This window comes from Rhizobium sp. BK399 (genome assembly GCF_014194695.1).
Classification (GTDB): domain Bacteria; phylum Pseudomonadota; class Alphaproteobacteria; order Rhizobiales; family Rhizobiaceae; genus Rhizobium.
On record NZ_JACIAH010000017.1, the window covers coordinates 1 to 57,671 of the forward strand.

A 57,671-nucleotide genomic window follows, 5' to 3' on the forward strand; every position below is an offset into this window, starting at 1 on the left:
CTGGCGGCAGAATTCCAGCATCATCGCTATGTCTTTTCCCTTCACCATCCGGCGCACGATCCGAAGCGGGAACACGAGGGTGGCAAGCGACCGCACGTGCATGTCCATGCGATTGTCGCGATGCGATCCGAGGATGGCGAGCGCCTCGAAACCTCGATCGCCTCGTTCCGGCGCTGGCGCGAAGGCCTGGCCGAACAGGCACGCGCAAACGGCATCCGGATGGAGATGACCGATCGTCGCGAGCTGGCAAGCGCGCCGGCCTTCAACCAGAGCCAGGTGCGTCCGGTCAGCCATGACGGCAGAACCGAACACGAGGCAACCTCGCCATCTGCACGGCGCAGGTACCACGACAAGCGCCGCGAGGTCCCGAGCGCGGCCAGGACCGATGCAAGCCTTGCCTATGGCCAAGGCGTTCACAGGCTATGGTCGGCGCTGGCGCGCGGTGATGCCGACCCCGACATCCGGGCGTTTGCCGATCGGCAGCTTGCCCGCCTCGAGACAGCACGCCGACGCGCGGAAACAGAAACAGCCGAGCAGCCACGTGCCGGTCAAACACAAGTCGAGCTTCGAACTGTTCTTCTCACACTTACGAGCCTGGCGGAGGTCGATTCCATGAAGGTGCTGACACGATCCGAGTTCGACGCCTATGAGCAGAAGGTAGAGGCAAGTCTGTCTCGGGCTGAACGGCTGATGCAGGACAAGCAGGCAGAGCTGTTCCAGGAAATTGCCGCTGCCGCGCGGGAACATGTCGGGGTCCGCCGCGACATCATGGAGCAGGCCGAGCGCAGGCCGGATCGAGCCACGCCAGAGGTCACCCCAGAACTGCGGCGCGATCCTGGCAGAAGCTGGGAGGAGGCTGTGGACCGGCATGGCCTGGCGGCCGTCGAGGCCGGCAACAAGATCCTGGCGGAGATCGATCACTACCGGGAAAGGCTGAATGCCAGCGAGGAACAGGACCACAGCGACAAAGAGCGCTCCGACAGAGAGGCTGTGAAGATCAGCCTCGACGTGGCGCTCGCAAAAGCAGCCAGGCTTTCTATCGACGGCAACGACGTCATACGGGAGGCGGCCGAAAGCGATGACGAGTTGCGCTCAGAGATCGAACGGGCCGAACGCTCCCGCGGTAGACCCAAAACCTCGAGTAGGGCAACAATGGAAACCGCCTCACGCTCCGCAGGTCATGCTGACAGGACTGCGGGTGGCGCTGACGAACGCCATAGCTCACTCGCAGAAAATGACAGGGCGTCGGACGACCTCTCCCGGACCGATCACAACAGTCAGCGGGGACGGCGCCCGACCGAGCCAGATCGCGAGAGGGGCCGCCGCGAGGATGACGAATACGACCGCTAGCTGCGTCGCTCCATGCTGCTGCTATTGATTGTATCGAGGACAGCATTCGCGTAAAAGGTATAAGTGCGAAATCACCATGGAACCGCTACGATGGATGCGATTCACACCGAAGGCTTTGACGCTGCTTTGACACTGACCGACCACATCAAGCATTTGCCGGAAAGGAAGCGGCGTGAGCTGGCGCGCGTGCTGGAAATTCTATTCTCGGAAGTTCAAGCGTTCCAGTCCACCAAGCTGTCCGACAAGAAGAGAGCCGGCAAGATCCTCAAGGTGGTGCTCTACGGCTCCTTTGCGCGCGGCGACTGGGTTGAGGACCGCCTGAGCGGCTATCGCTCCGACTACGACCTCATGGTCGTTGTCAACGACAGGTCCTTTGCCGAAGAAGACGCGCTCTGGGAGGGGGTCGACAACAGGCTGCTGGAAGAACAGATCGCTCGCCGCATCGAGACACCGGTTGTTCCGATCGTCCATACCCTGGCCGACGTCAACGACCAGCTCGGCCGCGGCCGACCCTTCTTCGTCGATATCGCCAGGGACGGCATCGTCCTCTACGAAGTGCCCGGCCATCCGCTAGCAAAACCGAAGCCATTGACGCCGGAAGAACAGCGCCAGGAAGCAAAAGGCTATTTCGAGCAGTGGTTCAAGCTGTCAGAAGAAGCGCTGATCGGTGCCGAGCTGATGCTTGGAAGGGACATTTGGCGTGATGGCGCTTTCATGCTGCATCAAGCCACTGAACGTGCCTATCACTGCGCTCTGTTGACCCTCACCCTCTATAGCCCGAAGTCGCATCGCATCAAGGTGCTGCGCTCTCGCGCCGAAGGAGTGGACCCGCGCCTGATTGCGGCATGGCCTCGTGACAGGCGGTTTTCGCGTCGATGCTTTGAATTGCTGTCTCGCGCCTACGTCGAAGCCAGGTATTCCTCCCAATACGAGATCACCCAAGAGGAACTTGCTTGGTTGACGGAGCGGGTCAGGAGCCTGCAGGAGGTTGTCAACATAGTCTGCCGCGAACGTCTGTCCGGGGAGTAGTATTCCGGATCCCGCATGCAAGGAGTGGGCTTCGTACAGCAGGAATCGGCTCTTTGGTCGCCGTGAATTGATTTCATACTGGTACGAACGCTGACACCAGTTGATGCAATAATGTTGACGCTCGAGCATCCTCCTCCGCCCCTTTCGGTAGGGGTCGAATTCGGACGGGGGGATTCTACCGGCAATGATGACGCTTGGTGCTTTCAACCCGTGATGCGTGTTGTTACCGAAGCGCAACGTCCCATGACCAAAAGGCCGTTTGTCGACAGCAACCCGTCACTTCGAGATTGATCGACTCAGACAAGAATGAAACGCTGGCTCTGCGGCTAGCTGACTCGCCAGCCGAAAGGTGATCTATCGGAACAGCCCTAGCCCCCAGGTGGCGGTTCCATCGAAAGGGAATGGATTTCCAATGACACTTCGGATGGCTTTGTTGACCTCCGCCGCGGTATTTGCTGCCGCGTCTACGCCGGTCTTTGCTGCTGATGCAATCGTTGCAGCTGAACCCGAGCCGGTTGAATATGTCCGCGTTTGCGATGCATATGGCACAGGCTATTTCTATATCCCAGGCACCGAAACATGCCTCAAAGTCAGCGGTTACCTTCGTTTCGAGGTCTATGCGGGCCCGGATGAGAAAGGCACCTCGGACTGGAACGCTCGCACGCGCGCTCATGTGCAGTTCACTGCCAAGAGCGACACCGAATATGGTCCGCTCACTGGTCTAATCGTTATACGAAACAACGGTGACAATCCCGAGACGACCTCCATCCTGGACTCGGCCTACATCGACGTCGCCGGCTTCCGCGCCGGTCTGTTCTACAGCTGGTGGGATGACGACCTTTCTGGCGAACCAGACGTCCTCTCGAGCTTTGAAACCCTGCACAACTCCATCCGCTACCAGTATGAGAACGGCGACTTCTACGCTGGCGTCACCGTCGACGAGCTGGAAGACGGGTATTACAAGCCCGGTGAGAACCCGAATAATTTCGGCGTCGGCCTCGGCATTGGCGGCAAGGCCGGAGCAATCAGCTACCAGGTCATCGGCAGCTACGACACCGACAACGAAGACGGTGCAGTGCGCGGAATGCTCTTTGCTGATATCGGCCCCGGGACACTTGGACTGGCAGCGATTTACGCATCTGGTCCGAACTCCTACTATTCCCAGTCAGAATGGACCGTTGCAGCCGAATACGCTTACAAGGCCAACGAGAAGTGGACCATCACCCCGGAGGCTCAGTACTTCGGCAATTACGTGCCTGATCTCGGTAGCTTCAGTGGCGACTCGTTCGACGGCCTCGGCGACGCATGGACGGTCGGCATTACTGTAGACTATCAGATCGCTGACAACCTCTATGCCAAGGCAACAGCCGATTACACTGATCCCGATGATGCTGACGAGGTGACCAAGGGTTTCTTCCGTCTGCAGCGCTCCTTCTGATTCCTGCCGGCGCCCTCATAGGCGGGCGCCGTTCAATCTCATCGGTCAGGGCGTGTTCTTGGTTTACCGCTCCGTTTCAGGCAACGCGGCACGTCGGTGCTGTATTCGGCTTCGAAGCCAAAATTCATGGGATCGAAGCGAGCGGATACCCTCCCGGACAATTTGGAGATGGTGCGAAGTTCAGGAACCGCCGCGAGTCTCGGGCGATGGCGAGTGAAGCTTTCAACGCTCGCGGGTTTTGATGACCTGTGATCGGACACTCGCAGGTTTCGCGGCTACGCCAGTTCCCTGAAGGTAATAGAATATCGCAGCTGTTCAACGGGAGGGATGGAATGTTCCCATTCCATCCGCGAGGGACCTGAGAGAAGATATGCGTACCCACGCTAATAGATCTTCGCTCCCACTTGCCGGCCATACGTCGGCGGCCCTGATCCGTGCGGCTGAAGAGGCTGGAATTCCCGTGATAACAGTCGTTCATTAAGCTCGTTCCCGCCCAACGGATTTGGCTCGAGTGACGAGTAAGGCGGGGAAACCGCCACTGGGGCTCGCTGTTGGCGTGCCGCCAGTCTGCAGCGCTAGGCCATTGCACGCACGATGGTCACCTTCAATCAAACCGAGAATAAAATGATCATCGTTGGCGGCATTAGGTCCAGCGCTTCGGCATTGTGTTGAGCCTCGTCGAAGTCAGCGGCCATGCTGGTTGTCCTTGGAATGCCGAGAGCCCACTCCTACCTTGAGGCCATGGAAGGTGCCATACTCGAAGGGGGTTGGGATTTGCGCTCGATCAACCAGTACGCTAGCGTACGATGGGGCCGTCGCAGTTGTGAGTAGTCTTTCGGACCGTATACCAATAACCAGGACTCTCGTCTCGTTTGAACAAAATTTCCTGTTCATGCTCCCCTGCCCTCCCGGAATTCATGACGTCCAAGAAGAAATCGGCAACGACGCGAAATGCGAGACCCAAGTCGCTCCTGCAACGCCTAGCGGCCCAGCCCGAGAAACTCTTTGCGGGCAAGTTTCGCCAGCAATGCGCTGCGTTGTGCTTCCGTTACAAGGATGACAGAACAACGATTGAAATTCTGATCGTCACAACGCGCGACAGTGGGCGCTGGATCATTCCGAAGGGATGGCCGATAGAGGGGAAGGCACTCATGAGGCTGCAGCCATCGAAGGTAGGGAAGAAGCAGGAGTTCGAGGTAAGGTTAGAAAGAAACCGGTCGGCAGATACACATACCTGAAGCTTCTAGGCGACGGCGAGGTCGTGCCCTGCATCGTTGATATTTTTCAGATCGAAGTCAAAAAGAAACACGACAGATTCAAGGAGCGTGGCGAGCGCATCCTGGCTTGGGTCTCCCCGGACGAAGCAGCACGCAGGGTTAGGGACGTTGAGCTCAAGTCTCTGCTAGTGGAATTCACGCCCCACGGACGTTGATCGTGGCAGGCCAATCAAGGCGACATTCATGATTGAATGGTTCGTACGGTCTTATTGCCGGACGCGATATGGATGCGGACATCCGGGAACTTGCGGGCTGCCCAGGCTGCAGTGAGGACGCGCATACGGCAAAGGTGCTGTAGTACGCACCTTCTCTGCATTGGGGGTCATTGCGGTTCGCGAGCCGACGTCGAGTGAATTGAAACTCAATTGCCATACCTCCTCGAAAATCCAACATATTGTGTTGACGAGATGTGCCGCTATTGTAGTTTCGTGTAAACTCTAGGCGGCAGACTCCGATTGGATCGAAATGGAGTTCGATGCCAGCCGAAAGGCAGAGGCAATCATCAGGCATGGCTGAATTTAGCAGAATGGAGAGGCATAGTGTCCTACTCTAAGGCGGAAGAGTCGCCGTTGTTGCGGGACCGCTATCAGGCATTTGTCAGCCAAATAACACTGCAACCGAGAGCTCTTCTGACCTTTCTTGGATGCTACCTTCTCATTCACGTCTTCGTCAGACTTCTGCTGCCTCACGGCCTGCGATATGACGAGTCGCAGCAGGCTTTGTTCTCGCAGTGGCTGGCGATCGGATACGACAATCAACCACCGCTGTATAACTGGGTTCAGCAGGCATTCATAGGTGTATTCGGCCTTTCGCTGGCGACCCTGGCATTCACCAAGAGCCTGAGTCTTTTCGCTGTTTTTCTCGCCTTTGTCGCACTTTCTAGGATTTTGCTTCGGTCGAGTGCATCAATTGCGCTGGCGACACTTCTACTCTTCACGATCCCTCAGTTTTCGTGGGAATCCCAACGCAACTTGACCCACACCGTTTGCGAGCTTGCGGTGGTGTGCGCGTTTTTTTACTCGGCGTCCATAACGATGAGGCGTCCGACAGCCCAATCCTATGTAGCGCTCGGATTGGCCACTGGCCTTGGGATGTTGAGCAAGTATAATTTCGCGCTTATCGTCGTTGGGGTAATGGTGGCCGCGCTCGGCGATCCATCTGGACGAGCGCGGCTTTTTGATCGACGTTTTGTTCTGTGTATTTTGATCGCCGCTGCGATCTTTCTCCCGCACGCGGTTTGGATGATAAGTCACCGCGATATCGCAGTGGACAGAAATCTCGGGCTACTCGGAGTAAGCGAAGAGATCCAACTGGTGATGGCGGGCAAGGGCATGCTGGATGTAGTGTCCACCGCAGTGCTGCTGTTGCTTCCGACACTCCTGACGTTTGGTCTCATCGTTAACAAGGATGTGGTTCGCGTCTGGAATGCATCGAGTAGCGAGTCCCGGTTCCTGGGACGCTACCTAATCGCCGTATCGGCCACGCTTCTCGTGATAGCCTTCTTTGGCACGAATGGAATGCGCGACAGATGGCTCCTGCCTCTCTATGTCGTCGCTCCGCTTTACCTCTGTCTGAAGTTGGAGGCGGCTGGCGTCGTTGTTGAACCGCTGGTCAAAAGGCTTATGCCGGTTGTCCTAGCCGTAATGATCCTCGTGCCGGCGAGCCTGCTTGTGCGTTCAGGTTTTCCTCAATGGTTCAAGCGCCCCGATGCTACCGGAATCCCGTATGCAGAATTTGCTCAGTCTGTGACCATGTCGGGTACACGCATGCCCGACCTCATTGTAACCGACGAATGGCTTGCAGCTGGTAATCTTCGCCTTCAGTTCCCCACCACACCGGTTCTGTCGCTCAATTTTCCCAACCTTACGCCGGTATATGAGCGGAGCACCCTCAGATCGATCTTGGTCGTGTGGACGGACAACGAAATAAAGCAGAAGGAAAGGCCTGAGCTCGATCGATGGGTCACGCTGATGGGTGAAAGAGGCTCCGCTTCGCCGGTCAGCACCGTTTCCTTGCCTTACGAACGAAGCTGGGGTCTCAGGCAGGCTGAGTTCCACTACCGTTGGGTTGATTTGCCGATCAACTAAACGCCACGGCCAGATCGATCAGCGTTCCTGCTGCTAGCACTGCCCCGTAGCCTGCTCATCTCGCTTCCTCGACACAGTGATCTTACGTGTAGAGATGCCGCGTCGGAGAACCGATGCGAGGGCTATCACGAACACTTGACCGCCCTCACCCGACTCGGCCCACCAAGCCGCGGCGGGGTTCCCCGCCCATCACCACGAAAGAGGAAATTCTCGTGCCGGCGATTTCCGCCGTCGATAAGTCGTGGTGGAAAGAGTGATAGTTTCCAAGATCCAGCAGGCATCGAGAGTTCACCCCGAGTGCCGACCTTTTTGTTTGGCGCCGGCGTCCAGCTCTTCCTGCGGTACCAGCGCAGGGGCTGCTGTCGCGTGCGAAAGCGTTGCCCTGCGGCAACACTCAGCTTCTGAACGATGCTGGCGAACCATGAAATTGCAGGTGAACCGCTATACTCTCCATTAGGGTAGTTGCATGTTTCGCCCTAAACCGGGTTAGACCGAGCGCATACGGGGGCAGAAGTTGACTGAGACTGTTGATGGTTCATACCTTCCCGTTCGGCGTGCCACCAGTATAAGCACAATCCTTCCCGTCCTTCTGCTGGCAACCTATTTCACCGCGAGCTTCGTCCTTCGGCTGCTGCGCGGCGGCGATCTCGCCTCCGACGAGGCGGAACAAGTCGCACTCTCGCATGCGTTGCAATTCGGTTATGGCGACCAGCCGCCTCTCTACAACTGGGTGTTCTACTGTTTCGCCAAGGTCTTCGGCGCGTCAGTCGATACGCTGGCATTCGTGAAGAATGCGACGTTGCTGATGAGCTGCCTGTTTCTTGGCTTGGCTGCTCGCAAAGTGGTGGGAGAACGTGACGCTGCCTGGATCTCCATTCTCGGCTTCCTGAGCCTGCCGGCGGTCTTTCTGCTGTCGCAGCGGGATCTGACTCACACCGTCGGCGCCTTCGCTGTCGTTGCGCTGTTCCTCTACGTGCTGACGCTGGTGGCCGAGCGCCCGTCGGCTGGCAACTACGCGCTTCTCGGCGCGGCGGCCGGCCTGGGATTTCTGGCAAAGTACAACTTTGCGATAATCCCCGTGGCGACAGTGGTTGCGCTCCTGCTTGAACCCAGCCTGCGCCGACTGGTTCTCAACTGGCGGCTGGCCGTGACCATTGCGGTTGGTCTCGCTGTTGTTGGCCCGCATGTTTATTGGGCGGTAACCCATCTCGATGCGGCAACCGGTGACACGGTGACAAAGATGCGGGCAGCATCGAGCCACGGGATGCCTCTGCAGCTCATCGCCGCCTTGGAGCTGGTGGAATCAATTGTCAAATGCTGCGCATTGACGATCGCTATTCTCGCCGTTGTCTATCGCGGGCATCTCCGCACCATTTTCGCTGCGAGCAGCGAATGGACGCGGGTGATCGGCCGGATGCTTGTCGTCAGCATGTTTCTGGTCTTCGTTATCATGCTGGCTGTCGATGCGACGATGATGCGCCCGAAGTGGATCTCGATCTTCTTCGTCGCATTCCCCCTCTATCTCGCATGTAAGGTCGATGCGGCAGGGGTCCACGTCCCCGGCGCAATCAGCAAGCTTACCGTGCTCGTTGGGGCAATGATCTTTATCTCACTGGGCGTCGTTTTCGCAGGAAGCTTCCATTAGCGCGGCACACGACGCCGCTTATATCTGGCACGCGAGATCTCACTCCAACCGTTACACCGCCGCATTGTCCTGCACCTCCCGTAGCCCCTCGTGAGAGGCGTGGCGAAGCTTTCCGTCCTCAAGCACCTCGCAAAATCAGCGCCCTTACGCAAGGCAGCATGTCGAACCGGGCTTACCGAACGACGCAGCTCATCCTCACGATGACGATGCCGGCGCTGCCACGATGCAGGCTCAGTCGCTCATTGCCGGTCGAGATCCGAATCCGATGGGGAGCCCGCAGTTCTGGACGGAAGCATTCATCCGCGGTGGTGGTGGCGGCATGCTCGGCGATTTCGTCAACTCTTCGGTTACGCGCGGCGGGGAAGGCATCACCCTTCTCTCCACCATTGCGCGTGTAAAATACCGATGTGTCACTTTCGCCTTCCGGGGCCTGATGGTGACCGTCGTTGCCTATGTCCTCTTGCTTGTCAGCACGTAATCGGGACCTGGAGAAACGAGGCATAGCGTCTGATCCTGCACATCGCGCGTAGATGATGCCGCTCGGTCAGGAGCTTGTCAGAGCCCCAGTTACCAGAAATAAGTAAGTTTTGGGCACTGTAGGAGGGTCAAGGGGCACGATCGGAGAGGGGCGGCAACGGGCTTAGTTGATAGGCTTTTCAGGCGCGGCATGAGCAATAAAGCCACACAAAGCTCAGGGTATAGTCTCTCCTTCAACCCGCGAAAACTCGCTGGCAGCTCCAAGAAACCAGCAACAACTGCCGGGAGTGAACCTCAGCTTCCAAGCGTTCACTGGGTAGTCGAGCACATCGCTCAAACTGAACGGCTGTATGGCGAGTTGCACAATCAGCTTCCAGATCCCAATCTGACTGTAACAAAACCGCGGTCGATTGAACGAAAACTTGCAATTCAGGGTAAAACCGACCCTTCAAAGATCGCTGAGTATCACAGACAGACGCTAAATAAAGAGGCGATCGATACAGCCCAGCGCATTGCCCTCCTCTTTCAGGTGCTTTCTGTTGATGTCGCCCACGAGATTAAGCGGGCTAAATCTCGACCGCGCCGAACCAAACGCCAATCAAAGAAGCGTAGCGCCTAACATCTTCCTACACCGGCCTTAGGCCGGCGACGGGATGGTCACGCCGTCACGTCAACGAAGATCGATTTCTCCACGAGCGTTCCGCACAGCCAACTGGCGATGCAGGCGAGCGGTCGCGCCAATGTCGTCATCGATGGTGACCACATTGGCGCGCCTACCAAATCGCGCCGAAAAAAACTCCTGTTCTGTCTCGGCCGAAGCCAAGTGCCGGGTAACCAGGCATACATCCGTTCCCAAGACCACCGCATATCGCATCGGCTTCCTCCCGTGTGGTAGCTTGATTGCATGATGCACGATGAGAGCATGGAGCGCAACTTCTTGGCGAGCAGCAAATTGAAAAAGCTCCAGCGATCGGGAGCAGTCATTTCGAGATGGCGCGTCCCCAGACCACCTCCATGATCGGCCTGATCACAAAGCCAGCATTTTCGAGATGATCGAAGTCCAGTAGTTTGAGGAGGATCGCACAAAGGTCTCCTTGTGCCCCCGGGATTCTCGCCCTACAATTCCCCGTACTGAAGGATCGTCCGCCTGGCTATTCGAGGTGATGACAAGTCTTGCATTTGTCCCGGTCCGTGAAGCGCCCAGGTCATTAGGCGCCTTGCCGAAATTCGCCCGATGCCGGCCTGGAGCTCACGCGACGCTGACAAAGGAAGTTCTGCGACATCCCCTTTCGATAAGGTCATAGTGGCAGGCTTGGGTCCACCGAAAACCCTCGGAGCCTCGGCTACTCCGATTGGCGAGGTCTCTCCAATCGACGCCGTTTGGATCGGATCGGTCTCATGGCCGTTCCTAATTGGCAGCGTTCGTAGCGTTGGGACTGGGACCGCCATTGCGGAGAGATCGGCGAAGCTCTTTTCAGTTTCCTTGCGATCGCTGCCGCCTTGAGCAATCTGGCGGGCAAGTGCTGCCTCCGCAAGACTGGAAGACACCGCAAGGAGAGCGGTCTTCAGATTGGCGCCCGAGGCCCTTGTCGTTCCCGTTTCCTCCGTGTCGTCCTCATCCAGCGTCGCGGCAATGTCGATCGTTCTCAAGCCAGCTCGCTTTTTGCTGTCGGCAATCGCTTGGTTGTAGTTCGGTAGCGGTCGGCCATCCGCAGGAACATGCATTGTTCGTCCGCTCGGAAAAATGCTTGCTAATTCCTGTCGCGACATGCGGGGCCAGGCTCTGACGCGACCGACATCGAGATGAACGAAGGGAGACCCGGAGCGGGGATAGTATCCCACACCGCCTTCCTGTTTCTGCATCGCCAAGGCCCTCAGCGTGGCAAGTTTCACGCCCGGAATGTAGAAATCCATCGCCTTTCCAAGCATGTGTTGACTGCTCTTTGCGACGCCTGAGCTTCTGGATCGGGACCGCAGCATGTTGTTGGTAGTAGGTGATCGATACGCTGAGACGACGTGAATGTAGTCGCGAGCTCCGCTTTTGCCATAGACCTCCCAGACGAGATCGAGCAGCCGGGGATCCATGCGCGCCGGCTCGTTTCTTCGCCAGTCACGCAGGAAGCGGTTAACCTGGGCAAGCCCTCTTGGATCGAACTTTCCATCGCGTTTGAAGATGATCGTTGCCCGTTCTCCCGTGTGGGTAAAGAAGAGTTTTAACGCACGATCTTCCGCAGCGGCATCGACGGCAAATCCTAAAACCGCCAGCAAGGCGATGGCCACCTGTCTGACGCGCCGAACAACATAGCATAGAACGCCCACCGCATTGAATGATGTGCGCCCAATGGCTTGAGAGTTGCTGGCATAGCCGGACATTGCGATCCTCGTCATCTGAGATCATGCCCGACTGCAGAAACACGCCGGACGGACGAAGCCGCAATTATGGTCAACAAAGCCCTAACAACGCGTTGACGGTTTGCTTCATCGGCTCTGTTTCAGAGCCGCCGTCAGCGGTCCGCTATGCCCTGAATCTCTCAAGCGCGGTCAGGTGCTGGACGGGTGGGTCTGCATCGTCCCAGCGGTATATTTCTGTCCGGAGGAAATGACGTTCGTCATCAAGAACGTCCTCATCGAGCTCGATCCACCACGACCGCGGACGCCCGTCGGTACCGTCGGACCATCTGTATCCGCGCGCCTTGAGGTGATCCTTCATATCGAACGGGCTATGCTCGGCAAAGAGCCGGACGCGTGAGCGCTGGGCAGCGCGGTGGAGTTCGGCAAAGGGACGGTCATCCTCTCCTTGCTGGTGGTCCAGGACTTCAAGAAGTGCGAAACAATCGTCGACGGCGCGATGTCCGTCATGAAAATAGCCTGCCTGGCCGATGAGGTAACCGAGTCTGGTTCCCTCGAAGCCACGCAGGCTCCAATCGATTTCCTTGACCGAGCAGGCCCAGGCCTTGTTGACGAACAACGGAGAGAACGCCTCACAGAAAGGACGATCGAAACCGGCATTGTGGGCGATGATAAGGTCTGCGGGTTCGACGATGCGGCGCAGAGCCGCGATGTCGATCTGTTGGCCCGCCACCATTTCGTCGGTGATCCCCGTCAACCGGGTGATGTCAGCCGGGATCGGCGTCCGCGGTTCCTGCAGGCCGCCGTAGACGTCGGTGACATCGCCGATCCTACCACTGTCGTCGAAGGTGAAGGCAACCGCACCAAACTCGATGATCTCGTCATTTCGGTGATTGAGGCCCGTGGTCTCGGTGTCCACGATCACACCGACCCGCGTAAATTCGGGTCTTGGCTCTGTCACGATCGGTCGGGGGAGCAGTCTTCGCAGGATCTTGTAGTTCCCGGTCGCCTCAAGGCTTTTGGCCATTTCCTCTTGCGCCGTTCTCGAGCTTTTCCGGATAGCTCGTTCCTTGGCCGCTTCAGCGCCAGCCGCGACCTGTATCGAAGCAAACATGTCGAGCTGGTTTGCCATTGTTCCCCTGTTGGATCGGCCTTTTCGCGTTATGCGGAACAACGAGTTTACAGCGATTTGGGAGTGAGGTCGTTCGTCGGCGGTCGAAATCCCCACCTTTCGATGCCGGCCGTCGGTCCCCTATCAGGCTCCGAATGCCATTCTTCGAGCAACACCATCACGATACTCCAGGTTTTCGGGGTTCCAGCTATCTGGTCGCGCGTCTTCGACTTGTCTTGGGCGCACCAATGTCATGATCCAGAATGACGGCGTCGTGCGGCCCGACCGTCTTTCGAGCTCACACGGCTCGGCCCTTGGCCACCCCTTCGCCCCTTGGTCGACAGCTCACAACAGGCGTGCTATTGAAAAGAGAATGCTTTATTCTTTTTTGGAGGTTACGCCATGACGCTCGATCTCGGAGCCAATCCGATTGACGATCTTCCTCTTGTTGAATTGGACGCCACCGCACAGGCAGTGCTCGTCCACGCAGGGCACGTAACGCCGGAAGAGCTGCTTGATGCAGCGATCACTCGTATCGAGCGACTGAATCCTGCGCTCAATGCTCTCAGCGCATCGGCCTTCGAGGCCGCACGCGAACGCGCCCGAACGAACGCGGGTGACGGTGCCTTCGCGGGTGTCCCCACCCTGCTCAAGGACCTGATCGCCTATCCCGGCCAGCCTCTTGGCCTGGGTTCCCGCCTCATGTCCGGCCAGATCGCGCCCGCCGGTTCGTCCTATACCGAAGCGCTCGACGCGGCGGGTCTCGTTGTTTTCGGCAAGACGACGACCTCGGAGTTCGGCCTCGTCGGAACGACGGAGCCGCTTGTGACAGGCAAGACACGCAATCCCTGGGATCTGTCCCGATCGACAGGCGGTTCCTCAGGTGGTGCCGCCGCTGCGGTCGCCTCCGGGATGGTGCCTGTCGCACACGCGTCCGATGGCGGCGGCTCTATCCGCGGTCCCGCCTCGCTTTGTGGCCTCTTCGGCTTCAAGCCGACCCGCTGGCGCACGCGCTCCGCCGGTCTTCCCAAGAATATGCCGCTTGCCGCCATTCTGAGCGAGCATTGCGTCAGCCGTTCCGTGCGCGATAGCGCGACCTGGCTTCGCGTGACTGAAACTGAAGACTGGGCAGAACCCCTACCGGAAGCGGCAGATCTCTTGGCAAACCCGCCGCGAAAACTGTCGATCGGTTTCTATGGCCTCGACGCCTTCGGCAACTTGCCGGATGAGGCGGCCCGGGCTGCGCTGGAGCAAACCATCACACTCTGTCACTCGCTTGATCATACCCTTGTCCCGGTCGAGGGACCGCGCTTTGACGGTCGGGTGGCTGCGCGTGCCGTCTACGACATCATGGCAATGACCACATCAGGCATGGTGAACTATCTCGCCCCCAGCCTTGCCCCAGACGCCGCCATCGCCTGCCTCGAACCTTATACGCTTACCCTCATCGAGCATGCTCGCGCGCTTCCACCGTCACGCTTTGTCGAGGCGGCTGCGGAAATCGCAGCTGCCGGCGACATGGCGCAAGTGGCACTCGACGATGTGGAAGTATTGCTTTCACCGACAATTCCCTTCACCGCCTTCCCTCTTGGCACCGTCTCCCCGGATTGTCCCCTTCAGGTGCTCCGACGCCATTTCGAGCGGAGTGCCGCCTATACGGCGGCCGCATCGCTGGCGGGCTGGCCTGCCATGTCCGTACCGCTCTTTTGGACTGAGGAAGGCTTGCCTGTTGGGAGTCATTTTGCGGCACGGGCAGGAGAAGACGCCCTCCTCTTTCAGCTTGCGTTCCAGCTGGAAAACGCGGCACCGTGGCTACCTCGCCTCTCCGCGCTCTCACGGACGCTTGCATGCCGCAAATCCTGAAGGACGATCTTCGCAACAGCATTCTCGATGCCGCCGGCGCCATCTTCGCCGAACGTGGTTTCGAGGCAGCCCGGATCGCCGATATCGCCGAGCGCGCTGGCACCAGCGCCAGCAACGTCTATAAGTACGTGAAGGACAAGGCCGATCTCTTCGACAAGGTTTTGCCGGCAAACCACGCCGCAGAGCATCGGCGCCTGCTTTCGGCGCGTCTTGGCGAGTTCGAAAACCGCAGCGATTGGCGGGCGCTCGATGCGAGCGGTTCTTCGGCAGCGGGCGATCTGCTTGCCTTCTGGGCCACGCATCGACATGCTGCCGCCATCCTGATGAGCAGCGCCGCCGGCACTACTTTTGAGGATGAGCGGCCACGGATGATCGCTGACATGACCAGCCGCGCCGTCACCCGCCTCGGACGCCAGGATGATGCGCATCTGCATTTCGTACTGGAGCAGATTTTCGGTCGCACGCTCGATACGCTCGCCGGTATCCTGCGCCGCTATGACAATGCCGAGGACATCAGGAAAGCAGTCGCCCATTTCTGGCGGTTCCAGCTCGCAGGGCTCGCCGCTTTGCTGGACGCCTCTTGAGGGACCGTCAGTCTCTGCGTCGCTGGGATCCCCAAGCACTCATTGATAGCGATGACGAGCGTTGTAAACGCCCCTGTTTGATCGGGAAGAGTGGGATCTGTCCTGGCAAAGCGGGATCGGTCCGGAAAGACGGTCTCTGGCCGGTGTGGCCCTGAGTCTACGGTTATGCCGTCGTGATGGCTACGCTTGCACTTATTTGCCAGCGCCTGACGAACCCGGCGTCTTGTGGTCGCCGGCTCCAAGGGGCGCCACAATTGCAGTCGCTATGGAACGCGCAATCCCCGTCTCGATATCCAAAATGCTCCGACCCTTGATGTCGACATTGTAGTCGCCAGTCCAGACAACAACGCCGTCGGCCTGACGGACCAGGCGGGCAGTCGACCGCATGTCGCTGTCTTCCAACCGGACACTTCCCTGAAGGGCGTATGTCGGGTCAGTCGCAGTGACGCCAGTTGCACCGTTCCCTGACATGACCACAACGTCCTTGAACTTCGCAAGGTTGACAAAAAGCTCGCTGGTCAAACCGGCTGAGATGTCATTTGCAGCATTGCCTTGGCCAACACTCTGGAAGCGATCGATGACGATCCTCGGCCTGCTGCCGTCCGTTACCGCCGTTTTCAATGCCGGGTTTTCCCATTCTGCAAGCGATGCCATGACAACGGCGGCAAGCACGATCAGCGCAGCGCCGACCATGATCCAACGAAGCAGCCTGCCTTCACTCTTTTGCGCGTCGACCGGGACCTGCTCTTTTCCGGCACTCGTAGCGGGAGCTCCCACCTCAGGTTTGCGCTCGATGCCGCTCTCGCTTCCGGGGCCTCGCAACGTAAACGCGGGAACGTACCCACCGGCAGGAACCGTGATTAGCACTGGGTCCTTTGCGCCCGCCGTAAGGTAGTAGCGCTCCAGGGCGCTACGCAATTGACGTGCCGCAATGCGGACACAGGGATCGTTTTGAGCATCGAACGAGTTACCTCGTCCGAATACCGCCTGCGCAATCGTGAATGCTTTGAGATATCCTTCACGTTTCTCAACCGTCTCGGTCACGACGTACTGCAGGAACCTGCGTCCACGATCAGGAAGGATAAAATCCGGGCTTGAGAGGATCCTTCGCAGTTGTTCCCGTACGTCATCGGGCGCAGGAGTTGTTTCTCGGACACTTACAGCCTGATTTCTCACCGGTTCCCCTCCGACAAGCATACAACCAAAGCGTATATGACGCCCACTTTATCTACGTGGAATTGATGTGCAATTAAATTCTTAACCCTCCAATAAACCAGATTGCTAATTTAGAGAACCGGATGCCTTGAGATAGTAGAAGCTACCGTAAACTACTTCCGTTTCGTCGGGCGATTGCTACTCTGCTTCAGGGGCAGAGGATAGCCAATGGGCAACGATCATGAGATCGGTGGCAGTCGTTCGCTTGCGCAGTCCGGACTGCGTCGCCTGATGCTCAGGTTGCCTGAGCAACGCAGGCGGCTGCAAGTCCTGTTGGGCTCTACCTCGTGGCCATACTTTGACGAGCTATTCGCGGCTTATGACGAGGCATGTATCGCGCTTGAGGCTTTTCGGCATGACAATGCTAGCTCGCATATCATCGAGGAATACGAGGTGGTCAGTGCCGAACTGGAGGCCGACATCCTCCGTGAACTCGACAGGGTTATTGTTTGGCCCAGTGACTGATGGAGCCAAGTTGCGCATCGCCGGGTTGCGCGTGGGCGCAGCCTCGGGCACATGCCTTCGGGTCCGCAACCCAGGCAAGACGTGCCTGAAATTGTTCCGCAGGCCCAACCCTTTTGCATATCCAGGTGGCGCAAAACGCTCTGCGCGCGAGGTGGCACCGGTCAGGGTCTGAGCCGTCTGGCTTTGATGCAAGACTCACGAGCCAATGGGAAACAGTCCTCATCACCATGAGACGCAGGTTTTCAGAAAAGCCCATCAGCCGATTTTATGGCCGCCCTCAAGACTTGAGAGCGGCGCGGCGGGATGCCGGGCCTGCAATCTTTCAAACGCCGAGGCTTCACACCTGAGCAATCCTGCGCAGATCGTCGATTGCCCCGGGCGCAGCCGCAATCACGGGCGCTCCCTTCGTCAGCCGCTCGCCTGAGGTCGGGAACGGATGGTACCAGCCGCCTGCTTCCTTCACCAGGCAGTACCCGGCCATGCAATCCCACGCGTGCATATAGGGCTCATAGTATCCGACAAGGCGGCCCGCTGCCACATAGGCGAGCATCAGGGCGCCCGATCCATTGCGCATGAAGTTTCCGCCAGCCTCCAACAGGCTTTCCACTATCGCAGCAACCGTCTTCGGCGTGACATGGTTGTTGGCACCGATACCAGTCACGGCATTGCGAATGGTCCGCGAGGAGTCCAGTGAGAGCTTCACTCCATTCAGCGTAGCACCCTTGCCGAGTGCTGCGGCATAGATCTCGTCGTGGCATGGCGCGCTGATCACGCCGACAACGGGCAGGCCCTCGTAGAGCAGACCGATCGAGACGCACCAATTCGGCATGCCGTTGACGAAAGGACTGGTTCCATCGATCGGATCGACAACCCAGGTGAACCCCGACGTCCCTTCTTCAAGGCCATACTCCTCGCCGAGCACGCCATCGGCCGGGTAGGCTTCATTGAAGCGGCCCCGGATCAGGTTCTCCACGTCGCGATCGGCGACCGAGACCACATCCTGCAGATCGCGCTTGGTCTCGATGACAAGCGTGTCCCGGCGCCTGAAATAGTCGAGCGCCAGCGCTCCGGCCTCGTTAGCCACCGTTTCGGCCAGCGCAAGGCGCGCTTCAAGGTCTGGTACAATATGCGACGTCATGAAAATCTTCCTTGATAAAAGGCAGCAATCAGCCGCCGATGATGGCAATCCCGCGATCCTTGAAGCCGATTTCAACCTCTGTCAAAGGCTCGAATGCCCTCGCCATTGAGCCATCGACGACGAACAGAGTGCCTTTGCTGGTCTTCACTTCATATTCCACGTGATCACCGAGATAGGCGGCATGGGTGACCTGTCCGCTGAACGCGCCGCCATTTTTTGGTGCTAGTGTGATGGCGCTCGGACGAATTGCAAGCTCTGCCGGTCCCTCGCGCATGTTACGACCGGCGACACGATGGTGCAGTCCGCCAATACTGATCGTCGCATGGCCGCCCTCGATGCCGATAATATCGCAAGGCACGACGTTGGCCTCGCCCATGAAATCGGCGATGAACGCAGATGCCGGCTGGTCATAGAGATCGTGGGGCGTGCCCTTCTGGGCGATCTCGCCGTCCTTCATCACGATGATCTCATCGGAAACGGCAAGCGCCTCGTCCTGATCGTGCGTGACGTAGACAGCAGTGAAGCCCAGCCGCTGCTGCAACTCGCGGATCTCGGTCCTGACCCGGCGGCGAAGACGGGCGTCGAGGTTCGAGAGAGGCTCGTCGAGCAGCAGGACCTGTGGCTCAAGCACCAGCGCCCGTGCAACCGCGACGCGTTGCTGCTGACCACCTGAAAGCTCGGCAGGCAGGCGCTGTCCCATGCCGGCGAGACCAACAAGCTTCAGGCCTTCTTCAGCCCTTTCGCGCGCGTCCTTTCGCTTCAGCCCGGAGGATTCCAGGCCATAGGCGACGTTGTCGAGGGCGGTCATATGCGGGAAAAGCGCATAGGACTGGAAAACCATAGAGACATCACGCTCATTTGCCGGCAACATCGTGACGTCCTTTCCGCCGATCAGGATCCGTCCCGCCGACGGGTGCTCGAGACCAGCCAGCATGCGAAGCGTCGTCGTCTTGCCGCAGCCCGAAGGTCCAAGCAGCGTGACCAACGTGCCGGGTTCGATGGTCAGGGAAAGATCAGGGATCGCCGTGAAGGCGCCAAAGCTCTTGCGCACATTCTCGAAGACGACGGAGCCAGGTTTTGTGGGGGTCATGCGGTTTTCTCCTGACCGAGAGGTGCGGCAGCGGTAGCGGTCGGCGCCGCAAGCGCGACACGGTTTTCGCGCCGCAGGCGGCGCTCGCCGACAAGAAGTTGAAAGCCGGTGATAATGGCGACCATGACGATGATCAGTGTCGAGGAATAGGCGATTGCAATGCCGTATTCCCCGTTTTCGACGAGTCCGACAATATAGGAGGTCGCCATGTTGTACTCGGCACTCACGAGAAAAACGACGGCGCTGATCGAGGTGATCGCGCGCACGAATGAATAGACGAGGGCTGCAGTGATCGCGGGCCTGAGCAGCGGCAGGATGACCTTGCGGATTGTCCTGAAACTGTCTGCGCGCAGTGTGAGCGATGCCTCGTCGAGGCTCTTGTCCAGCTGGCTCATCGCCGCGACGCCGCCACGCACGCCAACCGGCATGTTTCGGAACACAAAGCAGGCAATCAGGATCAGCGCGGTCCCTGTCATTTCGAGCGGGGGCAGATTGAAGGCCATGATGTAACTGATGCCGATAACGGTACCCGGGATCGCAAAGCTCATCATCAGCGCGAACTCGAACACATTGCGGCCGGCAAACTTCTGGCGGACGATCAGGTAGGCGGTCAACAGACCGACAGCGGCCGTCAGCGGGGCGGAGATCAGGGCAATCTCCATTGTTGTCCAGAACGAGTTCCAGGCCACCCCGGTCCACGCCAGGCCGCCGTCATTGCGCAAGCCGATCGAGAAAGCGCGGATGTAGTGTTCGAACGTAAGCGTGTTGTCGAGACCCCAGGTGCGCACCAAACCGCCGAAGAGGATCATCGCATAGACGACAATAGTGAAGATCATCCAGGGTATGACGATCGCATGCACGGCAATCGAAAGCCCGCGCGGCAGCGCGATATGCTGTCCTGAATCGCCCTTGCCGGTAACTGTCGCGAAATTCTTGCCGGACAGCCAGAAACGCTGCGCAAGGAACGCCGACAGGGTAAAGCAGAGCAGGATCAGGGCGAGCACGGCGGCGCGCGACGGGTCGTTCTGCGAGCCGACAACAGCGAAGAAGATTTCTGTCGACAGCACGCCATGGCTACCGCCGAGCACCAACGGATTGCCGAAATCCGCCATGCTCTCGATAAATCCGATCAGGAAGGCGTTGGCGATGCCCGGCTTCATCAGCGGCAGGGAAATGCGCCAGAACGTGCGCCAGCGATCGGCGCGCAACGTCTGGGAGGCCTCTTCCATTGATGGGCTTACGCCCTCCACGACACCAATCAGAACGAGGAAGGAGATCGGCGTGAACGAAAGGACCTGGGCAATCCAGATCCCCGTCAGGCCATAGAGCCATCGGCCGGGCTCTATATCGAGCAACGTTGAGACATACTGGGTTGCGACACCGGAGCGGCCAAACAACAGGGTCAGAGCAAGGCCAACGACAAATGGCGGAGTGATGATTGGCAAAATGGTCAAAAGCCGCAATCCCTTCTTGAAGGGAAAGCGTGTGCGCGTCGCTACCAGCGCAAAACAAAGGCCGAGCGTCGTCGAGCCGGACGCAGCCCAGATCGCCAGCCAGAGCGTCCGCCAGGCGACGCCGCAGCGTTCGCCTCCCCACACGCAGCCAAGGCTCCAGACGGACGGGTCCTGTATGTTCGTCAGAAAGCCGGTCGGGTTGAACGAACCATCGAAGTCCTGGAAAGCGCCGACGAACATGCTGCCAATCGGGTAGAAGACGAACACGCTCACGAGCAAGACCAGCATCGCAATGGCACTGATCACGAAGGCGTCGCCCTTCATCACCCCGCGTTCGGCGAGCCCGAAGGAAAAAAGGATGACGAAGGTGAGACCGACCACGACGGCGCCTGCGCCCATCGACGGCTGACCATCCGGAAGGGCACCGAACAGGGTCTCGCTGATCGTCCAGCTCCAGCCGCTAAAGCCGATTGCAAGCCCTTGCACTGCCAGAAACAGAAGGCCGAGCCCACCCGCCCAGGCAAGAAGCGCACCGCGCCTTGCGTGATCGGAGATGAAGCGCGACGCGGCGCAAAGGACCACAAAGACGATGACGACCGCCAGCCACCATCGCCCATGCGAGACGATCTGCAGGACGCCAGGCGCCGAGGGCGGATCTCCAGGAAAATCAGATAGCCACCCGAGTCCGAAGAAGCCCCCCTCCGTCCTGTACCACGGGAGTACCATCAAGGCAGCAAGGGCAATGACGAGAGCGATATCCAGTCTGCGGTTATGGTTTTTCATCGATCGCTCCGCCAGAGTATCAGGCAATTTAGCCAGCAGCAGCGAGACTGCCGGCCATTCTTGCTTTAAGGATCAGATCAATTGGCCTTGGCGCCAATGTCCTTGTCCCATCGCGAAAGCAGCGCCTTTCGCTTCTCTGGATCGCCGTAAGTCTTGAAGTCGTAGTCGATCAGCTTGATATCCTCGAATTTCGGGGACTCCTTCGGGACCTCTGCCGACTTGTTGGACGGAAGCTGGAACGACTTGGCGTCCTTCATGTGTGACTGAACGTCAGCCGACAGCGCCCAGTCATACCACTTCTTGGCATTGTCGAGGTTCTTCGCACCCTTGATGATCGACATCGAGCCGATTTCGTAGCCGGTGCCTTCGCAGGGAGCAACGGACGTGACCGGGAAGCCCTCGACAGTCTGGGCAACAGCGTCATGCATGAAGACGATACCGATCGTCGTTTCGCCGCGTGCTGCAGCCTTTACCGGCGCCGAGCCTGACTTGGTGTATTGCGAGACATTGGCGTTGAGTTTGCTCAAGTAATCGAACGCCTTATCCTCTCCCATGATCTGCACCAGGGTCGCGAGCGCCGTATAGGCCGTGCCTGAGGAGTTCGGGTTGGCGATCTGAATCTCACCCTTGTAGGAGGCATCCAGCAGGTCGGCCCAGCACTTGGGCTCCTTCAACCCCTTCTTCTTCAGGAGGTCGGTGTTGTAGCCCCAGCCAAGCGCGCCGGCATAGACGCCTACGGTCCGATAGTTGGCGCTTTCTGCCTGCTTCTTCGCCCAGTCCTGTAGCTGATCGAGGACCGGCGACTTGTATTCCTGAGTAAGGCCCTCGGTGGCGGCCTGCAGGTGCGGATCGCCGGTCCCCGCCCACCAGATGTCGGTCTTCGGGTTACGCGCCTCGGCGCGAACCTTGGCATAGGTCTCTCCCGAAGACAGCCGAACCATGTTCACCGTGATATCCGTTTCTTTCTCGAACCGGTCCTTCATCATTTCGCAAATGACGACGTCGGCGGAGCAGATAAGATTGAGATTTCCTGCGGCGTGCGCCGAATAGGCAGACAGAGATATACCCGCGGCGAGAATGGTCGCGGCGATTTGAACCGACTTCATTGTATCCTCCTAAATGTACCGACGCCTCCACGCCGCACGCTTTGCAAGCGTGTGCAAGAGTTGCATCTGCCTTGCTGTTGTGTCAACTGTTTATGGTGCAATTCGCACGATCTTGTCATTGCATTCATGTGCAATATGGCGTCGCGAGATGGGCAGAGAGGGCCGCTGTGAAACACACAACCATAAGCGCACGGGAGGTCGCGGACAAAGCCGGCGTGTCCCGATCGGCAGTGTCCCGGACGTTCACACCAGGCGCGAGCGTTTCAACGAAAACCCGTGAGCGCGTTATGCTCGCAGCCGAGGAACTTGGGTATCACGTCAATCATCTCGCTCGCGGCTTGATGCGCAATGAAAGCGGCATCGTGTGCCTGATCGTTTCCGAGGTTGCGACACCCTACCGATCGGCTCTCCTCGGAAAGCTGACGCTGAACCTGCAGAATGCGGGCAAGGTTGCCATGCTGATCAACACGGATCGTTCGGACGGCAGCGTTGACCGCGCTTTGCAGCAGGCACTTCGGTATCGTGCTGATGCTTCCATCATTCTTTCCGGGTTGCCGGACAGATCCATCACTCAGCTTTGCTTGCGCAACGGGCAACGGCTGGTTCTCATCAATCGCGACGACGATCAGCAAGGTCCATTGCGCATAAATCTGGACGACTACGAAGCCGGAGGGCGCGTTGTGACCGCCTTCGTGCGGGCTGGATGCAGAAGGCTCGCCTTTGCCAACTCCGAAGCTGGGACACCCAGCCTGATGGCGCGTGAGAGAGGCTTCGTTGCGGCGGCTCGCGCTTTGGGCATGGAGGTGATTGTGGAGCGCCATGGTTGGACCGGCTATGAAGCCGGCAGCGTCCTCGCTCGCCGCATGCTGACCGCCAAGGAACGTCCTGATGCGGTATTCTGCGCGACCGACCTGATTGCCTGTGGCTTCATGGATGCCGCTCGTCACCAATTCGGTTTGTCCGTCCCCGACGACCTCTGCGTGGCGGGTTTCGATGATATTGAGCAAGCGTCCTGGTCGTCTTACGCATTGACAACCTTTGCTCAACCAATCGCAGACATCGCCTCCAGGGCGGTCAATTGGCTGACCCAGATGCCGCAGGACGATGGCCAGGCGGTCGTCCAGCCCATCACCCTCAAGGCTGAAATGGTCTGGCGCAACTCGATCCGGGCGAAATCGGATGCGGGAAAAGAAAGCCCTGTTGCCGAGGGCTTCAGGTAACGGACAAGCATCGAAACACGCCGGCAGCTTGCGAGCTTTCCACTCCAGCAGGCACCTTTCCCAACTGCCTAGCGACGCGCCGCGACGTTTGTCTTGGCGGATGGCTGGATCTTCCGCACGCATAAGCGTGTATCATGAAACAGATCCAGGTAGCCCGAGGCAATGACGGGCAAGTCGAATGAGGCTGTGCGAGCCGGTCCGCCCCCTGGGCGGCAGTTTACGGTCTCATCTGCGTCGACGAGGGAGTGGAGGCGCTATGGTTCGTTGTCTGTGGCGTTTCGATCACCGCGTCTCTAACCTTTGTCCAGGCAAAAGCGACAACTGCCAGTATCAACACGATCGTGACAAAAATCCAAACACCTCCCCGCCGATAACTTCGGGGTGTGGTGCGCAAGTCCAATTCACTGCTGTCCGAGTCGCCTGACATTGTCGTTCCTTTGAGCTCTTGTCGGATAACATGTCGAGCGAAATCTGGTTCCGATGGTCAGACTTCAGTCTGATGCGCCACACACCAGCCTCCATTACCGATAACCCCGGCTCAGACCTCAGCGCTGGTGCCCTCAGCCTTCTCACAGGCGGCTACCCCGGACACCACCTCAACGATTTGGGCTTGATCGTCTATCGACCTGAGGATCGGCTCATCACGCCGCAGTCTATTTGTGGGGCGTCAACGGAAAATAATGAATTGATGTCTAATATGCGGGGCATGGATCGAGTTGGGGAGCATCGCAACTCGCTTCGAGCGCCTGCAAGGCAATGAACAGCAATAAACATCAACACGCTGGGGCGATGATGGGGATAGTCGATAAGCTTTTCAGGCGCAGTGTTAAAAATGGCCCGACAGATGGATCAGGGCGAACTCCCTCTTCCAGCCCCCGCAAAGCGACCCATAGTTCGGGACAATCAACCACAGCCGTGGAGCCGAGAGCCCAAACGCGCAGCGGGCACTGGATTGGCCAAATCACCGAGACTGAGCGCCTCTATAGCGAACTACAGGCGACGCTTTTGAAGCCTGATCTGACAGTTGCTGAACTGCAAGCGATTGAACGGAAAGTAGTGGTCCACGTTAAAGCCACCTCTTCCCAGCTCGCGGAGTATCATCAGCGCGGCATCGGAAAAAATGCGATCGATACTGCCGAGCGCCTCGTCCCTCTCTTCGACGTGCTCTCTATAGACGTCGCCAAGCGGATCGAGCGGGCCAAAGCCGCGTCCGAACCGCAATAACGGCCCACCAAAGAATAAAAGCCCCCGACGCAGGCGGATCTCGGTACCGGTGTGCCAACTCGGTTTTGATTTGAAGCACAGAGCGCAATTCATATCCCTGCTATCTGATGGGGGGTTTTTAAAGCCAAATGAAGGCCCTGGCGGTGCCGGGCGATTACCACCACATCGCCAGCGCCACGATAAGCAGGAAAATGATCGCCATGATCAGGATCAGCAGCTTCGGCCGCAACATATGTCTCTCCCTGATCGTTTCAACCTGACCATACGACCGGAGGAGAACGTCCGCCTGAGATTCACGCCGCTGCCACCCTTTCCAGCCGCACCCGTTCGATCGCGTCACGAAGCTGTTCCTGGGTGAAGGGCTTTGTCATCCTCAACATACCGACATAGGCTGGATCATCAGGGAGGTCTGCATAGCCCGAGGCAAGAATGACCGGCAAACCGGGGTGGGACGCGAAGATCTGCCGCGCCAGATCCGCACCTGTCATGGCGGGCATGGCATGATCGGTGACAACGAGGTCCACGCGGGAGGAGGCAGCCAGCAGATCCAGCGCCTGGTAGGCCGATGCGGCTTCCAAGGCAGTATGACCGAGATCTTCAAGCATCGCGACGGTTCCTAACCGGACAAGCGCGTCATCATCGACGACGAGGACGCTCAGCGATGCAGGTACATCCGAGGCGCTTGCCATGGCACGCTGCTCCGTCGCAGACATCGGCTCCTCCGCGGTGTCAGCGACAGGCAACCAGAGCGATACGGTCGTGCCTTGGCCTGCGATGCTTGATACCTGCAGAACGCCTCCAGATTGCGCTGCTAGCCCATGGACCATTGAAAGCCCAAGACCCGTCCCCTTTCCTACCCCCTTGGTCGTGAAGAACGGTTCAGTGGCGCGCGACAAGGTCGCCTCATCCATTCCCTCGCCGTCGTCGGAGACCGATATCCTGATATAGCGGCCCTCCTTCAGCGACGTCGGACGATCCTCGCCATCCATTGACTGGGCCGTCACCGTCACGGTTCCGCCCTGCCCCAGTGCGTCCCGCGCGTTGACGAACAGATTGAGCAGAGCCAGTTCAAGCTGGTTGCCATCGACCAGTATTGGCGGCAGCTCCTTGGGGATCCGCCGCGCAATCGCGATCTGGGGGCCGACAGCCTTGCTCAGCAGGTCTTCGACGCTGTCGAACAGCCGCTCGAAGTTGACGGCCTGGGGCTTCAGATCCTGACGGCGGGCGAACGCAAGAAGTCGCTGCGTCAGCGCCGAGCCACGCTCTGCGGCCTGCATCGCATTTCCAATCAGGCGCTCGCTCTTTTCATCGGACGGCAGCCGCTTTTTCAAAAGGTTGAGGCTTCCTGATATCGCCATCAGGAGATTGTTGAAATCGTGGGCGACACCGCCGGTCAGTTGGCCGATCGTATCGAGCTTCTGGGCTTCGAAGAGCTGCGCCAGCGCATCCTCGCGTTCGCGCGTCTTCTGGTCGATGCGCCGCTCGAGATCCTCGTTCAGCTGGCGCAGCTCCGTCGAGGATGCTTCAAGCTCCGCCGTGCGCTGTTGCACCCGTGCCTCAAGATCGGCATTCAGACGTTCCAGTTCGCGGGTCTTCCGGAACAGATCGGCAAACACCCGGACCTTGGCGCGCAGCACCTCGGGAACGATCGGGACGGAGACGTAATCGACTGCTCCGGCCTCGTAACCCCGCAGACGGTCCGGCTCGGCCATCATCACGGCAGAGACGAAGATGATCGCGGTATTCTGATAGCGGGGGTGCTCCCTGATCATGCTCACCAGCTCGAAGCCGTCCTGCTCAGGCATGCAGACGTCAACCAGGATCACTGCGATCTCGTTGCGCAGCAGACACTCGAGAGCCTCCCGGCCCGACTGGGCCTTCATGAGGTTTTCGCCGAGGTCCTGGAGGATCACCTCATAGCTCAGGAGTTTTGCGGGCTGGTCATCGACGAGAAGGATATTGACTGGGCTCATGACACTATCCTCAGCGATGCAGCCACATGCGCAGCGCCGACAGCAGCTGCTCGGTGTTGACAGGCTTTGCCAGATAGTCCGACGCTCCCGCTTCCAGACATTTCTCGCGGTCTCCTTTCATCGCCTTTGCTGTCAGTGCCAGGATCGGCAGGCGCCGGAAGCTCGGGTCCGAACGGATAACCTGCATTGTCTCGTAGCCATCCATCCCAGGCATCATGATATCCATCAGCACGATCGCGACATCAGGCTCCCTCTGGATGACCTCGATCGCCTCGCTGCCCGTGGTCGCCGTCAGAACCTTCATGCCGCGACGTTCCAGCACGCTGCTCAGTGCAAAGATGTTGCGCGCATCATCGTCGACAAGCAGGACGGTCTCGCCAATCAGATCCTCGTCGGAACTGTGCAGTTCCTCGAGCATCGCCTGTTTTTCCCGGGGCATGTCGGCGACGACACGATGCAGGAAGAGTGCTGTCTCATCGAGCAGGCGTTCGGGCGATTCAACCCCCTTCACAACCACGCTGCGGGCCATGCTGTGAAGCCGCGCATCCTCTTCCGGGGAGAGTTCCCGGCCGGTGAAGACCACAACCGGAATCTCGCCGATCTCGGCATCATCGCGCATCTTCTCGAGGACCTCGAAGCCCGACATGTCTGGTAGCGACAGATCAAGCACAACGCAGTCGGCTGCGTCATCCTTCAGGGCAGCGAGAGCATCCCGTCCGGTGCCGACGCTTGCAATGTCGATATCGTCATGTTCGAGCAGCGCCGTGACGCTGATGCGCTCGGCTTCGTTATCCTCCACCAGCAGCAGCCGCTTGCGCCTCGGCTGCGCAAAGGTTTTCAGCTGCGACAGGGCCTTCCCCAACCCTTCCGGCGTGGTGGGCTTGCTCATGAAGGCGTAGGCACCGCGGGTCAGACCATGCTGCCGGTCTTCGTCGAGGCTGATGATCTGGACCGGGATGTGCCGCGTCTTTGAATTCTGCTTTAGCTGGCTCAACACCGTCCAGCCCAGCATGTCGGGAAGGAAGATGTCGAGCGAGATCGCGGCCGGCTGATACTCCTGCGCCAGGGCAAGTGCGTCACTGCCGCGCGTCGCCAACAGAACCTTGAAGCCGTTGTCACGGGCAAGATCGACCAGGACGCGCGCATAGTGGGCGTCATCCTCGACGACAAGCAGAACCGTGTCGGCAGAGGCGATGGTCTGCCGGTCGTCTTCGACATGGTCGCCGGCCCTGTCAGCACGTCGGCCCGCCATGGCCTCCGACAGCTGCACGACATTGCTTGACGTGGAAGCCGCTTTCGACGTCGCAATGCCCGCCCCGACAAAGGTCAGTGGCAGATAAAGAATGAAAGTGCTTCCAACACCAGGCTGGCTGCGAAGCTGGATCTCGCCGCCAAGCAGGTTCGCAAGTTCACGGCTGATGGCAAGGCCAAGGCCCGTGCCGCCATATTGCCGGCTGGTCGAGGCATCCGCCTGCTGGAACGCCTCGAAGATGATGCGCTGCTTTTCAGGAAGAATGCCGATGCCGGTATCGGTCACCTCGAAGGCAATGACAGAAGGCGCATGCTTCAGTGAGGGATGATCCGGCGACCAGCCGCCCTGCGCCGCTGCAACCCGCAGCGTCACGCCGCCCTGGGCCGTGAACTTGAAGGCGTTCGACAACAGGTTCTTGAGGATCTGCTGGAGGCGCTTCGAGTCGGTGATGATGCTTCTTGCGACATCCGTCCCTATGTCGACCGAGAAGGACAGTCCGCGATTGTCGGCCTCATGCCGGAAGGGTCTGGCCATAACGTCAAGCAGGTTGCTGATGAAAATCTCCTCCGCGTCGACAGAGACGGTGCCGGATTCGATCTTGGAGAGATCAAGGATGTCGCTGATCAGGTTGAGGAGATCGGTGCCCGCCCCATGGATCGTCCTGGCGAACTCCACCTGCTTTGCCGAGAGATTGCCATCCGGGTTTTCCCCGAGTTGCTGGCCGAGGATGAGGATCGAATTCAACGGCGTGCGCAGTTCGTGCGACATGTTCGCCAGGAATTCCGACTTGTACTTCGAGGTCAGCGCCAGTTCGGCCGCCTTTTCCTCCAGCGCATGACGAGCCTGCTCGATCTCCTGGTTCTTGCCCTCGACCTCGACGTTGCGCTCTTCGAGCTGCTGAGCCTTCTGCTCCAGCTGCTCGTTGGTTTGCTGCAGCTCGCGCTGCTGGGTCTGAAGTTCTGCGGCGAGCTGCTGGGACTGCTTGAGCAGGCCTTCCGTCTGCATCGTCGCTTCGATCGAATTCAGCACGATGCCGATGGAGGTGGTCAGCTGGTCGAGGAAGGAAAGCTGCAGCTCCGTGAAATTCCCCGCCGAGGCAAGCTCGATGACCGCCTTGACCTGCCCTTCGAACTGAACCGGCAGGACGATCGCACTTCTCGGCAGGACCGAGAACACACCGGAACTGATCGGAACGACATTGCCGGGAAGATCGGTGACCAGGATACGTCTTGCATCGCTCGCGCACTGACCCACCAGCCCCTGGCCAAATTCGAGCCGGGCCGGATGCGCAGCCTCGATGCCCTCCGCATAGACCGACAGCAGCGAGAGAACAGGCTGCTGCCCATCATCGACCTGGTAGATGACCCCCTGATGCGCGCCGACGAGAGGCGCCAGTTCCGAGAGCAGCATCTTGCCGACCAGCGTCAGGTCGCGCTGGCCCTGCAGCATGTTCGTAAAGCGCGCCAGGTTCGTCTTCAGCCAGTCCTGCTCGGTGTTGCGCTCGGTCGTCAGGCGCAGGTTGTCGATCATGGTGTTGATGTTGTCCTTGAGCTCCGCCACTTCGCCGCGGGCCTCGACCTGGATCGATCGGGTGAGATCGCCCTTGGTGACGGCGGTCGCGACCTCGGCAATCGCGCGCACCTGCGTCGTCAGGTTGGCAGCGAGCAGGTTTACGTTGCCGGTCAGGTCCTTCCAGGTACCGGCAGTGCCAGGGACATTTGCCTGACCGCCAAGCCGACCCTCGACGCCGACTTCTCTGGCAACCGTCGTGACCTGGTCGGCGAAGGTGGCAAGCGTATTGGTCATGTTGTTGATGGTCTCGGCAAGCGCTGCCACTTCGCCTTTTGAGGCAACCGTCAGATTCTGCTTCAGGTCGCCGTTGGCAACCGCCGTGACCACCTTGACGATACCGCGAACCTGCTCGGTCAGATTGAGCGCCATGACGTTGACGGTATCGGTCAGGTCCTTCCAGGTGCCAGCCACACCGGGCACCTGCGCCTGGCCGCCGAGCTTGCCTTCGGTTCCCACTTCTCGGGCAACGCGTGTCACCTCGCCTGCAAAAGCATTGAGCTGATCCACCATCGTGTTGATGGTGTTCTTAAGCTCGAGGATTTCGCCCTTTACGTCGACGGTGATCTTGCGCGACAGGTCGCCGCGCGCGACAGCTGTCGTCACTTCGGCGATGTTGCGGACCTGTGTCGTCAGGTTGGCCGCGAGAAGGTTGACGTTGTCGGTCAGGTCCTTCCAGGTGCCGGCAACACCTGGAACCACCGCCTGGCCACCCAGCCGTCCATCGGTGCCGACCTCGCGCGCAACGCGCGTTACTTCGCCGGCAAAAGACCGCAGCTGGTCCACCATGGTGTTGAGGGTGTCCTTGAGCAGCAGGATTTCGCCGCGCACATCGACGGTGATCTTGCGCGAAAGGTCGCCATTGGCGATGGCGGTTGCCACCTCCGCGATGTTTCTGACCTGGGCCGTCAGGTTTCCGGCCATCGAGTTCACGCTGTCCGTCAGGTCCTTCCAGGTGCCGGCGACACCTGAAACCTGCGCCTGGCCGCCGAGCTTGCCTTCGGTACCAACTTCGCGTGCAACACGCGTCACTTCGCCCGCAAAGGCATTGAGTTGGTCGACCATCGTGTTGATAGTGTTCTTGAGCTCGAGGATTTCGCCCTTCACGTCGACAGTGATCTTGCGTGACAGGTCGCCCCTTGCCACAGCCGTGGTGACTTCGGCGATATTGCGCACCTGGCCCGTGAGATTGGAGGCCATGGAATTGACGTTCTCTGTCAGGTCCTTCCAGGTGCCGGCAACGCCCGGCACCTGCGCCTGGCCGCCGAGCTTGCCCTCGGTGCCGACTTCACGCGCGACACGCGTCACCTCCGAGGCGAACCGGTTCAGCTGGTCCACCATGGTGTTCAGGGTTTCCTTGAGCTCCAGGATTTCGCCTGAAACGGAAACCGTGATCTTCTTCGACAGGTCGCCATTGGCAATCGCCGTCGAGACCTCGGCGATGTTGCGCACCTGCGCCGTCAGATTGCCCGCCATCGAGTTCACACTGTCGGTCAGGTCCTTCCAGGTGCCGGCAACGCCAAGCACGTTTGCCTGGCCTCCCAGCCTTCCCTCGGTGCCCACTTCGCGGGCGACGCGGGTTACTTCGCCGGCAAAGCCGTTGAGCTGGTCCACCATCGTGTTGATGGTCTCCTTCAGCTCCAGGATTTCGCCGGACACTGTGACCGTGATCTTCTTCGATAGGTCGCCTTGCGCGACCGCGGTCGCGACCTCGGCGATGTTACGGACCTGCGCAGTCAGGTTCGAGGCCATCGAGTTGACGCTATCGGTCAAATCCTTCCAGGTACCGGCAACGCCGCGGACATTGGCCTGGCCCCCGAGCTGGCCTTCCGTGCCGACCTCGCGCGCAACGCGCGTCACCTCGGAGGCAAAGGCGTTCAGCTGATCGACCATCGTGTTGATGGTCTCCTTCAGCTCAAGGATTTCGCCTTTCACGTCGACGGTGATCTTCTTCGACAGGTCGCCATTGGCGATTGCGGTCGAGACCTCGGCGATATTGCGCATCTGGGCAGTCAGGTTGCCGGCCATCGAGTTGACGTTTTCGGTAAGATCCTTCCAGGTACCGGCAACCCCGCGGACGTTTGCCTGTCCGCCGAGCCTGCCCTCCGTGCCGACCTCACGCGCAACGCGCGTCACCTCAGAAGCAAAAGCGTTCAGCTGGTCCACCATCGTGTTGATGGTTTCCTTCAGCTCCAGGATTTCGCCTGACACCGTGACCGTGATCTTCTTCGACAAGTCGCCGCTGGCAATCGCGGTCGAGACGTCAGCGATGTTGCGCACCTGCGCGGTCAGGTTCGACGCCATCGAGTTGACATTATCGGTGAGATCCTTCCAGGTCCCGGCAACACCAGGGACCTGCGCCTGGCCGCCAAGCCGACCTTCGGTACCGACTTCGCGCGCGACACGCGTCACTTCGCCGGCAAAGCCATTCAGCTGATCGACCATCGTGTTGATGGTTTCCTTCAGCTCCAGGATTTCGCCGGAAACGTCGACGGTGATCTTGCGTGAAAGGTCACCGCGCGCCACTGCTGTTGTCACCTGCGCGATATTGCGGACCTGGGCCGTCAGGTTGCCGCACATGGCATTGACCGAGTCCGTCAGATCCTTCCAGGTGCCTGCGACACCCGGCACCAGCGCCTGGCCGCCGAGCTTGCCTTCCGTCCCGACCTCGCGGGCAACGCGGGTCACCTCCGATGCGAAGGAGCGCAGCTGGTCCACCATCGTGTTGATGGCCTCCTTGAGCTGCAGGATCTCGCCCCGCACGTCGACGGTGATCTTCTTGGAAAGGTCGCCATTGGCAACCGCGATCGTGACCTCGGCGATGTTTCGAACCTGGGCCGTAAGGTTCGACGCCATCGAGTTGACGCTTTCCGTCAGGTCCTTCCACACGCCGGTCACTTCGGGGACCTGAGCCTGGCCGCCGAGCTTACCGTCCGTGCCGACTTCACGGGCAACGCGGGTCACCTCGGAGGTGAAAACGCCGAGCTGCTTGATCATCGTGTTGACAATATCCGCCGAGCGCAGGAACTCGCCCTGCAGCTGCCGGCCATCGACGTCGAGAGGCACTGTCTGCAAGAGGTCGCCCTTGGCAACGGCTGTAATCGTCCGGGTAACCGCCGTTGTCGGCCAGACAAGATCGTCGATGAGGTGGTTGATCGACCGCTCCATGTCAGACCATGAGCCATCAGAAAGGCCGAAGCGGACCCGGGTGCTCGTGCGACCCTCGCGGCCTACGACCTGACCGACATGCTCGAGCTGATGGGCCATCCGCTGATTGGCGGCAATGATATCGTTGAGGGCATCGGCGACCTTGCCGGTGACGCCGGTCAGGTCGGATCGCATCCTGACCGAAAAGTCGCCTCGTCTTACTGCCGTAAGTGTCTCTAGAAGTGCACTTGCGTCACTGAGAGCGATGGCGGCCGGTTCGGGGTCGGGGAGCCTGTACCCTCCCGTACTGTCACGCTGCACCTCACCACCTTGACTTCCCATGATATTCCCTCCACCGATCGCTTGGATCTAGTGCTCCTGAGAAAGATTGGTATGGGCAGTTTGGTTGGCCGATCAAGCAGGGTCCCACCCTTTGTTCGATAGCAGACATATCCTTGTTTGACGCGACCGGCCGCACCAGTGCGCAGCGAGTAGTGCTGCGTTCGCATTGGCGTTGGTGGTAGAAACCGCTCCATTGACGATACGACGGTCGCTCACCCGCGGCACGCCGCGGGATTTGTAGGGCAGCACTCCGGTTTGCAAACTTGAATCACAGCTTTGCAGCCAGGCTCAACTGATCGCTATGCACCTGAAGGCGGACCCGCTATACTGACCTTGAGTTTTGTCGTTCATGACCTACAGCAGACGTGCGCGGTGGACGGGGTTTCCTTCAGCCTGCGCACGAACCGGTGCGTCCCGCGCAGGGTACACACGCGAATTGTGCATGCGAAAGAGCATCAGCAATTTTACATGTATCTCAAGTTAGGATGGGCGAGCCGCCCGAGATATAAGTTACTGCTCGGGGACGCGGTCCCAGTGTTAGGTGATTGAAGTGCGAGCCGAGCAAGGGAAGCAGTCGGTGAAGCGGCGCACCACAGCTAGTGGCCGCAAGCTCAAACCTAACCTGCGTTCCATGCTTTTGGCGGAGGAGTTGCGGCGGCGTCCGTCGCGTCCGGCCGACTACGGCGCAGAGAACCAGGCACTGATCGCCTTGGCGCAGGAATTAGCACGCTCGCCCGAAGGCATCTTGCAGAAGCTCGTCGATTCCGCGTTAGGTCTGTGTCGCGCGCACTCTGCCGGGCTCAGCCTCCTGGAGGAAGGGGACGGGAAGAGTAATTTTCATTGGCGCGCCATCGCCGGGCAGTGGGCCAGTCACGTAAACGGCGGAACACCGCGCAACTTTGGTCCTTGCGGCACGGTCCTGGACCAAGGCGTCGCCATGATCTGCTCACATCCCGAAGTCGATTTCCCCTACTGGGAGCCCATCAGGCCCGTTCTTGAGGAAGCGCTCCTGATTCCCTTCTTCATCAAGGATGAAGCAGTCGGCACAATCTGGGTCGTCGCGCATGACACCAGTCGCCGCTTCGATGCGGAAGACTTGCGCGTGATGACCAACCTGGGCGTTTTCGCGGCGACCGCCTATCAGACTTTGCTCACCCTGAACGCGGCGCAGCGAGTCGCTTCCATCGTCCAGTCCAGTCACGACGCAATCGTTGGCAAAGACCTGAATGGCATGATCACCAGTTGGAACGGGGGCGCGGAGCGAATCTTCGGCTACATGGCCGAGGAAGTCATCGGCCAGCCGATTATGATTCTGATTCCCCCGGATCGCCACAACGAAGAAACCGCAATTCTTGATCGCGTCCGCAGAGGCGAACGCATTGGTTCCTACGAAACCGTTCGCAGGCGTAAAGACGGAAGTCCGGTTGATGTTTCACTCACAGTGTCGCCCTTGATGGATACGGCGGACAGGGTCATCGGCGCGTCAAAAATCGCGCGAGACATCACCGAGCGAGTGTATGCAGAACGGGCGCTGCGCGAGAGCGAGGCCCAACTCGCACAAGAGCACGAAGTCGCCCGTCAGCTCCAGCAGGTCAGCCTGGAGCTGCTCTCCAACCGCCCTGAGCTTCTCTACGAGCGGATTCTCGATGCGGCCATCGTGGTGATGCGCTCACAGGCCGCGAGCATGCAGATATTTGAGCCTGATACGGGGATTTTGAAACTGCTGGCCGGGCGCGGCTTTCATCCCGACGCGGCCACGTTCTGGGATCGCGTCGATTGCAACACGGCGAGCACGTGCGGCGAGGCGCTGAAGACAGGACGGCGCGTGCTCGTCAGCGACACCGAGACCTGCGCCTTCATGGCGGGGACCGAGGGCCTGGAGGCCTACCGCCTCTCCAACCTGCGCGCAGTCCAGTCGACGCCGCTGCGGTCTCGCAACGGCCGCACGCTCGGCATGGTCTCGACCCATTGGCGGGAGCCGCACGAGCCCAGCAATAGTGATTTCAGCCGCTTCGATGTGCTGGCCCGGGAAGCAGCCGACCTGCTCGAGCGAGCGCAAACCGAAGCGTCCTTGCGCCAAAGCGAGGCGAGGCTGCAGGCGGCGGTCGATCTCGTGAAGCTTGGCCGCTATGAATGGAATCCCCAAACCAATGAATTGCAGTGGGACGACACCCTGAGGGCAATGTGGGGCCTGGCTGCAGGCGCGCCTGTCGATTACGAGGTGTGGAGGGCCGGCATTCATCCAGGCGATCAGGCGCGGGTCGAGGCTGCGATCGAGCGGTGCGTCGACCCGCGGGGCGATGGTGTCTATGAAGTCGAATATAGGGTAATAGGAAAAGCCGACGGCGTGGAACGTTGGGTCGCGACGCGTGGGCAGACCAGTTTCGAGAACAACACGCCGGTTTCGTTTTTCGGCATCGCTCTGGAGGTCACCGACCACAAACTTGTCGAAGGAAGGCTCGAACGTCGCGTTGAAGAGCGGACGCGCGAACTGCAGGAAGCCAACCGGCAGCTGCGCTCTCAGATGGAGAAACGAGAGGTCGCCGAAGCCGAGGTCCAGCAGTTGCAGCGGCTCGATGCGATCGGGCAGATCACGTCAGGCGTGGCGCACGATTTCAACAACCTGCTCAGTGTCGTGCTCACCAACGCGAATCTGCTTTCCCGCACAGTGCAAGGACCTGACGATCAGGAAGGCGTCGAATTGATTCGCAACGCTGCTGAGCGCGGCGCGAAGCTCATTGCGCAACTCCTCGCCTTTTCGCGGCAACAACAGCTTGAACCCCACAAGGTCGATCTCAACAGCAAGCTCGTCGGGATGGACAATCTGTTCAGGGTCATCTTGGGCGGCACGTTGCAATTCAAAACGAGATTTGCCCCGGATCTCTGGCCCGCCTTGGTCGATCCAAACCAGATCGAGATGATCGTCCTCAACCTCGCCATCAACGCCAGGGATGCGATGCAGCCGGGCGGCACTCTGACTGTCGAGACGTTCAACACCATGATCGAAAGCGCGCCCTCCCGGCCGGAACAGCCGTTGCCGGGAGACTACGTAGCGCTCGCCGTCAAGGATACCGGCATCGGCATCCCAGACGAGGTGCTGCCACATGTGTTCGAGCCCTTTTTTACGACGAAAGAAGCGGGAAAGGGTTCAGGTCTCGGATTGGCGCAAGTCTTCGGTTTTGCCAAACAATCCTGTGGCGGCGTGCGCATCGAGACAGGCCTCGGCCGAGGAACTGCGGTCACTATCTTCCTGCCGCGCGCTGCGGCCGACGTTTCTGATGACCAGGCGGACGTTGCTGATGCGAGCAACCGTGCGCAGACTTCCAAGAGGTTGCGTGTTTTGGTCGTGGACGATGACAAGGCTGTCCTCAAGTCCACGGTCAGGCTACTCGAATTTCTCGGATATGCAACGGCGTCAGCGGAGAGCGCCAATGAAGCGCTCCGGCTGCTCGCAAGGGATCAAGAAATAGATGTCGTTCTCGCGGACTTCGCGATGCCGGAAATGAGCGGCGGTGAGCTTGCGAAAGCGATACGCGCGATGCGGCCAACTTTGCCAGTCATCCTCATGACCGGCTATAGCGATCGAGGCCCCCTGAAGGAGCTGAAGGACTGGCGAATAATCTTGAAACCCTTCACGGAAAACGACTTGGTTAACACCATCGAAGCTGCACTAAAGTAGGTGAGCTTCCGATGTCAGTTGTTGGCCCATCGCGTCATTTCGCGCGTTAGAGCGACTCAGTCGCTCCTGGATTGACGCGGACGTTAGGCTGGGTCTTGTGAGTTCCGCGCGACAGGCACGCGACGTCAGTCACCGCTTCCGGACGATTTTCGGGAACAGCACCCCCCGGTACAGAGTTTGTCTCCAAAGGAGAAACGCCCATGCGCCGGTTCCACCTCGCAGCCTATCTGATCTTGACCGCTGGTCTTGGCCTTTCCCTGAACGCTCATGCCCAGTCCCTGCCCGATGAGGCCGGGCCGATATTTGGCAGCCACAGTTCTATCCCTTCAGAGGAAGCCATCACCAATCCGGACGGCTTCGGTAGATCTGCCGACGGAAAAAACATCGACGCCTCGCAGAAAGGTTCCACGAACCAGGAAGATTGCCACAGGCCCAAGGATATCAGGACGGACCGACCGACCCTTGGCAGGGGAAAGCTCGACTGCGTAAGATAGCCGTCGCCTAGGATCAGGTTGAAGCATGAGGGGCAGCGTTCCGCGCTAAAGCGTCAAGGCCATGGCGACCCAGGTGTCATCGCCAAGTTTTTGCATGGACCTCACCGCCTCTCGATTGCGCTTCCTGACTTCCCAATCCAGATCGGTTTCAGGCGAGCCTGCAGGGGAAATCTCCGCCGCTCGGGCAGGGAGCTAACAAACCCGACTGAAAAAGGCCCGGCAGCGGGAGCAACCGGGCCTTCTGGCGTCCAAGAAGGATTGGAGCCAGCTTTGCACTGCGCCTGTCAGGACATTGCGAAGCAGAAACCGATAGGATTGTCGAAGGTTCCATAGGCCAAATGAAAAGCCCGGCGGATCTGAAGATCTTACGCCGGGCCTGTCGCGGACCTTCATAATGGGCGATGCAAGGTCCCCCAGCGTGTCGGCAGAGCGCTGCAAAGAGAAAACCAGCTAAATGCCGAAATGCTCCACAGAGGGGTCTTCGCTCTGCGAAGGTGAATCAGCTGACGAGAGAGGACATCAACCGACCATCGCCCGTCGGAGCCTGACGTCGCCGGCGCTCCGCCTATGGCGCTTGCGGGATGCCTGGCCCCATACATGGCATTGGAGTGACCGGATGCATTGGGCCCGGCAGTCGAAAACATGCGAAATCTCGCATTGACGTTTCGTGTCAGGGCATTATCTCGCGCCGACATTCCTCTTGATCCGACTGTGTGCTCGGCGCGCAAGCTGGGATATTCGGAACCGTCACACATTCGCGAGAGCATTTCATGTCGCATGCCGCAGTGTCCACCAACAGGCTCAAATCCAGCCTTGAGCCCGCCGTGGCGCTCGCCTTGGCCACCGCAGTCGCCTTCTTCGTCATCAGCGGCGTGATCGGGACCTTCAATCTGCGGTCGCTACGCGAGAACAACGCGAGAATCGTGCATACGCACGAGGTCATCTTAGGCCTGAGCAAGGTGCTTTCCAGTATCCAGGATGCAGAAACCGGGCAGCGAGGCTTCGTCCTTACCGGCGATGAGCGGTATCTGGACCCCTACCAGGCGGCCCTGACCAGTATTCCGCAGCGGATTGCCGAGATCGCGGATCTCACGAAGGATAATCCCGAACAACAGCGCCGACTGCCTATGCTGCGACAGCACGTGGATGCGAAGCTCGCGGAACTCAAGGAAACGATCGACATGAGGCGCTCGCAGGGTCTGGAGCCGGCGCTTGCCCTTGTCAACTCCGACCGCGGCAAGATCGAAATGGATGCCGTGCGAGCTCAACTCGGCGCCATGACTGAGGAGGAGACTAACCTCCGTGCAGCACGGCTCGCCGAGATGGAAAGCGCCTACAATACGGCGCTGGTGACCAGCATGCTTGCAGCAGCCCTCGGCATCGTCCTGACCATTGCCATCGGCGTCATGGTCCGCCGGGCAACGATGGCGCGCCGACATGAGGAGTGGCTGAGGACGGGCCAGCTGGGTCTCGCCACCGCCATGATGGGCGACCAGCAGACCGATCAGCTCGGCAACAGCATTCTCGAGTTCATGGCGCGTTATGCGGGAGCTGTCGCCGGAGCAATCTTCGTCGGCGATCAGGATTGGTATCGACGGGCATCCACCTATGGCGTCCCCGCGGGTGTGTCCATCCCTGCACGGTTCAGCGGAAGAGAAGGATTGCTGGGCCAGGCAGCCGCTGAACGCAGGACACTTCTCGTCGATGACGTTCCCGACGGCTATCTGGCCTTTGGATCGGCACTCGGTCAGGACAAGCCACGGCATCTGGTGATTTCGCCGGCTGTTCTCGATGAGACCGTCAACTCTGTCATCGAACTCGGTTTCCTCCGCAAGGTCCCCGAACACGTCCTGTACTTTCTGGAGCATGCGTCATCCTCCATCGCAACCGCAATACGCTCGGCGAACTATCGCACTGAGCTCCAGAAACTGTTGGAGGAAACGCAGCGGCAATCGGAAGAGCTTCAGGTTCAGAGCGAGGAACTGCGCGTTTCCAATGAGGAACTCGAGGAACAGGGCCGCGCGCTCAAGGAATCGCAGGCCCGGCTGGAGCAGCAGCAGGTTGAACTGGAGCAAACCAACTCGCAGCTCGAGGAACAGGCGCGGCAACTGGAAATCCAGCGGGACAGCCTGGAGCAGGTCAATGCTTCGGTGGAACTGAAGGCCCGCGAGCTCGAACAGGCGAGCCGCTACAAGTCAGACTTCCTCGCGAACATGTCGCATGAACTCAGAACGCCGCTGAACTCCTCCCTGATCCTCGCCAAGCTGCTTGCCGACAATGCTGAGGAGAACCTGACGGAGGAGCAGGTCAAGTACGCCCAGACGATCCAATCCTCAGGCAACGACCTGCTCAACCTGATCAACGATATTCTAGACCTTTCGAAGATCGAAGCCGGGCATGTCGACATAAAGCCGGAGCCTCTTTCGATCGAGAGACTGACAAACAACCTTTCACAGCTTTTCGATCCCGTTGCTCAAAGCAAGGAATTGGAGTTCCATGTCGACGTCACCGCAGACGCCCCGAGCGTCATCGAAACCGACCCGCAAAAGCTCGAGCAGGTTCTGAAAAACCTGCTATCCAACGCATTCAAGTTCACCGAGCGAGGAAGCGTGACGATCACGGTCAAGCCTGAAGCTCGCGGTAACGTCGCCTTCGCCGTCCGTGACACCGGCATCGGCGTCGCAGAAACACAGCAGAAAAGCATATTCGAGGCGTTTCACCAGGCCGATGGAACGATCAGCCGCAGATATGGCGGAACAGGTCTCGGGCTGTCGATTTCCCGGGAGCTTGTTCGCCTTCTCGGTGGCAGCATCCATCTCGCGAGCCGGGAGGGACAAGGGAGCACGTTTACAATCGTGCTGCCCCAGTCCTACGACCCCGCGAAGGTCGCGCCGCGCGATATTAGTTCTGCCGCGCCAATCGTCTCGGTTTCATCAGCGCCGGTCGACACCACAGCTATCCCGCAGCCGCCGCGTCGTCAAATCATCGAAGACGACCGCGCCGCACCCTTAGACGAACGACACCTTCTCCTTGTCATCGAAGACGATCACAGCTTTGCCGCTATCCTCAGGGACATTGCCCGGGAAATGGGGTTCCGTGTCGTGGTCGCCGGCACAGCGCAGGAGGCTCTTTCTCTCTCTAAACAGTACATGCCGAGCGCGATCGTCCTCGATGTCGGTTTGCCCGATCAATCGGGACTATCGGTGCTGGACAGGCTGAAGCGGGACGTGCGGACCCGTCATATCCCGATCCATATCGTATCGGCCAACGATAATGTGGAAACCGCGTTGTCGCTTGGCGCCGTTGGCTACATGCTCAAGCCGGTCAAGCGGGAGCAATTGATCGAGGTGCTCGCAAAGCTGGAGTCGAAGCTTTCTCAACGAATGCACCGCGTCCTGATTGTCGAAGACAACGAGGTCCAGCGGGAGGCCGTCGCGAAGCTCTTGACGTCGCATGACGTCGAAACGGTCAGCGCCGGGACGGCTGCCGAATGCCTGAAGCTCCTGAAGGAACAGACCTTCGACTGCATCGTGCTTGATCTGTCCTTGCCTGACGCATCCGGCTATTCGCTGCTGGAGACCATCAGCCAGGACGGCGACCACTCCTTCCCCCCTGTCATCGTCTATACCGGACGCGTCCTGTCTGCGGACGACGAGCAGAAACTAAGGCGTTACTCGAAATCGATCATCATCAAGGGGGCAAAGTCACCGGAACGCCTGCTGGACGAGGTGACCCTTTTCCTTCACCAGGTCGTCTCAGAACTCCCCGACGAGCAGCAGAAGATGATCCGCAAGGCCCGAAACCGGGACGCCCTCCTTGAGGGACGCCGCATCCTCGTCGTCGAGGATGACGTGCGCAACGTCTATGCGCTCACCAATATCCTCGAACCGAAAGGCGCGGTCATCCAGATTGCGCGCAACGGCCAGGAAGCACTCGATGCGCTTGCAAAGTCCGGGGATGACCCGGCGAAGGCTATCGATCTTGTTCTCATGGACGTGATGATGCCCGTCATGGATGGTCTGGCGGCGACCCGGGAGATCCGCAAGAACGCCGCCTGGAACAAGCTGCCGATCATAATGTTGACGGCAAAGGCCATGCCCGATGATCAGCAGCGGTGCATTGAGGCGGGTGCGAGCGACTACATGGCTAAGCCTCTCGACGTCGAAAAGCTCCTCTCACTCGTACGCGTATGGATGCCGCGGTGACCGAAATACATATCGGCAAGGTCGAGGATATCGAGATCCGGTTGCTGCTCGAAGCGCTATATGTCCGCTATCACTACGATTTCCGGAACTACGCCATGGCGTCGATCAAGCGCCGGCTGAAGCAGGCGCGCGAGCAGCTTGGCTTTTCGACCTACTCGGCACTGCAGGAAAACCTCCTGCACGACCCGTCAGCACTTCCGCGACTGCTCGATTACCTCACGGTCCAGGTCAGCGAGATGTTCAGGGATCCCGCCTACTTCAAGGCGATCAGGGAGCAGGTGATCCCGCATCTTCTTACCTATCCTTCCCTCAAGGTGTGGATCGCAGGCTGCAGCGGCGGCGAGGAACTCTATTCGATGGCGATCCTCTTTCGGGAAGAAGGTCTCGAAGAGCGTACGATATTCTACGCCACCGATATCAACCAGGATGCCCTGGCGATTGCGGAGCGCGGGATCTACGATCTCGACCGGATCCAGCTCTTTACCGAGAACCACCGAAAGTCCGGGGGCAAATCTTCCCTGTCGGAATATTATACAGCCGCTTATGGCCGGGCGACGTTCGACAAGACGTTGCGCCGCAACGTCGTCTTTTCCGATCACAGCCTGGTCACTGATGCAGTCTTCGGGGAGATGAACCTCGTTTCCTGCCGCAATGTGATGATCTATTTCGATCGGTCCCTCCAGGATCGGGCGATTGGCTTGTTCAAGGATTCCCTGCCGCGGAACGGCTTTCTGGGTCTTGGATCCAAGGAAAGCATCCGGTTCTCGTCGCATTCAAAGTCGTTCAAGGAGTTTGTGCGCGAGGAAAAGATCTATCAGAGGACGGACTGATGAGCGTTCGGCGCCATGAAGCAGTGGTTATCGGCGCGTCCGCAGGCGCGCTCGAAGCATTGTCGGTGATCCTGCCGGCACTACCAGACGGATTTCCGCTGCCGATCTTCGTTGTGGTGCATGTGCCTCCTGACAAGCGGAGCATTCTCGCCGAACTCTTCCGCACGAAATGTGCCATCGATGTCCGAGAGGTCGAAGACAAGGAAACGATCAAGGCCGGAACGGCATACTTCGCACCACCCGACTATCACCTGCTCGTGGAATCGGTCGGCTCTCTGGCCTTGTCCAGCGATGATCCGATCATGTTCTCGCGCCCATCGATCGACGTGCTGTTCGAAACTGCCGCGGATGTCTACGGCTCGGGCCTGATAGCGATCGTCCTGACCGGTGCCAACCATGACGGTGCTGCGGGCCTGCGCGCAGTTGTCGACGCTGGTGGAACAGCCCTTGTCCAAAATCCTCACGGCGCTTTTGCTCCGGCGATGCCCGAAGCGGCAATCCGCGCATGCCCGGGCGCAAACATCATGTCGCTTGCGGCGATCACTGAATATCTGAAGAAGGTGTAAGCTCATGGACCCCGTGTCCTTCCTCCTGGTGGACGACCTCGAAGAAAACCTCATTTCCCTGGAGGCGCTCTTGCGCCGTGAGGGTCTCAGGCTCCTGAAGGCGCGCTCTGGAGATGAAGCCCTGGAACTTCTGCTGAAGCACGATATCGCTCTCGCCCTGATCGATGTGCAGATGCCTGGCATGAACGGCTTTGAATTGGCCGAACTCATGCGGGGAAACGAACGGTCGCGGCGGGTTCCGATTATTTTCGTGACCGCTGGTAGCCCTGACCGGTCGTGGCGTTTCCAGGGCTATGAAGCTGGCGCCGTCGACTTCATCCAGAAGCCGATCGAGCCCGACATTCTGCGCAGCAAGGCGGAGGTTTTCTTTGAACTCTATCGGCAGCGCCAACAGCTGGCAATGCAGCGCGATGAGCTTGAAGCGCATGCAACCGCGTTGAAGGAAGCCGACCAGAGGAAGGACATCTTCCTTGCAACGCTCGCTCACGAACTGCGCAACCCACTCGCACCACTTCGCCACGGGCTCGACATTCTGAATCGAAAGCCTGACAGCGCCGAGGCGGAGAAAATTCGGTCGACGATGGATCGCCAGCTATCCCATCTGGTGCGGCTGATCGATGATCTTCTCGATGTTTCACGTGTCAGCCAGGGCAAGATCGAGCTGCGCAGAGAACCCGTCAAAGTCCAGGACATCGTCAATCTGGCGGTTGAAGGAAGCCGACCCGCGATCGATGCGGCCGGGCATAGGTTTGTGGCCGACCTGCCAAGCGAAGCGCTATGGGTCGATGGCGATCCCGCTCGCCTCTCCCAGGTCGTCGGAAACCTGCTGAACAACGCGGCCAAGTACACGCCTGAGGGCGGACGGATTGAGATAACAGCCTATCGGGAGACAACGGAGGTCGTCATCGTGGTGTCCGACAACGGGATCGGCATTCCGGAGCATATGCGCTCAAATGTCTTCCTGCTGTTCACCCAGGTCGAGGATCACCTGACACGTTCCCAGGGCGGCCTGGGCATCGGCCTTTCTCTTTCGAAGCAGCTCGTGACCTTGCATGGCGGCCGGATAGAGGCAAAAGCTGGCCCAACGGGAACCGGCACATGCTTTGTCATTCGGCTGCCTCTCGTTTCCGCTCCGGCGGAAACCACGCCTGAAGCCCGACCGAGCGTGGATGAAACTGTTTCTGAACAGACAGGAAAGGTTCTCATTGTCGATGACAACGTCGACGTCGCTCAGGTGGTGGGCTGGATGGTGGAGGAGATCGGATACGAATATCACCTCGTTCATGACGGACGGGAAGCTCTTCAGGCGGCCCGCTCCTTCCAACCCGACATCGTGCTTCTCGACATCGGCTTGCCTCATATGGATGGGTACGAGGTGTGCCGCGCATTTAGAGCCGACGGCGAATTCAAGGATATTCCGATCATCGCCCAGACCGGATGGGGACAGAGCAAGGATAAGGACCTCGCTTCGGCGGCTGGTTTCAACCACCATCTGACGAAGCCGGTCGATCTGGACGAACTTGGATCGGTTCTTGGCCAGATTGTTCGGGAAACGCCAAGAGCTCAGTAACGACGTGCAGCTACCGACGATGATCCTTCGAGGGCTTGTCGGGACCAAGGCCTCCCATTCACGGCATATCCAGTGGCGCCTAAGCGGGCCTGGTCGTTGACGCTTCTGCTTTGAAGTCCCATCTACAGTCAGATGTCAAAGACGAGAAAGAATGTCCCTTCAGACCTGATCCAGACCTGGGCGCTGCCTCCCGCGGCCACGCTGGGGTCATCCGTGCGCGCCAAAGGGATCCTCCTCGAGATCAGAGCCCGATTGCCTTCCGTAAGCCGCAAGTCGCTTGATCTCAGCGGTAGCTTTCTCACCTTGGGAATGCCCGAATGTGCGAAAGCCGAGTTTCGCAGGGCCTCGGCAGTCGTCGCCGAGGCACTTGAAAATATCGAAAGCCTCCCGGTGATTCCTCGCGAAATTGAGGAAATCCTATCCATATCCACAACCGAGAGACATCGCTGGCTCAACGATGGCCGACTGCCGAGTGCTGGAACCCGAACGGTGAAGCTTCGTGGGCGTGCACGCAAGATAACCTTTCATGTCTTCGACCCACGGGCGGTCGAGGACATGCTCGACCGCGGTATCGTCGACGAATGGCGCGAAGACGACGCCGCAACTGCGGCGGAAAACAGAAGGCGTGCGGCCTGGAAGGCGAAACTGACCCGCTCCCTCAAGAAGGGTGGCAAAGCTCCGACGCCGCCCGAGGTGAGCGCCGACGATGAACCGTCGAAACTGCGCGGCTGGGAAGAGTTCGGGCGCGAAGGCTTTCTTCGTTAGGCTGTCAGCCTTCCTCACCCCGTTCGAATGGTCCCGGTTGCTGAGCTTAAACGATCTCAACGGTATTGCCAATTTGGCCCGAATTGCCGAACTGGGCGGCATGATGTCGGAATACGGGGTGGAACCGGACTGACGGCTGCTCGTTGTGAGATAAAATAAAGGAGCCATCAAATGACCTACGTCGCATCGCCGACCTACTCGGACAACCCGTTTGCCCGGCAAGCCAACCTCAAGCAGTGTCTCGAGACCGCCAGGCATCGCCTCAATGAGACGTCAAACGCCTCGGAAGCAGAGAGACTGGAAATTCTGGTTTCCTCGGCACTAGCCGCCGGCTGGGGCGAAGATGAAACCCGCGCTGCCCTCAACAGTGACGAGCGCCCGCAAGCTGTGCTACCCCAGCCCAACCAGATCGGCCTTGTGCCATCGTCGTCGCTATGAGCATTCACCGACCATCAAATCGGGAAATTGGACCCTGGCTTATCTTGCTGGCCAGCATTATCGCGATGGGATTGGCCATCCTTGCCGGGGCTAAAATAGGCTCGCAGTACGAGCAGCACCGAAATCGCGTTGCGGTGACCGAGCGAGGGTAGCCACTTCGACATGATCGCTAAGCAAGCTGCCGGGTTTGCAGGGCGTGACTGACAAAGCCATCACCACAAATTGCCAGCCACGTACGATCCACCCTATCAAAGATAAATGCCTGCTTTTCTAGCTGCCCACCATCGGGTTCTGCGCTTCAAGCAGTCGGCAAAGCGCCTCGGCGTTCTTGACTGCATTGGCATCACGGTCGTTATTGAAATAGGCCCAGACCCGTTTCGCGCCACTAGCTTTAATGCGCTCGACCCATCCGAGCAGCTCCTCGTCGCTATAGTCATGTCGATACCACTGGGTGGTGCCGTGAAAACGTAAATACACGTCGTCCGAAGTCTTGACGAGTTGATCAGGAAGCCGCGGTCCGCTGGTTGAACAAAAGATCACTCCGGCAGCCTCGAACTTCCTAAACACAGTATCATCCCACCAGCTCTTATGCCGGAATTCGACGACGTTCCGTCGAGCCGGGTCAAGCTGACAGAGGATCAAATCCAGCATCTCCGTTGTGTAGCGCACGCGCGGAGGCAGCTGGAACAAAAAGCACCCCATATGGTCTCCAAGCACGTCCGAAATATAGCCGAAGTCCCGCACCAGTTCGTGGGTGCCTTCGAAAGCTTTGATGTGCGTAATTAACTCACATACTTTCACGGTGTAGACGAAGGCGTCATCTGCCTGGCGCAGCCATGTCTTTATGGTGGCGAGCGTTGGCCAAGAATAAAACGGGGCATTAAGCTCGACGGTTCGAAAACTTTTCTGATAATGGGCAAACCATTGGCTTCGTGAAAGATCGGAGGGATAGAATCGTCCGTTCCAATGCCAGTAATACCACCCCGAACAGCCGATTTGAATGTTGCTTACGGCCGAGAGCGCTCCGGGGTAGCTGGCCTGTTTGGCACCCATTCTAAGATCGTGCATTTTTGCGGCGCGCTCTTCATTTTCATTGCGCTGCTTCTGTCGGCGCAAGGCCCGCCGGGCCCTGCGCGCCTCCACCTCTTCTTCTGCCGGGACTGACATCAGCGTCCTGAGCTCCGGATCCTGTATGCGTTTGGCGGGTCCTGGCTGCGACCGGATTGCATTGGCTATCGCGAGGGCCGAGAAGCAACTTTTCGTTCGGACCATGCCTTTTCGCCTCCAAGAAAAACTGGGACGACCATCATCCCTGGAGACAACATCCCTCGTAAGAAATCGTTCCGGTGCGCTACTCGAACAGCCGGAGCCGGGCAACCCGGCCGGACAGCAACCGAGCGAAGCATCGTCTTCGTCCGGACCCCAAAACGTTGAACTTTCAGGAAAACACGGCCTCCTCGGTTGTCGCTGCTGGCTGGAGTTGAAACCCCTCCCGGGACGCGGAAGGCCCGAAAGCGTCGTACCAGATGGTCGCGGTCATCCAGGTATGTCCGCCGTTGAAGTTCCGAGAAGCGATCGGTGATTGACGGCGGCGCGTCCCGCTCTAGGTGCAATGAACTGTAGTCAATTTGGATCAGCATTATTTCGAGAGGTTCAACATGGAAGAAGCAGGTATCGGCTGGATTGCAGCGATTATCATCGGCGGTATTGCGGGATGGCTCGCCGAGCAGTTCATGAAGTCGAACATGGGGGTGCTGATGAACATCATCCTCGGAATCGTTGGGGCTATCATCGCCAATATCTTGCTTTCGCTGGTCGGTATCGTTCTGAGCGGTTGGCTCGGATACCTGGTTGCCGGATTTGTCGGAGCCTGCATATTGATTTGGGTGGGAAGGCTCATCCGCCGCTAATGCGTAAGCCCAGACCGGCACTTTCTGCAGAGCGAAACATTAAGCCGGCGCGATCGGTCATCAGGTGGCGGTTCGGACCATGCAGTCCGACCCTGGGAACAAGGAATTGCTGCAGTGGAATTATTGGTTGATGATTTGAGCCACGACGTAAGGGGTGACGCGTACTGCTTTATGGCGCTAAAAGGCTCGGGTTAAATACCGTTCTGCCAGAGTTTCAGATGCCAAGCGCTTATCGCAAATCAAAGCTTTTCCGTCGTTCTCGTGTTCTTCGGGGTTCCTTGTCCCTCTGGCGTAAAAGGGCCGTATTTTGGTTCGGCGCAATCGCGATAGGCGTTGTAAGTGTCATATTTGCCAAACTTGCCGATCTTGCGCAAAAGGCTTTCACCTCGATTGGATCATCGAGTGAGTTCGCATTTTTGTTGCCTCTGTTGATTACGCCACTGGGATTTATGCTGTCTGCTTATCTAGCAGCCAAAGTGTTCCCAAACTCTCAAGGAAGCGGCATTCCGCAGGCGATAGCCGCCCGGCATCTCCAGGAGAATGAAGACCGTCAGCGCTTGTTGTCTTTGAGGATAGCAGTTGGCAAAATCATGCTGACGATTTTGGGCCTGTTTTGCGGCGCTTCGATCGGACGCGAAGGACCAACTGTTCAAGTTGGCGGAGCAATCATGCTCGCGGTGGCTCGCTTCGGAGGCATGGCGCAGGCCAGAGGCCTTATCCTGGCAGGTTCCGCAGCCGGTATCGCTGCCGCTTTCAACACACCGCTCGCCGGGATCGTCTTTGCAATCGAAGAGATGAGTCGGAGCTATCAGTCGCGTGCGAATGGTATCGTCCTGACCGCTGTCATTCTTTCCGGCATGGCGGCTCTCGCTCTTGCGGGTAGCTATAGTTATTTCGGCGAAGCATCGGCAACCCCAACTGACATTCGAGATTGGGGGCTGATCTTGATCTGCGGTGTTGGTGGCGGCGCACTCGGCGCTTGCTTCAGTGGTTTCGCCCTCCATTTCGGTCAGCGCCTTCGCCGTTGGGTCCACCCACAGCCACTCACACGGACGGTCGCGGTTGCAGGACTTTGCGGTCTACTCGTTGCCGTCATTGGGGTTGGATCCGGCAGTGCGACATTCGGCACTGGCTATGAACAGGCGAGAGGCGCTATCGAGGGTCATGCCCTTCCAATGCTGTTCTTCATCGAAAAGCTTGCGGCAAGTTTTCTTTCGATGCTGTCCGGCATACCCGGCGGTATCTTCGCCCCGTCACTCGCCGTGGGCGCAGGGTTGGGCAGTACAGTTGGATCATTGCTTGGCACCAGCATTGCCCTGGCAGCGATCCTTGGGATGGCAGGGTACTTTTCCGGTGTCGTGCAAGCGCCGATGACAGCTTTCGTTATCATCCTGGAAATGACTGGCGATCACCAGGCCGTGATCCCAATCATGGCCGTTTCCATGATCGGCTATTTAACATCGCGGATATTGTCGCATGAACCACTATATCATGGACTTTCGAGGGTCTTCATTGCCGCCGCGATCCGTGCCCGTCGGTCGGAACAAAGAATCCAAGCTCCTGCCTAGGCAGCAGTTGCGATCGTTTTCGCGCCACCGTGACCTTTGATGAACAGGGCGACGGCAAGACAGTGCTGACGATGCGCCAGCTCCACCCTACTCGCGAGCGGCGTCAGATCGTTATCGGCTTCGGTGCGGTCGAATATGGGCTGCAGACACTGGATGGTCTCGCGGCTTGGCTGGATGGCTGAAGGATTGGATGAGGTTGCGTATATCGACGTTGCCAACTCGCTAATGGACCGAAGGTCATTACTGAACCATCGGACCTTGGTCCGGCTTCCACAACGAACGGACAGGCCTATTTCCTCCTATTTAGTGAGGGAAAAGAGAGAAGCTGCGGTTCTTGAGAAACGCATCGCGACCTCTCCGCAGAAGGAAAAGCAGGATGCGGTCCTGAAGAGGTGGAGATGATGAGCTTTGACGGCCACGCAACCGATACCGATGAGCATGCATCGATGTCCGACCTTCTGAAAGCAGTTAAGCTCGCTTTCGATGGCCACTCGGGTCAGAAGGACAAACAGGGCGAGCCCTATTTTTCCCACTGCAAACGTGTTGCCGAGGCCGTCACCGACGAGGACGAACGAACAGTCGCCTATCTGCATGATCTGGTCGAGAAGGCACCGGGTTGGAGTCTGGAACGGCTTCGCGAACAGGGCTTCAGCCCGCTGATCGTTGATGCCGTGGACGCACTCACCAAACGCCCCGGCGAAGACGCCGAGAGATTCGTCCTCAGGGCAGCGTCCAATCAGATTGCCCGGCCCGTGAAAATAGCCGATCTCAAGGACAACCTTGCCCAGGCTCGAAAGATGAATTCAGATACGTCCAGATACGAACATGGGCTCAGGATCATCGAGAAAAAATTCGGACGCCACTGACACGCCGGACGCGGGTCGGTTGCGCATAGCATCGACCGGTTTGTCGGCTGTGCACTCATTCGCCTGGAAGCACTCGCAAACTTTTAGACAGGATGTTTTTGCCCGCCGCGAAGCGCTATGGGATGGGATGCTGTTGGGCTAGATCGCCGGCCTCCCCGCCGTATTCCGTTCGACCCACTGGTAGACGAAGCCCGCCACCTCTTCCCAACCCGGCTCGTTGCAAATGAAGTGGCTGCGTCCGGGATAGGTCAGGAAATCGGTCACGCTGCCCACGTCCTTGTATGCCTTGTAGTTCTTTTCGTTCAGCTCGGACGGAATGATTTCATCTCTCTCGCCGCCGATCAACAGCAATGGCGAATGCGGACATTCCAGATCGATGCGACCGGCCCCTCCCATGCAGTCGCGCAGCACGTTGCGGCTATCGTGTGTCGCAGTTTCCTCGAAGGCAAGCGCCGCGTCTGCTTTGGACAGCGAATTCGCAAATGACCGGTGGAACGTCTTGGCATCCATGAAAACAGGTTCATCCCCCTTGAGAGGGTTCGCTATGATTGCTGCGTTCTTGATGAAGCCCCAGTCGAATTCGAGCATACGATTGGGAGCGACAGAAGAGATCGCCACGCCGGCGGATAAGAGTCCTTTCGCGACAAGGAGTTGCGTGACAAGTCCGCCGACAGAGTGGCCGATCATGACGGGGCGATCGTAGTTGCCAACAACCCTTTGCATTGTCGCGACGACGTCATCAAGACTGAGTTCGCCAAGTCCTTGAGGAGGACTTTCACGCAGCTCCGCCGGATCACCATCGTGCAATGGCCAGGCAGGAACAACGCACTCAAAACCATGACGGGAGAAGTATTCTACCCATCTCGTCCAACTTTTCGGATTCTGAAACATGCCGTGCACAAATACAATGGTTGTCATAGCACTTCCTCTTCTGTTGGAAGAAGGCGAACGACATCAAAGGGTAATCGTTCCAACAAGCGGGCCGCGCCCAGAGACTGCAAATGACCGCTCTTGAACGTCCCCCCGCACCAATGCATGCCATCAGCTCTTTCCGATGCGAACCCATGCCCGCAGATAAATCCCTGAAGTCCATCGGTCGAGGTACAAGCAGCACGAGACTGAAGACCGTTCGTCCGTCGACAACCATGGCCATCGCTTACGCAGGCCTCGATCAGTGTCGTAGGAAGACTGGTCTTTTGCGCATAAATATGCTTCCGGCGACGACATAGGTTTCAATAGCAAGAGGATCCCATGCCCCAAAACATGTTCGACCTGACCGGACGGGTTGCAGTGGTAACCGGTGCCAGCCGTGGCCTTGGCCAATGGATCGCACTTTCCCTTGCGCAAGCCGGGGCAAGTCTCTGTGTTACCGCTCGCGACGAAACGTCGCTTGATGAGACGAAACAGAAAATCGAAGCCCTTGGCAGGACATGCCTGACCAGCGCCCAGGATGTCACCGACGTCTCCTCCATCGACGAAACGTTGAACCGGTTTGATACGATTGCAAGCGGGATCGATATCCTCGTCAACAATGCCGGTTGCGAGCAGGTGGCTCCCTCGCTCGATGTCGATGAAGCGATCTGGGACAAGATTATCGGAACGAACCTAAAGGGTGCCTTCTTCTGGTCGCAGGCCACAGCACGGCGGATGTCCAGTCGGGCCACCGGTGGAAGCATCATCAACCTCTGCTCTCTCACCTCATATGTCGGCATTCCCACAGCCGTGCCCTACGGCTCTTCGAAGTCTGGGCTTCTCGGCATGACACGTGCGCTCTCGGCCGAATGGGCCCCGCTTGGCATCCGCGTAAATGCGATCGCTCCCGGTTACTTCCGCACAGCAATGACGGAAGGCTTCTACCAGGACGGAAACTGGTCGGAGCGGATGCTCGACAAGATCCCGCAGAAGAGGTTCGGTGAACCTTCCGATATTGGCGGTGCCGTGGTCTTTCTTGCGAGCGAAGCCTCTGCCTATGTCACCGGGCAATGTATTGCCATTGATGGCGGTTTTCTGGCGTCCATCTGAGGCTGCCAAACGCGGTCCTTGCCCTTGACAGCGACGGGTTCACCATTACACATGCTGTATAGACAACTATAGACAATAACGGCAACGAAGTCGTCGACTTCCTGGGAATCTGCCGGGCTCAAGTCCGGCGTCCTCGCGTGATCAGAAATCCTGCTGGAGGCACCCGTTGCGTTGCGCTCCTGCCGGCCGCATCCAGTTTTTGTCGGCCACGACCTTGTCGTGGCAAAAGGCCGCTTGCGCGGTCTAGAACCAAGGGCCCATGCAAATGACTGACGTCACCTTCCACGACTATTCGAAACTTGGTGCTGGCGAGAAAGTCGCTCTTCTGCGCCGGTCCGAGACCGATATCTCGGCCTTCATCGAAAAGGTTGCGCCGATCTTGGAAGCCGTGCGAACGGAGGGTGATCGCGCCATTGCCCGCTTCGGACGTGACCTCGACAAGGCAAATGTCACGGAAGAAACCATCAAGGTCACGGAGGCGGAGTTCGATACGGCCTTCACGGCAGTCAGTGAAGATGTGATCGAGGCAATCACCTTCGGCATCGAGAACATCCGCCATTTTCACGAGGAACAAAAGCCTGAGGCCATGTGGCTGAAGGAGATCAAGCCTGGGGCCTTCGCGGGCGACCGCTTCACACCGATCAAGTCGGTCGCGCTTTATGTCCCACGCGGCAAGGGGTCGTTTCCATCCGTTACCATGATGACCTCCGTCCCGGCGGTTGTAGCAGGTGTTCCAGAACTCGCGATCGTCACGCCACCAGCACCTGACGGCAGCGTGGATGCCGCAACGCTTGTCGCAGCACGTCTCGCCGGCGTCAGGACGGTCTACAAGGTCGGCGGGGCGCAGGCTGTCGCCGCTGTCGCCTACGGCACGGAGACGATCAAACCCGCGCTCAAAATCGTCGGACCGGGAAGTCCATGGGTGGTTGCCGCCAAGCGGAGCCTCGCCGGCATCATCGACACCGGGCTTCCGGCCGGCCCTTCCGAAGCGATCATCTTCGCTGACGACACCGTTCATGGAGGCCTGGCGGCACTCGACCTCCTGATCGAGGCCGAGCACGGCCCCGACTCCTCCGCCTATCTCGTCACCCATAGCCGCAGGGTTGCCGAGGAGGCGCTTGGCGCCCTCCCAGAGCACTGGGCCCGCATGACCAAGCAACGCGTAGAATTTTCCAGTGCCGTCCTTTCAGGCAGATGCGGCGGTATCATCCTCACCTCGTCGATTGAGGAGAGCTATGATTTCGTCAATGCCTATGCGCCCGAGCACCTTGAGATTCTCTCGCAGGATCCCTTTGCCCATCTTGGACACATCACCGAGGCGGCGGAAATCCTCATGGGACCTCATACGCCCGTCAGCATCGCGAACTTCTGCCTCGGGCCGAACGCGGTGCTTCCGACGAGTCGCTGGGCGCGGACATTCGGTCCGCTCTCTGTGACCGACTTCGTGAAACGCAGTTCGATCGGCTATGTGACGGCCTCTGCCTATCCCGAGTTTGCCAAGCGCGCCCATAAGCTTGCCGAATACGAAGGGTTCTCGTCCCACGCGCATGCCGTTTCAGCCGTCCGTGATGACTATCTCCCGAAGCGAGGTTAAAGCGATGAAGGCCGTTCGCCTGCACGATGCGCTCGATCTTCGGGTCGAGGAAATCGAAAGTCCCGGCCCTCCACCGGCGGGCTCCGTAACGATCGATGTTCGTGCAGCAGGGATCTGCGGCTCGGACCTTCATAATTTCCGGACGGGGCAATGGATCAGCAGGCGTCCGTCGACCGCCGGGCATGAGTTCTGTGGACGGATATCGGCGATTGGAGAGGGTGTCGAAGGGCTTGCCGTGGGCGACCTGGTCGTCGCCGACTCCCGATACTATTGCGGTGAATGCAATGCCTGCAGAGCCGGATGGACCAATGTCTGCGAGCGGCTCGGGTTTGTCGGTGAGGTCTGCGATGGCGGTTTTGCCGAGCAGAGCCAGTTGCCTGCAAGGCTTGTCAGGAAGCACGATCCGTCACTCGTCCCTGCCATTGCCGCCATGGCCGAACCTCTTGCCGTGGCCCTTCATGCCGTCCGTCGGCTCTCCCCCCGCGTTGGCGAAGCGGTCATAGTCATCGGCTGCGGCTCGATTGGCTGCCTTTGCGGCCTGCTTCTGTCGCGTCTTCATGACGGAAAGCTGCTCTTTGCGGACATGAACGTGGACCGCGCAAACATGGTCGCCAGGATCTGCGGCGGAGCCGCGGTTCCGCTCGACAAGGTAAAGACAAGAGACGGTCTTGACGGCGCCTCCCTTCGTTACGCATTCGATGCCACCGGAAACACCAAGGCGATCGAACAGGGTATCGAGATCCTCGATGGAGGCGGCACCTTTGCTCTCGTCGGCATCAGCCACGGGAAGATCGATCTCGACCCGAACACCCTGGTCGAGCGCGAGATTGCCCTTGTCGGATGTCACGCCTTCGAGAGTGAGCTTGGCGATGCCATCGCCCTCTTGCCCGAGCTTCAGTCTTCACTTCTGGAATTCATCGACGTCCGGCCCTCGCTCGACGACATTCCCGATGCATATCGCCAATTGAGCGAAGGGCGGGCAACCAAGCTGAAAACCATTATTCGCATCGCCGATTGATCAAGACACGCAAGGCGTGAGACGGAGCTTAAATATTGACCGGTCTCTCAAATACCGCGCTGCCACTCTACGAGAAGGTCAAGGACTTCGTCCTCGACAACATCGGTAACGGCAACTGGCCACAGAACGGGAGGCTCCCGTCCGAGCACGATCTGGTATCCTCGCTCGGAGTGTCCAGGATGACTGTCCACCGCGCATTGAGAGAACTGACCGACAAGGGCTACCTCAGGCGCGTCCAGGGAGTCGGCACCTTTGTTTCGCCTCCGAGAGCCCAATCCACCCTGATCGAGATCAGCAACATCGTCAGCGAGATAAAGGACCGGGGAAGTCGACATCGGGCAGAGGTCATCGTCCTGGAGAGAATCGAGAAGCCGGATGAAATGCTGCTCGGGGCATTTGAATTCACAGAGCTCCGACCGGTCGACCATTCCCTCATCGTTCATTGGGAGAATGACGTTCCTGTTCAACTGGAGGAACGATACGTCAATCCGGCACTTGTGAAATACTATCTCGATCAGGATTTTACGTCTGGTGCGACCTACGATTACCTACAGCACAGTACGCCACTGACCGAGGTCGAGCATCTGATCAGCGCCATTCCCGCGACGGAACGGGACGCAAAGCTTCTGCATATCCGTGAACGTGACAGTTGCCTGGTCCTCAACCGGAAGACTTGGACCGGACCGACCGTCGCTACAGTCAATACCTTCACCTATGTCGGCAGCCGCTATGCGCTCGGGAGCCGATACCTGCCACCAGCAAAATGACTGGTTAGGGTAGGTCGTGGCGTGGAGGCGCTGAATGGAAAGACATCAGCCTTACCGGGTAGCGACAGGGCGACATTAAAATGTATGCCAAATCGAAAAGCACTGCCATCACACCCGCTATTCCGCCTTGATGTTCGGGCGTGAAACTTGAAAAGATGCAACGCTAACAACGAGAGAAAGAGGGGTTTGAAATGAACTACGCTATCATCAGCAGGCACGTTTACCGCGGAGCGCTGGCACTCGGGATCGTCGGTGCGCTCGCCTTCAGTCCGGTTGTCGCACAGGACATCCCGGCAAAGCCGGAGGCTGGCACCTTCAAGATCGGGATCGAGCCATGGCTCGGTTATGGCCAGTGGCACGTGGCGGCAAGCAAGGACCTGTTCAAGAAAGCCAATCTCGAGAACGTCGAGCTGGTCAACTTCACCGAGGACAAAGACATCAACGCCGCGCTCGCAAGTGGTCAGCTTGATGCCGCCAACATCGCCACCCACACCGCCATGGGCATGGTCGCTGCCGGTCTTCCGGTAAAGATCGTCTCCCTGCTTGATTTCAGCCTGAAGGCCGATGCCATCCTCGCCGGCAGCGACGTCAAGAGCGTTGCTGACCTCAAGGGCAAGAAGATTGCCTTCGAGGAAGGCACGACCAGCGATATCCTCCTGAACTACGCCCTTGCCAGCAACGGCATGACCATCAAGGACATAGAACGCGTGCCGATGCCAGCAGCCGACGCCGGAACCGCATTGATCGCAGGACAGGTTCCCGTTGCAGTAACCTACGAGCCTTACATTTCGACCGCACTTGCCCAGGACAAGAACATCCAGCTCCTGTTTGAAGCAGGCAAGGACCCGGGTCTCGTCTCCGACGTCCTCGTCGTTCGCGAGGAAGTGCTGAAGGAAAGGCCGGGACAGGTGCTGGCGATGATCAAGGCCTGGGATGCGGCACTTGCCGACTACAAGGCCAATACGGAAGAGGACCGCGCCATCATTGCAAAGGCCGTTGGTGCCTCGCCGGATGATCTGAAGACCGCCTTCGACGGCGTTCAGTACTACACCTCCGCGGAGGCTTCGAAGGCCTTTGCCGGTGACTTCAAGAGCAAGACCTTCGCCGATGTTCTGAAGGCAGCCAAACAGGCCGGCCTTCTCACACAGGACGTTTCCGCTGACAGCATGATCGACACCTCGTTCGTTGACGCCGCGAACAAGTGACCTCTGCCAACGGAACCGTAATGTCTAGCTCCAAAATGCCCTCGACATCCAAGGAAAGATCCCGCGCGCAATCGCGCGCGGGCGTCGGCCGGCCGCCAAGCGCGTTCCGGATCGGCGATCCGATCGGCGGCCGGGCCTTCTTCATGATCGCTCTTGCCGTCTTCGTCCTGCTCTTTGCCATCTGGTGGATCACGACCGGCACCGGTTGGGTGAAGCCTATCTTCCTGCCCTCTCCGACAGCGGTCTGGGCCAAGATGGTCGAACTCGCCGTCGATGGCACTCTTTGGACCGACGCGGGCATCAGCATCTATCGCATGCTGGTCGGATTTCTTCTGGCCTCAGCCATGGCAATTCCGATCGGGATCATGATCGGTTGTTTCAAGACATGGGAAGCGGCCATCGAGCCTTTCGTCGATTTCGTTCGCTACATGCCGGTCGTTGCCTTTGTGCCCCTTACCATTCTTTGGGCCGGAACCGGTGACATCCAGAAATTCGTCATCATCTGGATCGGAACCTTCTTCCAGCAGGTGCTGATGGTCATGGACAGCGTCAAACGCGTTCCAACCGACTTCGTCGGGCTTGGCCGCACGCTTGGAATGTCGGAAACCAGAATCCTGCGCCGCATCGTCCTGCCATCCGCCCTTCCCGGGATCTGGGATACCCTGCGCATCAGCCTGGGCTGGGCCTGGACCTGGCTTGTCCTTGCCGAACTTGTCGCCGCCACATCCGGGCTTGGCTATCGCATTGTCGTCTCGCAACGATATTTTCAGACACAGACCATCATCGGTTACATTCTGCTGCTTGGCTTGCTCGGCCTGATCACCGACCAGAGCATGAAAGCGCTCGAGCGCGTCTTCTTCCGCTATTCCTCGAGGCATTGACATGAGCGAACCCAAACTCAAGATCGAGGGCCTCAACAAGTGGTACAGCGGCAGGAAATCCCGCGTTCATGCCTTAAGCGATATCGAGCTTGAACTTGCCGACAA

The 57,671-nt window shown here is 58.9% G+C and carries 41 protein-coding genes and 3 pseudogenes (1 of these 44 running past the window's edge); 32 read left to right on the plus strand and 12 right to left on the minus strand.

The features are described 5' to 3' along the window. From FHT97_RS25305 to FHT97_RS25315, 3 genes and pseudogenes are all read left to right on the plus strand, one after another. Positions 1-1,350 (plus strand): annotated as a pseudogene (locus tag FHT97_RS25305) (conjugal transfer protein TraA); the annotation flags it as partial. Between the two features lie 90 nt (positions 1,351-1,440). After that, complete coding sequence (locus tag FHT97_RS25310) at positions 1,441-2,379, plus strand: HEPN domain-containing protein (protein ID WP_183864631.1); 939 nt, start codon at positions 1,441-1,443, stop codon at positions 2,377-2,379. Positions 2,380-2,791: 412 nt separating this feature from the next. After that, positions 2,792-3,817: a porin gene (locus tag FHT97_RS25315; protein ID WP_183864632.1), complete on the plus strand. Its 1,026-nt coding sequence runs from the start codon at positions 2,792-2,794 to the stop codon at positions 3,815-3,817. A 275-nt stretch (positions 3,818-4,092) separates the two neighbouring features. Here the strand turns inward: FHT97_RS25315 and FHT97_RS31090 are convergent. Then, a pseudogene (locus FHT97_RS31090) lies at positions 4,093-4,277 on the minus strand (alpha-ketoglutarate-dependent dioxygenase AlkB); the annotation flags it as partial. 666 nt (positions 4,278-4,943) lie between these two features. On the opposite strand from FHT97_RS31090, the gene FHT97_RS31640 reads away from it, so the two are divergent. The 5 genes from FHT97_RS31640 to FHT97_RS25340 all read left to right on the plus strand — a co-directional run bounded on the left by FHT97_RS31640 (position 4,944) and on the right by FHT97_RS25340 (position 9,922). Next, positions 4,944-5,249 (plus strand): hypothetical protein, encoded by a 306-nt coding sequence (locus FHT97_RS31640; protein WP_348649644.1) that lies wholly within the window; start codon positions 4,944-4,946, stop codon positions 5,247-5,249. A gap of 384 nt (positions 5,250-5,633) precedes the next feature. Continuing rightward, complete coding sequence (locus FHT97_RS25325; RefSeq protein ID WP_183757939.1) at positions 5,634-7,181, plus strand: glycosyltransferase family 39 protein; 1,548 nt, start codon at positions 5,634-5,636, stop codon at positions 7,179-7,181. A gap of 514 nt (positions 7,182-7,695) precedes the next feature. Next, positions 7,696-8,826, plus strand: a complete 1,131-nt coding sequence (locus FHT97_RS25330) for a glycosyltransferase family 39 protein (protein WP_183864633.1) — start codon at positions 7,696-7,698, stop codon at positions 8,824-8,826. Positions 8,827-9,049: 223 nt separating this feature from the next. Next, a complete protein-coding gene (locus FHT97_RS31095) occupies positions 9,050-9,304 on the plus strand; it encodes a hypothetical protein (protein ID WP_246712779.1) in 255 nt (84 codons plus the stop codon). A 189-nt stretch (positions 9,305-9,493) separates the two neighbouring features. Further along, complete coding sequence (locus tag FHT97_RS25340; RefSeq protein WP_183757943.1) at positions 9,494-9,922, plus strand: hypothetical protein; 429 nt, start codon at positions 9,494-9,496, stop codon at positions 9,920-9,922. Positions 9,923-10,419: 497 nt separating this feature from the next. Here the strand turns inward: FHT97_RS25340 and FHT97_RS25345 are convergent, their stop codons facing one another. Beyond that, on the minus strand, positions 10,420-11,691 hold the full coding sequence (locus FHT97_RS25345) for a DUF882 domain-containing protein (RefSeq protein ID WP_246712770.1): 1,272 nt from the start codon (positions 11,689-11,691) through the stop codon (positions 10,420-10,422). Between the two features lie 127 nt (positions 11,692-11,818). Continuing rightward, positions 11,819-12,784 carry a 3'-5' exonuclease gene (locus FHT97_RS25350; protein WP_183864634.1) on the minus strand — a complete coding sequence of 322 codons (966 nt, stop codon included), beginning with the start codon at positions 12,782-12,784 and terminating at the stop codon, positions 11,819-11,821. 381 nt (positions 12,785-13,165) lie between these two features. On the opposite strand from FHT97_RS25350, the gene FHT97_RS25355 reads away from it, so the two are divergent. Together FHT97_RS25355 and FHT97_RS25360 are read left to right on the plus strand one after the other, a co-directional pair. Beyond that, entirely contained in the window at positions 13,166-14,626 is a 1,461-nt protein-coding gene (locus FHT97_RS25355) for an amidase family protein (protein ID WP_183864635.1), read from the plus strand. After that, positions 14,611-15,210: a TetR/AcrR family transcriptional regulator gene (locus tag FHT97_RS25360; RefSeq protein ID WP_183757949.1), complete on the plus strand. Its 600-nt coding sequence runs from the start codon at positions 14,611-14,613 to the stop codon at positions 15,208-15,210. Before FHT97_RS25355 ends, FHT97_RS25360 begins: the two co-directional genes overlap by 16 nt. Before the next feature lie 192 nt (positions 15,211-15,402). Here FHT97_RS25360 and FHT97_RS25365 read toward each other — a convergent pair whose 3' ends face one another. Beyond that, positions 15,403-16,254 carry a hypothetical protein gene (locus tag FHT97_RS25365; protein WP_259186549.1) on the minus strand — a complete coding sequence of 284 codons (852 nt, stop codon included), beginning with the start codon at positions 16,252-16,254 and terminating at the stop codon, positions 15,403-15,405. Positions 16,255-16,593: 339 nt separating this feature from the next. Here FHT97_RS25365 and FHT97_RS25370 point away from each other — a divergent pair, with 339 nt between their 5' ends. After that, positions 16,594-16,890, plus strand: a complete 297-nt coding sequence (locus FHT97_RS25370; protein WP_183757953.1) for a nodulation protein — start codon at positions 16,594-16,596, stop codon at positions 16,888-16,890. Positions 16,891-17,227: 337 nt separating this feature from the next. Here FHT97_RS25370 and FHT97_RS25375 read toward each other — a convergent pair whose 3' ends face one another. The 4 genes from FHT97_RS25375 to FHT97_RS25390 form a co-directional block, all read right to left on the minus strand. Then, a complete protein-coding gene (locus FHT97_RS25375) occupies positions 17,228-18,028 on the minus strand; it encodes an inositol monophosphatase family protein (RefSeq protein ID WP_183864637.1) in 801 nt (266 codons plus the stop codon). Between the two features lie 28 nt (positions 18,029-18,056). Next, on the minus strand, positions 18,057-19,118 hold the full coding sequence (locus FHT97_RS25380; RefSeq protein WP_183864638.1) for an ABC transporter ATP-binding protein: 1,062 nt from the start codon (positions 19,116-19,118) through the stop codon (positions 18,057-18,059). Further along, on the minus strand, positions 19,115-21,355 hold the full coding sequence (locus FHT97_RS25385) for an iron ABC transporter permease (protein ID WP_183864639.1): 2,241 nt from the start codon (positions 21,353-21,355) through the stop codon (positions 19,115-19,117). The genes FHT97_RS25380 and FHT97_RS25385 overlap by 4 nt, the downstream gene beginning before the upstream one ends. Positions 21,356-21,432: 77 nt before the next feature. After that, a complete protein-coding gene (locus tag FHT97_RS25390) occupies positions 21,433-22,461 on the minus strand; it encodes an ABC transporter substrate-binding protein (RefSeq protein WP_183864640.1) in 1,029 nt (342 codons plus the stop codon). 215 nt (positions 22,462-22,676) lie between these two features. Between FHT97_RS25390 and FHT97_RS25395 the strand changes: the two genes are divergently transcribed. Together FHT97_RS25395 and FHT97_RS25400 are read left to right on the plus strand one after the other, a co-directional pair. Next, positions 22,677-23,681 (plus strand): LacI family DNA-binding transcriptional regulator, encoded by a 1,005-nt coding sequence (locus tag FHT97_RS25395; protein WP_312859777.1) that lies wholly within the window; start codon positions 22,677-22,679, stop codon positions 23,679-23,681. Positions 23,682-24,437: 756 nt separating this feature from the next. Beyond that, on the plus strand, positions 24,438-24,905 hold the full coding sequence (locus FHT97_RS25400) for a hypothetical protein (RefSeq protein WP_183864641.1): 468 nt from the start codon (positions 24,438-24,440) through the stop codon (positions 24,903-24,905). Positions 24,906-25,198: 293 nt separating this feature from the next. On the opposite strand, the gene FHT97_RS25405 is transcribed toward FHT97_RS25400, so the two are convergent. Next, positions 25,199-26,878, minus strand: coding sequence for a response regulator (locus FHT97_RS25405; RefSeq protein ID WP_183757967.1), 1,680 nt, complete (start codon positions 26,876-26,878; stop codon positions 25,199-25,201). Positions 26,879-26,888: 10 nt separating this feature from the next. Then, entirely contained in the window at positions 26,889-33,188 is a 6,300-nt protein-coding gene (locus tag FHT97_RS25410) for a HAMP domain-containing protein (RefSeq protein WP_183864642.1), read from the minus strand. 577 nt (positions 33,189-33,765) lie between these two features. On the opposite strand from FHT97_RS25410, the gene FHT97_RS25415 reads away from it, so the two are divergent. The 8 genes from FHT97_RS25415 to FHT97_RS25450 all read left to right on the plus strand — a co-directional run bounded on the left by FHT97_RS25415 (position 33,766) and on the right by FHT97_RS25450 (position 45,735). Then, complete coding sequence (locus tag FHT97_RS25415; protein WP_183864643.1) at positions 33,766-36,867, plus strand: PAS domain S-box protein; 3,102 nt, start codon at positions 33,766-33,768, stop codon at positions 36,865-36,867. 200 nt (positions 36,868-37,067) lie between these two features. After that, a complete protein-coding gene (locus FHT97_RS25420; protein WP_183864644.1) occupies positions 37,068-37,361 on the plus strand; it encodes a hypothetical protein in 294 nt (97 codons plus the stop codon). Between the two features lie 770 nt (positions 37,362-38,131). Continuing rightward, on the plus strand, positions 38,132-41,566 hold the full coding sequence (locus tag FHT97_RS25425; RefSeq protein ID WP_183864645.1) for a response regulator: 3,435 nt from the start codon (positions 38,132-38,134) through the stop codon (positions 41,564-41,566). Continuing rightward, a complete protein-coding gene (locus FHT97_RS25430; protein WP_183757978.1) occupies positions 41,551-42,396 on the plus strand; it encodes a protein-glutamate O-methyltransferase CheR in 846 nt (281 codons plus the stop codon). Before FHT97_RS25425 ends, FHT97_RS25430 begins: the two co-directional genes overlap by 16 nt. Then, entirely contained in the window at positions 42,396-42,962 is a 567-nt protein-coding gene (locus tag FHT97_RS25435; protein WP_183864646.1) for a chemotaxis protein CheB, read from the plus strand. The genes FHT97_RS25430 and FHT97_RS25435 overlap by 1 nt, the downstream gene beginning before the upstream one ends. A gap of 4 nt (positions 42,963-42,966) precedes the next feature. After that, a complete protein-coding gene (locus FHT97_RS25440; RefSeq protein WP_183757982.1) occupies positions 42,967-44,532 on the plus strand; it encodes a response regulator in 1,566 nt (521 codons plus the stop codon). A gap of 132 nt (positions 44,533-44,664) precedes the next feature. Next, complete coding sequence (locus FHT97_RS25445) at positions 44,665-45,297, plus strand: hypothetical protein (RefSeq protein ID WP_183757983.1); 633 nt, start codon at positions 44,665-44,667, stop codon at positions 45,295-45,297. Positions 45,298-45,468: 171 nt separating this feature from the next. Beyond that, positions 45,469-45,735 carry a hypothetical protein gene (locus FHT97_RS25450; RefSeq protein ID WP_183757985.1) on the plus strand — a complete coding sequence of 89 codons (267 nt, stop codon included), beginning with the start codon at positions 45,469-45,471 and terminating at the stop codon, positions 45,733-45,735. A 270-nt stretch (positions 45,736-46,005) separates the two neighbouring features. Here FHT97_RS25450 and FHT97_RS25455 read toward each other — a convergent pair whose 3' ends face one another. Further along, the gene (locus tag FHT97_RS25455) at positions 46,006-46,902 is read right to left on the minus strand and encodes a DUF72 domain-containing protein (protein ID WP_183864670.1); all 897 of its coding nucleotides are present in this window, start codon (positions 46,900-46,902) and stop codon (positions 46,006-46,008) included. Positions 46,903-47,393: 491 nt separating this feature from the next. Here FHT97_RS25455 and FHT97_RS25460 point away from each other — a divergent pair, with 491 nt between their 5' ends. The 4 genes and pseudogenes from FHT97_RS25460 to FHT97_RS25475 all read left to right on the plus strand — a co-directional run bounded on the left by FHT97_RS25460 (position 47,394) and on the right by FHT97_RS25475 (position 50,079). Continuing rightward, positions 47,394-47,645 carry a GlsB/YeaQ/YmgE family stress response membrane protein gene (locus tag FHT97_RS25460; RefSeq protein ID WP_183757989.1) on the plus strand — a complete coding sequence of 84 codons (252 nt, stop codon included), beginning with the start codon at positions 47,394-47,396 and terminating at the stop codon, positions 47,643-47,645. A gap of 218 nt (positions 47,646-47,863) precedes the next feature. Continuing rightward, positions 47,864-49,213, plus strand: a complete 1,350-nt coding sequence (locus tag FHT97_RS25465; protein ID WP_183864647.1) for a chloride channel protein — start codon at positions 47,864-47,866, stop codon at positions 49,211-49,213. 11 nt (positions 49,214-49,224) lie between these two features. Beyond that, positions 49,225-49,395: pseudogene (locus FHT97_RS25470) on the plus strand (ATPase); the annotation flags it as partial. Positions 49,396-49,611: 216 nt separating this feature from the next. After that, on the plus strand, positions 49,612-50,079 hold the full coding sequence (locus FHT97_RS25475; RefSeq protein WP_348649645.1) for an HD domain-containing protein: 468 nt from the start codon (positions 49,612-49,614) through the stop codon (positions 50,077-50,079). Between the two features lie 138 nt (positions 50,080-50,217). Here the strand turns inward: FHT97_RS25475 and FHT97_RS25480 are convergent, their stop codons facing one another. Then, positions 50,218-50,997: an alpha/beta hydrolase gene (locus FHT97_RS25480; RefSeq protein ID WP_183864648.1), complete on the minus strand. Its 780-nt coding sequence runs from the start codon at positions 50,995-50,997 to the stop codon at positions 50,218-50,220. A 333-nt stretch (positions 50,998-51,330) separates the two neighbouring features. On the opposite strand from FHT97_RS25480, the gene FHT97_RS25485 reads away from it, so the two are divergent. The 7 genes from FHT97_RS25485 to FHT97_RS25515 form a co-directional block, all read left to right on the plus strand. Next, a complete protein-coding gene (locus FHT97_RS25485) occupies positions 51,331-52,101 on the plus strand; it encodes a glucose 1-dehydrogenase (RefSeq protein ID WP_183757995.1) in 771 nt (256 codons plus the stop codon). 265 nt (positions 52,102-52,366) lie between these two features. Continuing rightward, positions 52,367-53,695 carry a histidinol dehydrogenase gene (hisD, locus tag FHT97_RS25490; RefSeq protein ID WP_183757997.1) on the plus strand — a complete coding sequence of 443 codons (1,329 nt, stop codon included), beginning with the start codon at positions 52,367-52,369 and terminating at the stop codon, positions 53,693-53,695. 4 nt (positions 53,696-53,699) lie between these two features. After that, positions 53,700-54,713 carry an alcohol dehydrogenase catalytic domain-containing protein gene (locus FHT97_RS25495; protein WP_183864649.1) on the plus strand — a complete coding sequence of 338 codons (1,014 nt, stop codon included), beginning with the start codon at positions 53,700-53,702 and terminating at the stop codon, positions 54,711-54,713. A gap of 35 nt (positions 54,714-54,748) precedes the next feature. Further along, on the plus strand, positions 54,749-55,480 hold the full coding sequence (hutC, locus tag FHT97_RS25500; RefSeq protein ID WP_183758001.1) for a histidine utilization repressor: 732 nt from the start codon (positions 54,749-54,751) through the stop codon (positions 55,478-55,480). Positions 55,481-55,671: 191 nt separating this feature from the next. Next, positions 55,672-56,685 carry an ABC transporter substrate-binding protein gene (locus FHT97_RS25505; protein WP_183864650.1) on the plus strand — a complete coding sequence of 338 codons (1,014 nt, stop codon included), beginning with the start codon at positions 55,672-55,674 and terminating at the stop codon, positions 56,683-56,685. A gap of 20 nt (positions 56,686-56,705) precedes the next feature. Then, positions 56,706-57,566 carry an ABC transporter permease gene (locus tag FHT97_RS25510; protein ID WP_183864651.1) on the plus strand — a complete coding sequence of 287 codons (861 nt, stop codon included), beginning with the start codon at positions 56,706-56,708 and terminating at the stop codon, positions 57,564-57,566. Between the two features lies 1 nt (position 57,567). After that, on the plus strand, positions 57,568-57,671 hold the 5' end (the start) of the coding sequence (locus FHT97_RS25515) for an ABC transporter ATP-binding protein (RefSeq protein WP_183758007.1). 679 nt of this gene lie beyond the right edge of the window; only the first 104 of its 783 coding nucleotides appear in the window; the start codon lies at positions 57,568-57,570; the stop codon falls past the right edge of the window.

Bases quoted from the DNA above. Each gene is read 5' to 3' on its own strand.
- FHT97_RS25385 (WP_183864639.1), bottom strand. From the start codon at position 21,355: ATGAAAAACCATAACCGCAGACTGGATATCGCTCTCGTCATTGCCCTT.
- FHT97_RS25340 (WP_183757943.1), top strand. From the start codon at position 9,494: ATGAGCAATAAAGCCACACAAAGCTCAGGGTATAGTCTCTCCTTCAAC.
- FHT97_RS25345 (WP_246712770.1), bottom strand. From the start codon at position 11,691: ATGACGAGGATCGCAATGTCCGGCTATGCCAGCAACTCTCAAGCCATT.
- FHT97_RS25430 (WP_183757978.1), top strand. From the start codon at position 41,551: ATGGATGCCGCGGTGACCGAAATACATATCGGCAAGGTCGAGGATATC.
- FHT97_RS25485 (WP_183757995.1), top strand. From the start codon at position 51,331: ATGCCCCAAAACATGTTCGACCTGACCGGACGGGTTGCAGTGGTAACC.
- FHT97_RS25310 (WP_183864631.1), top strand. From the start codon at position 1,441: ATGGATGCGATTCACACCGAAGGCTTTGACGCTGCTTTGACACTGACC.
- FHT97_RS25400 (WP_183864641.1), top strand. From the start codon at position 24,438: ATGAACAGCAATAAACATCAACACGCTGGGGCGATGATGGGGATAGTC.
- FHT97_RS25420 (WP_183864644.1), top strand. From the start codon at position 37,068: ATGCGCCGGTTCCACCTCGCAGCCTATCTGATCTTGACCGCTGGTCTT.
- FHT97_RS25355 (WP_183864635.1), top strand. From the start codon at position 13,166: ATGACGCTCGATCTCGGAGCCAATCCGATTGACGATCTTCCTCTTGTT.
- FHT97_RS25390 (WP_183864640.1), bottom strand. From the start codon at position 22,461: ATGAAGTCGGTTCAAATCGCCGCGACCATTCTCGCCGCGGGTATATCT.
- FHT97_RS25480 (WP_183864648.1), bottom strand. From the start codon at position 50,997: ATGACAACCATTGTATTTGTGCACGGCATGTTTCAGAATCCGAAAAGT.
- FHT97_RS25315 (WP_183864632.1), top strand. From the start codon at position 2,792: ATGACACTTCGGATGGCTTTGTTGACCTCCGCCGCGGTATTTGCTGCC.
- FHT97_RS25450 (WP_183757985.1), top strand. From the start codon at position 45,469: ATGACCTACGTCGCATCGCCGACCTACTCGGACAACCCGTTTGCCCGG.
- hisD (WP_183757997.1), top strand. From the start codon at position 52,367: ATGACTGACGTCACCTTCCACGACTATTCGAAACTTGGTGCTGGCGAG.
- FHT97_RS25460 (WP_183757989.1), top strand. From the start codon at position 47,394: ATGGAAGAAGCAGGTATCGGCTGGATTGCAGCGATTATCATCGGCGGT.
- FHT97_RS25495 (WP_183864649.1), top strand. From the start codon at position 53,700: ATGAAGGCCGTTCGCCTGCACGATGCGCTCGATCTTCGGGTCGAGGAA.
- FHT97_RS25465 (WP_183864647.1), top strand. From the start codon at position 47,864: ATGCCAAGCGCTTATCGCAAATCAAAGCTTTTCCGTCGTTCTCGTGTT.
- FHT97_RS31640 (WP_348649644.1), top strand. From the start codon at position 4,944: ATGGCCGATAGAGGGGAAGGCACTCATGAGGCTGCAGCCATCGAAGGT.
- FHT97_RS25505 (WP_183864650.1), top strand. From the start codon at position 55,672: ATGAACTACGCTATCATCAGCAGGCACGTTTACCGCGGAGCGCTGGCA.
- FHT97_RS25350 (WP_183864634.1), bottom strand. From the start codon at position 12,784: ATGGCAAACCAGCTCGACATGTTTGCTTCGATACAGGTCGCGGCTGGC.
- FHT97_RS25360 (WP_183757949.1), top strand. From the start codon at position 14,611: ATGCCGCAAATCCTGAAGGACGATCTTCGCAACAGCATTCTCGATGCC.
- FHT97_RS25440 (WP_183757982.1), top strand. From the start codon at position 42,967: ATGGACCCCGTGTCCTTCCTCCTGGTGGACGACCTCGAAGAAAACCTC.
- FHT97_RS25405 (WP_183757967.1), bottom strand. From the start codon at position 26,878: ATGAGCCCAGTCAATATCCTTCTCGTCGATGACCAGCCCGCAAAACTC.
- FHT97_RS31095 (WP_246712779.1), top strand. From the start codon at position 9,050: ATGCAGGCTCAGTCGCTCATTGCCGGTCGAGATCCGAATCCGATGGGG.
- FHT97_RS25380 (WP_183864638.1), bottom strand. From the start codon at position 19,118: ATGACCCCCACAAAACCTGGCTCCGTCGTCTTCGAGAATGTGCGCAAG.
- FHT97_RS25475 (WP_348649645.1), top strand. From the start codon at position 49,612: ATGATGAGCTTTGACGGCCACGCAACCGATACCGATGAGCATGCATCG.
- FHT97_RS25455 (WP_183864670.1), bottom strand. From the start codon at position 46,902: ATGTCAGTCCCGGCAGAAGAAGAGGTGGAGGCGCGCAGGGCCCGGCGG.
- FHT97_RS25410 (WP_183864642.1), bottom strand. From the start codon at position 33,188: ATGGGAAGTCAAGGTGGTGAGGTGCAGCGTGACAGTACGGGAGGGTAC.
- FHT97_RS25370 (WP_183757953.1), top strand. From the start codon at position 16,594: ATGGGCAACGATCATGAGATCGGTGGCAGTCGTTCGCTTGCGCAGTCC.
- FHT97_RS25445 (WP_183757983.1), top strand. From the start codon at position 44,665: ATGTCAAAGACGAGAAAGAATGTCCCTTCAGACCTGATCCAGACCTGG.
- FHT97_RS25425 (WP_183864645.1), top strand. From the start codon at position 38,132: ATGTCGCATGCCGCAGTGTCCACCAACAGGCTCAAATCCAGCCTTGAG.
- FHT97_RS25375 (WP_183864637.1), bottom strand. From the start codon at position 18,028: ATGACGTCGCATATTGTACCAGACCTTGAAGCGCGCCTTGCGCTGGCC.
- FHT97_RS25510 (WP_183864651.1), top strand. From the start codon at position 56,706: ATGTCTAGCTCCAAAATGCCCTCGACATCCAAGGAAAGATCCCGCGCG.
- FHT97_RS25435 (WP_183864646.1), top strand. From the start codon at position 42,396: ATGAGCGTTCGGCGCCATGAAGCAGTGGTTATCGGCGCGTCCGCAGGC.